Here is a 54,443-nt window from a genome sequence, read left to right on the forward strand (position 1 = left end):
CACTGAAGACCGCAGCTGACGTCGACGCTCGTCGCGCCGCGGGCGAGCAGCTCGGCGAACTCGCCGGTGTGCCCATCGCGATCAAGGATGTCCTCTGCACGATCGGGATGCCTTCGACCGCGGGTAGCCGCATTCTCGAGGGCTGGATTCCGCCGTACGACGCGACCGTGGTGTCGCGCCTACGCGCGGCCAACCTCATTCCTCTCGGCAAGACCAACATGGACGAATTCGCCATGGGGTCCTCCACCGAGCACTCCGCGTACGGCCCGACGCATAACCCCTGGGACCTCGAGCGCATCCCGGGAGGCTCCGGTGGCGGATCGGCCGCCGCGGTTGCCGCCTTCGAAGCGCCCATTGCTCTCGGCTCCGACACCGGCGGTTCTATCCGCCAGCCCGCGGCCGTGACCGGCTCTGTCGGCGTCAAGCCCACCTACGGTTCCGTCTCCCGCTACGGCGCGATCGCCCTCGCGTCTTCCCTCGACCAGGTCGGACCGGTCTCCCGAACGGTGCTCGACTCCGCCCTCGTGCACGACATCATTGGCGGCCACGACCCGCGGGACTCCACCTCGCTCAAGGACACCTGGCCGTCGTTCGCCGCTGCGGCTCGCGCCGGAGCCACGGCCGAGTCGCTCAAGGGCCTCCGCGTCGGTGTGGTGAAGCAGCTCGACGCTCCTGGTTTCCAGGATGGCGTCAAACTGCGCTTCCACGAATCCCTCGCCATGATGGAGGAGGCCGGGGCGGAGATCGTCGAGGTCAGCGCTCCCAACTTCGAGTACGCGGTCGCTGCCTACTACCTGATTCTGCCCGCCGAGGCATCCAGCAACCTTGCGCGTTTCGACTCCGTGCGCTTCGGCCTGCGCGTGAACCCTGCGGGCGGTGGCACCGTCGAAGACGTGATGGCTGCAACCCGCGGTGCCGGTTTCGGTGCAGAGGTCAAGCGTCGCATCATCCTCGGTACCTACGCGCTCAGCGCCGGCTACTACGACGAGTACTACGGCAGCGCGCAGAAGGTGCGCACGCTCATCCAGCGTGACTTCGACGCGGCGTTCGCGCAGGTGGACGTTCTGGTGAGCCCGTCGGCGCCGACGACCGCGTTCAAGCTCGGCGAGAAAATCGACGACCCGCTGGCGATGTACCTCAACGACGTCACCACGATCCCGGCGAACCTCGCCGGTATCCCGGGGATGGGGCTGCCGATCGGCCTCGCACCCGAGGACGGCCTCCCCGTCGGCCTGCAGATCATGGCACCGGCACGCGCCGACGATCGTCTCTACAAGCTCGGCGCCACCCTCGAGCGCATGCTCGAAGAGAAGTGGGGTCACACCCTGCTCAGCCAGGCCCCGAACCTGACCCCCACCGAAATGTTTGCAGCAAGCGAAGGCGCCGTCTAATGGCTAAAGCAGAACTGATGGACTTCGACAAGGCCCTCGAGCTGTTCGAGCCCGTGCTCGGCTTCGAGGTGCACGTCGAACTCAACACCAAAACCAAGATGTTCTCCGACGCTCCGAACTTTTTCGGGGGAGAACCGAACACCAACATCACCCCCCTCGACCTCGGTCTGCCTGGGTCGCTGCCGGTCGTGAACGAGCAGGCCGTCCGGTACTCGATCAGCCTGGGGCTGGCGCTGGGGTGCTCGATCGCCGAGTCGAGCCGATTCGCCCGCAAGAACTACTACTACCCGGACACCCCGAAGAACTACCAGATCAGCCAGTTCGACGAGCCCATCGCGTACGACGGCAATGTCGAGGTGGAGCTGGCGGACGGCCGTAAGTTCCAGATCTCGATCGAGCGCGCCCACATGGAAGAGGATGCCGGCAAGCTCACCCACATCGGTGGCTCGACCGGTCGCATCCAGGGTGCGGACTACTCGCTGGTCGACTACAACCGCGCCGGTGTTCCCCTCGTCGAAATTGTCACCAATATGATTTTTGGTGCAGAGAAGGATGCCCCGGAGCTGGCCAAAGCGTATGTCTCAGCCATCCGCGACATCGTTGTGTCGTTGGGCATTTCCGACGCCAAGATGGAGCGAGGCAACCTGCGGTGCGACGCGAACATCTCGCTGTCACCGCGGGGCTCGGGCAAACTCGGCACCCGCACCGAGACGAAGAACGTGAATAGCCTCCGCAGCGTGGAACGCGCCATCCGCTACGAAATCCAGCGTCAGGCTGCGATCCTCGCCAAGGGTGGAACCATCCTGCAGGAGACCCGCCACTGGCACGAGGACACCGGCGTGACCAGCGCAGGACGACCGAAGAGCGACGCGGACGACTACCGCTACTTCCCCGAGCCCGACCTGCTTCCCGTTGTGCCCGGCGCCGAGCTCATCGAGCAGTTGCGCCTCGCTCTCCCCGAGGCTCCGGCGATTCGTCGCCGTCGGCTCAAGGAGGCCTGGTCGTTCACTGACCTCGAATTCCAGGATGTCCTGAACTCCGGCCTGCTCGTCGAGGTCGAGGAAACCGTCGCTGCCGGCGCGTCGGCGCAGTCGGCCCGCAAGTGGTGGACCGGCGAGATCGCGCGCCTGGCGAACATCGCCGGGGTGGACGCATCGACTCTGGTGTCGCCGCTGCACGTTTCCGAGCTGATCGCGCTGATCGAGTCCGGAGATCTGACCGACCGCCTGGCCCGCCAGGTGCTCGAGGGTGTCGTCGCCGGCGAGGGCGCTCCCCACGAGGTTGTCGATGCGCGCGGCCTCAAGGTCGTTTCCGACGACGGTGCCCTGATCGCTGCGATCGATGAGGCCCTCGCCGCGCAGCCCGACGTTCTGGCTAAGATCCGCGATGGCAAGGTGCAGGCGGCTGGCGCCGTAATCGGTGCCGTGATGAAGGCCATGCGGGGGTCCGCTGATGCCGCGCGTGTACGCGAACTGGTGCTGGAACGCGCGGCGGTAACCGAGTAACGTCTCGCCTGATAACCGAAAGTAACGTCTGGCGTGACGGCCGAGGGACCACACATGCTGCTGATCGAGGTTGTGCGACGCTGGGGACTCATCATCCTCGGCGTCGCGCTGCTCATTGTCGGCGTCATCGTGGTCGTTGAGGTTCCGGATGGCGACTCACGCGTGATTGTGGGGTGGGGGATGTCGCTGCTCGGCGTTGTGCTCGGCGCAGTGGGGCTCGCCGCAGAGGTGCGCCGCAACCACCGCGGAACCGGCCGCTCCGACTAAGTTGCCGCGGGCCGTTCGGACCGCCTGGCGCCCGGTGATCCGGCAGAGCAAAGTGCCAGCCACGCAACAATTGTGACTGAACCGTATCCTCGCCGCAGTGCGGAGTACGGAAACAGTGAGCTATCGTCGGACTCATCGCATCCGGGGCCGTCCCTGGTGCTGGGAGAGGCACACGTGCACACGACAATCCGTAGCGAGGCAGTGGCGGCAACCAGGGCAGTGCGCACCCGCACGGCGTTAGTTAAAGCGGCCGGAATAGCCGTACTGCTCCTCGCGGGAGTTACGGCGTGCGCACCGGCGATTATCGGATCCGGGTCGACAGCTGGCCCCTCATCGGCTCCCACGGAGACCGCCGCGTCGCCGAGCGCGCCCGCATCAGCGCCGACCGCGACACCGACCGCGACACCGACACCGATCCCCGCCGGACCCGCTGCATCTGTGCTCATCGGGGCTGAAGCCACGGACATCGTTGATGCTAACGGGGTGGTGCTCGCCAGCCTGCGGTACGCATCAGACGGAGACGCGGCCGTAGCCCTGGCAACCGAAATTCTCGGTCCTCCGACGGGTACCGACTTCGCCGTCGGGCTGCCCCACTACGCTCCGGCCGATGGAACCATGTGGGGAGGCTTCCAGATTTGGGTCAACCGCTACGAGCCCTACGAGGGACAGGAAATCAAGCAGCCCACCGGAGACGAACTGTTGTACGAAACGCCCTTCGCCGTCCTGGCGTCCGCGCCGGAAACGTCGACGGGAATTCCGATCACCGCTGTGGACGGCACGGCGGTTGGCGACCTGTATTCCGATGTCATCGCGGGCAAGGACGCCACCGTGGTCCACTACGACGAAACGTTCGGCTATGGCACAGTGGCACTAGATCTGCCGACGAGCTTCCCGGCATTCACGGACGCGGGGGAGGGGGTGCCGCCGATGGCGCACGGGGTGATTGCGGGGGCGGAAGCGGTGACCGGTCCGATAACGTCGATCAGATCGCCGTTCGAGCTGTACAGCTTGGTATAGATACGTTCGTTGGTCCGAAAATCTGACCGTGAACCGCTCTGTGCCGGTGCGGCGTTTCCACCATCAAGCCCTACTGCGACGGAACCCACAAGCTCATCAACTTCCGAACGGATCCGGTGTTGCCCGACTGAGGGCTGCCGCAACACGGTTCCACCACAGCTCGGACGCCGCGCGGTTGCGTCGTATAGTGGCGGCGCGATCCTCGTCCTCGAGAACGCGGGTAGACCAGACACGGCAGATGATCTCCGTACCGGTTCCGGCCAGGACCGCAGCCAGCGGCAGCACCCCGTCCTGCCCGAAGTTTCCGAGTGCGCCGGTGAGCTTCGTGGTGGTGTAATCGTCGACCGCGATCCCGACCGATGGCACCCCCGCGGACACCGCGAACACTGCGGGGTGGTAGCGACTGCTCACGGACAGTGCCGCCCCGCGGGCGAGACGTGCCGCTGCGGGGGAGTCGGTGGTGGCACAGGTACTCACCCGGGTGGACGTCATCCGCGCCTTGATCCGGTCGTGCACGACGGTGTCTCCGACCGCAGCATCCGGTCGGGTCGACCCGAAATGGGCGAAGAACATGATGTCGAGGTCGCAGCGGGTCACGACGTCGTCGAGAAGTTCGGCCATGCGCTGGTCGAAGAGGTGGGGGTCTTCGTTGTTGATGTACGCGGCCATAGTGACGACACAGTAGGGCGCACGATCGTCAGCGTCAGAGCCGTCAATGGCGTCAGCGCCGTCAATGGCGAGGAAGCTCGCGTCATCGATGGTCTGGTTGAGCAGCGCAGGGTCAACGCCGAGGCGCTGGGAGAGCGCGTACGAGTCGCCCTCCCGCAGCCCGACGAGCTGCGCCGAACCCAGCAACTCGGCGACCAGGGCGGCATCCGGTTCGGTCAGGAACGGCCCAATGGTTTGGCCACTGATGACGAGCGGTTTGTCGAAGTGGCGGGCCAGTGCACCGATCGTCGCGCGCTCGAAGATATGGGTCGGCCAGGTCGACGCAAGGTTGCCGCCGCCGGCGATGGCAACGGCGTCGCAGTGCTCGATCGCGGCGATGATGGTCAGCGCCGTGTCATCCGCCTCAAGGAGATTTTTCTCCCCCGCCGCGGTGCGCAGTACCCGACTCATCCGGTCCTCGGCGACGGAACGCGAGCGCGCTGCGTCGGTGAAATATCCAACACGGTGGATGCCGGTCACGCCGTAGCGGGCGCTCGACTCTTTCGGGTTCGACGAGATCGCCACGATCTCCTGCACCCCGCGGCGGCGCAGCTGCTGCGTCATCTCGTGGAACATGGCCTCGTCGCCGATGTGGACGATGTCATCCGTGACACCGATATCGCCGATACAAACAACGCGCATAGTGAAAACTCCGGGGCTGTCGGGACCGGCGCCACGGGCGTGGACCGGCGGGTGGATCGAGGGCTAAGGGGCAAAGAGGGTACCTGTGCGGGTCAGGAGAGCCGGGCGGGTACCAGTGCGGGTCAGGAGAGCCGGGCGAGTACCAGCGCGCGCATCGAGATGGCGTCGCCCACGGCGGCGCGATACCGCTCCATCCAGGCCGCGTTCGCGTCGTACTGCACTCCCGCGCGAAGCTGTGGCTCGTGGTGCAGCGCGTACACGCGGCCGCTGTGACGGCGGGGCTCTTCGCCGAGCAGCGTTGCATGGGCGAGGTACCAGGCGGCGTCCTCGAAGCCCCAGCCCCGGAAGCGCTCATCCTGCCCGCCGTGTGCCCACCAGGTTGCCGGAGTGGCGACGTAGATTCCCGAACAGGCCCCGTGAACGAGTTCGAAGTCGCAGTCGACGAGCGGGCGCCCCGCGGCGTACTGCGTCGTACCCGCCGCGCCCAGCCAGCGGTATTCGGTGTACGGCAGGTGCACGACGCCGGATGTCGCGGCTGCGGCGATCGCGGCGAGCAACGATTCGAGTTCCGGCAGTGTGTCCGCATCGTTGATGACGACGACTTCATCGGCATTCTGTACCCCGGCCACGGCCAGGTTGCGGCACTGGGCGAGATTGAAGACCGCCTCGGGTGAATCCACCGTGCGAATCTCGACGTCGGCGAAGTGGGTGCGATACCAGGTGGCGACAGCGTCGAACGCTGCGATGCGTGACGGCTGGGAGCGCCACGGGATCAGGACGGTAAGGCTCACGCGCACTCCAGGGGGTTCACGGTTCGACAGGGGTGTTGGTTCCCAATCGATTTTCACGCCTGGGGCTCGCTGGCCGCCTCTGGTCCGGGCAAAACGTCCTTGAGGACGCGCGCGAACGGCACGGGCGAGCAGCATCAGTATCGTACCCGCGTTTGGGGATGTTTCGGCACGGGTCGCACACGAACGACTCAGGCGACATCGGTAGCGTGGGACCTGGCGAACACGCCGTTCGACCCAACGTGAGGAGCACATTCATGAGTGACCCAAGCACACCAAAACCGAAACCGCCCACCGAAACTGGCGCGGTCAACCCCGCACAGGTGGATCCGGAAACCGGCACGGATCCCGACGGCACGCCAACCGAGAACCCTTCGGGCTAGGCCCATCCGGGGTGCACGCACCCCGCTCTGCATGTAGCCCGGGACGCTTCGTCCCGGGCTACAGCTGTTTCAGCGCACCGCTACCAGTTGGGGATGACTCGCTCGCTTCGCAGGCGGTCGAAGAGGTCGATGAACGCGTCCTCGGTACGGCGGAAGCCCGTGTACCCGGCAACGCGGCTCTTGCCCATGTCGGCCACTACCTCGATGTTGCGTCCGAGGTCGGCGTCGGTGTGCCACCACGACGCGACGCGGCTCATGTCTGCCTCCGCGAGACCGTGGTCCTGCGCGATGGCCGCCCACGTGGCATCCATCCCGGCCATCTGGGTCTCCAGCAGGCGCGGCTCGGAATCGAACCCCTCGGGGGTCACGCCGAAGTACCCGGCCAGGCGCGGCCACATCCAGCGCCACCGGAACACGTCACCGTTGACCACGTTGTACGCCTCATTTCCGGCACCCTCGGCGGTGCTCGCCCAGATCATGTGGTCGGCAAGCAGGGTCGCATCGGTCATGTCGGTGAGCCCGTTCCACTGGGTCTCCGACCCGGGAAAGACGAAGGGCAGGCCGAGTTCGCGGCAGAGTGACGCCTGCACGGCGAGGGTCTGACCCATGTTCATGGCGTTGCCGAGCGCGTGGCCGATGACGGTGTGCGAGCGGTGCACCGACCAGGTGAAGTCGAGGCGTTCCGCGGCCGCCCAGAGCTCGTCTTCCTGGGCGTAATAGAAGTTATCGACGTCGAGGCGTTCCTCTTCCTCGTGGAAGGGGGTGTCTGGCATCGCGCCCTGCCCGTAGGACTCGAACGGGCCGAGGTAGTGCTTGAGCCCGGTGACCAGGGCGACGTGCTGCAGATCGGTGCCGTCGAGGGCGGCAAGAAGGTCACGAACCATGCCGGCGTTGACCGTGATGTTTTCCTGCTCCGTCGCCTGGCGGGCCCACGCGGTGAAGAACACGTGGGTGAAGCGTTCGGCGCCGAGCACCCGGGTCAGGTCGGCGGGGCTCCGCAGGTCGGCCTCCAGGTGGCGTTCTCCTTCGACCTCGACGACGGCGGACCGCGACAGGGTCGTCACCGGCCAGCCCTCGGCGATGAGCTGGGTGCGCAGCGCGGATCCGGCGATACCGGTGGCCCCAACAACGAGAGCGTGGCGGTCAGGGCGGAGAGAGGCGTCGGTCATGCTGTCCTTCGAGATAGTGGAAAGAGTGTCCCTGACTGCAACCGTGGGGCCGGGCGCCTATTCCTCCCTGTGCGTCAGCTGGGCCGGGCTGCGTCAGCTGCTCCCGAGAGGTCAGCTGAGTCCCGTGACGCGCAGCGTGATGTTGATCCGCCCGTGCGCCAGCCCGCAGCCGTCCGGTGCCGTGCCCGGGTAGACCTTCGGAATGCCGTGGAACGCCAAGCGCGACGGGCCGCCGAAGACGAAGAGATCGCCGGAGGCCAGATCAATGTCCTCGTAGGGCTTCGTGCGCGTCACGGTGTTGCCAAACCGGAACTGGCAGCTGTCGCCGATCGACAGCGACACGACCGGGGCCGTCGAACGCTCGTCGCTGTCCTGGTGCATGCCCATGTGGGCGTTCTCGTCGTAGTAGTTCACCAGCGCCGTGTCGGGCGTGTAGTCGTCGCCGGCGCGCGGATCGCCGGTTGCATCGACGAGGGCTTTGCGTCCGAGGCGCACCATCCAGTCGGGAAAGTCGAGCACCCGGTTTCCGTTGACGTCGGTCGCCTCGCGCGTGTACTTGTAGGGCTGCCAGTGCCAGCCGAGGCACACCGTTCGCACCGACATCTCGTGCCCCCGCACGCGGGCGGCGCGAATGGGAACCGGACCGTCGACCCACTCCCGAAACCGGTCGCTCAGCCAGTGTTGCTGCTGCAGGCTGAGCCACCCCGGAACGTGGGTGGCTCCCGGGGCGATGTCGCGTCGCGGGCGTTCGAGAAAGTCGTCGCCGAAGAGGGTGGTCACGAGGCATCATAAAACGGATGCCACGGCGCCCGCATCCCGCCAGCGGTATCCACGCCGGCGGTGGGAACACCGGTGCTGCGAAAACGATCCGCGCTGTTGGCAATCGCCCAGCCCGCCCGCGTACGGTTGAGGCATGACTACTTCATCCGGCTCTGAGTCCACACCCACCTCCGACGCGGCGACCGAGGACGAGTTCGAAAAAACAGCAGCCCTGCCCGACGGATCCGGCACCGACGCTGCCTCGGGTGACGAGGAGCAGGACACGACGTCGGGCGGCGCCCCCGAGGACCCCGACAACTAACCCGCGCGACGTTTAGCTAGATCGAAGTCGCTCCGCTACTGATACGTGACCAAATCCGGAACCGGGAACACCCCAGCGACGGTCTGTTCCGGGTTCAGCATCGGCGCATCCTCGTCGTAGAAATTCTTCCACCCCCAGGCGACACCGGCGGGCGCATCCTGATGGAGCGCCCGCCAGGTGGCCTGCTTGTCCGGCTGCGCGCCCAGGCCGTCGGCGTGGATGAGCATCGCTAGCTCGGGGTGGGACATGTCGATCGCAGACCGGTCCCGCAGCATCGATTGCCGAAACTGGTGCAGCACCAGCATCTTCTGAGGCAGTGCCTTCTCGTTCGTGAGTTCTGCCAGCCACGCCGTAACCGCATTCACTTCGACCGCGTCGACACCTCCGACCTGCTTCAGGTGAACCTGGTCGGGTGCTAGCCGCCATTCCGGGTCGATCGCCAGCCCGACGTTGGGCAGCTCCAGTAATTCCTGGTACTGCTTCGCCTGGGTCAGGAAGTCGGTGCGGCCCGGTTGGAGGTCGAGCACGACGTACACCCCTTCAGCGGCGGCCGCGTCGATCCAGGGGCGCAGGCGCGCGGGGTCGAGCTCGTTCGAGTAGTTGCCGTCCGCGCCCGCCGAAGCGGATGCAACGGTCGCGATGATCTCGAACATCGGAACCACCGTTTTGTCGGTCAGGCCCGCGTAGGGCGCGGCAACATCTTTGGCGCGCTGGATTGCGGCCGCGACATCCTGCTCACCCAGCACGCCCATTGACGGTGTTCCCGGCGTTCCGTAAAGGGCGATGAACTGGTGTTGCGGAAACAACAGCTGGCCACCTCCCGGCAGGGTCGCGCCGGTGCGGGAAGCCCGGATCTTCCAGTCGAGCTCGGGTTCGCCGCCGAACGCGGCTCCGATCGCCAGGGTCTTGCTCGTGGCTGAACCATGCAGGGCTTCGACGGCGGCGGCGTTAGCCTGCGGGTTGGGGGCGGATGTCGGCAGCAGCTGCACCGCGACCCCGGCAGCCTGTGCGGTGGCGATAGACGCGATCTGCGCGTCCGAGTCGAGCGCCAGGGCGAGGGTGTCGTCGAGTGGCGGTGCGGGAGTCGTGCGGGGGATGGCCGCAGCGCGATTTCTGTCGGCGGTGCCAGGGGTGCCCGCCGCGCCGTCCTCGGCGTCGAGGGCGAAGCCGAGCGCGGCCTCAACGTGCTCCTGAGTCGCATCCGATGCGACGATGCGCGGCGTGCCGTCGGCGGGGTCGTTCTCAGAGCCGTCAGCGGCGTCGTTCCCGGAATTGTTAGCGGCGTCGTCCGCGGAATTGTCAGCGGCGTCGTCCGCGGAGTCGGAGGAGCCTGGTCTCGCCGCGAAACCCGCCGGATCGCCGATGGACCAGACCGTTGTGACGTTGAGGCGGGTGAACTCATCGCGGAGCGCAGCATCCACCTCACCTGGGGCAGCCGAGGAGCCCGGGCCTGCACCGTCCGCAACGAGGAGGGGGACACCGACGGCGACGGCCGCCCGTGCAGCGAGGGCCTGCGCGGCGGGGTCACCGGCCGGCGCGACCACCACCACGCGGGACTCATCGAAGAGGGCGACGCTGGTGGCGATCGATGCGGCCTGCTCGCTGGCGTCGGCGACGACGGTAAGCGAAGCTTCAGGGCTCGATGTGCGGGCCTGGTATTCGGTCGTCGGGGGCGGTTCGGTGGCGGTGCAGGAGCACAGCGCGAGCGTTCCGGCGAGGACCAGAGCAGTGGTGCCGACAGTTCGGATACGAATAGCCATCGCCTCAACGCTACGCCACACCACCACCGTGCTGCGGCTCGGGCCGTGTCTACCGTCGTGCAGTGCGACGTCGTGCAGTGCGACGTCGTGCCACCAGCCACGCCGCCACCACCACGCCGAGCGCCACCACCGTGCCGAGAAGGGTTTCTACGGCCCGGTCGGCGATCAGCGTTTGCGTGTCCACGGGATGCGAAAGCTCGATCATCACGAGGGCCAGCGGGGTGACGAAGACCAGCGCGAGGCCGTAGTTTCGCCCGACGAGCAGTTCAGCGGCGACCTGCAGTGCGACCACGGTCACGATGGCGGTGAGCCCAGACGGGTTCAACGACAGGATTGCCCAGGCGAGAACCAGTCCCGCCAGCGTTCCCAGCACGCGGTGGGTCGCGCGGACGAAGGAGTGCGACATGTTCGCCGATGCGATCGGAACGATAGCGGAAACGATCGCCCAATAGGGATGTCCGATTCCGAAGGCGGTCGACAGCGAGCCGGCTACGGCCGCGGCGATGCCGAATCGCGCGAGGAGCAGCCACTCGCCTGGCCGGGAGAACGTCTCGTGCAACCGCGACCGCAACCCCGGGCGTTTCCTGACCGTGAGGCCACCGGCTGCCGGGCCAGCCATGGCCGGCGCGACGGCCGCCCTCCGCGCCGGGCGAACGTGCCCGACGCAGCCGACGGCCAGCGCGAAGATCGCCGTCGCCCCGCTGACCAGCAGCGCGTCGCGGAAGCTGTTGCTGGTAACAGGCACGGAGGCGACGGCGCAGAGTGCGAACACCGCAAACAGCGGACCCGGCGGATGCCAGCGCAGCACGTCAGAGACCGCCGCGACGATCATCGTCCAGACCGCGGCGACGCCGACAACCACCCACTCCCGATCGGGCAGCGACGCGACCGCAACACCGATCAGCATCGACGACATCATGATCGCCGCGGCGGAGGCCTGCATTTTCAGCCGGGGCAGCGTTGCGCTCGCACGACCATAGAGCGCGGTGAAAGCGCCGAACGCGGCATACAGCGTCCATTCGACGTGGCCGAGCGCCCAGACGGCGAGCAAGGGTGCCGCTACAGAAACTCCTGCGCGGAGGGCGACGCGGTGTGCGCCGGCGTGGGAACCGACCGTGAAAACGGCACGGAGCCACGCGGATAGGGACGGTGAAGACGACAAGGTTCTCAATCCAGAAAGACAAGCGGGATGTCGGGTGTGCGACGATTCATTTTACCCGTAAAATACTTTCATGGAGCCCATCGACCCACTTGCACCCCTGACGCCTCCTGAAGGTGGCGACCACGAGGACTCCATCGACCGCATACGCCGGGCCTGGTCCTCCCTTCGCCCCGAGATGGACACTTCCGTCGTGGGCACTATCGGACGCATCATCCGTGCCTCCCGGCATATCGTCATGCTCAGTGATGAGGCGCTCGAGCAGTTCGACATCAACCGGGGCGAGTTCGACGTGCTGTCTGCGCTGAGGCGTTCCGCGGTGCCGCTCACTGCGTCGGAGCTCGCTCGTTCGCTGGTGACCTCGAACGCCGCGATAACCAAGCGGATGGTGCAGCTGGAGCGGTCGGGGCTCGCGGTGCGGGAGCGTGACGACCGCGACGGCCGGGTTGTTCGCCTCACCCTGACGCCGGCGGGAGTCGACCTGATCGACGTGGCCGTGCCCGCACAGCTCGCGTTCGAAGAATCCGTGGCCGCCGTGATCGCGGAACCGCGCCGGGAACAACTCGAGGAAACGATGCGCATCCTGCTGGCTGAACTCGAGAGACGCACTGCCGACTAGCCGGCGTGCCCGCGTACCATCGTCGACATGGACGATCGGCGCACACGCTTCAGCTTCATCGCGGAGCTCTGGGAGTGGACTTCCCGCACGAGCTGGTATTTCGTGTCGGTTCCAACCGACCAGTCTGCCGAGATCGAGGACCAGCCGCGTCCGCCCCGCGGGTTCGGGTCGGTCAAGGTGCGGGTGCGCGTGGGTGCATCCCGCTGGGAGACCTCGATCTTCCCGTCCTCCGGCACGTCTTCTGTGGCCTCCCCGGAATCCGCCCTGCGGGGCAGCGCTGTGCGCGAGTACGTGCTGCCCATCAAGAAGTCGGTGCGCTCCGCGGAGGGCATCGCGGTCACCGACCGCGTCAGCGTCGAGCTGGAGTTGCTCGAGTAGCGTCAGCGTCGAGCTGGAGTTACTCGAGTAGCGCAGGCGTCGCGCCGAGGAACCCGAGTGCTGCATCACGAAAGGCCCGCGCAGTCGGCGCGTTGAAGTGGTTGCGCCCGGGAATTTCGAAGAAGGTTCCATTCGGGGTCGCCTCCGCCAATGAGCGGGATGCCGCGAGAATCCCGTCTTCGCTGCCGGTGGCGAACAGCACCGGGTGCGATGGTGCGTTGGCCGCGTGGGGCTGCGGTCCGCCCCGCATGCCCTCGACCAGCGAGACGAGAGCTCCGAGGTTGTTGTTCGGGATGCCTCCCGCCATCGTCAGATAGCCGGCGGTGAGCCGGTCCTCCACCACGGTACCGTCGTCGAGGAACTGGCGTGCCTGGTCCACCCGGAACCGGGTGAGCGGGTCTCCGTCGGGGATGCCTCCGAGGACGGCACGCTTGATGCGGCTCGGCATTTCCGTTGCGGCTTCCCAGCCGACGCGCGCGCCGAGTGAGTAGCCCACGTAGTCCACTTCGTCGAGCATGAAGGTGTCCAGCACCTCCAGCACGTCCGTCACCAGCAGCTCCATCGTGTAGGCACCGGGGTCCTGCGGCTTGTCGCTCGCCCCGTGTCCGCGCTGGTCGATGGCGATCACGTGAAATCCCGCGCGAAGCAGGTCGCGAACCCAGCCCGTGGCGTGGAAGTTCACCAGCGCGCTCGAGGCGAACCCGTGTACCGCGACGACGGTGGGAGCATCGGGATCACCGAACTCGTAGGTGGCGATTTTGACGTTGTCGTGGGCTATCACAACGCGCGGCGAGGGCGCGACCGGGGTAATCATCCCCCCTATTCGATCACACCCCGCGCGGGGCGAATGTCGCAGCACCGAGGGTGCCCGCGCCGATCTGCGATCTAAGCGCGCAGAGCTACGCGCGTGCGCGCCGTCGCTCCACGAGGTCGGCGATCGCGAGTCCGAGCGCGAGCACGATGAGCGCGACCGCCATCAGCATTCCGTTGCGAAATCCGTGATGGTAGGCCGCAAGCTGGGTCACCTGGCCCGTGTCTTGCAGGATGGCCCCGAAGAAGAGGGATGTCGCAGCCGCCGTACCCACCGCGGTGCCGACCCGTTGACCGAGCTGACCCATCGAGCCAGCAACGCCGCCCTCCTCCACGGGTATCTCGGCGAGGGTCAGCGTCTGGTTGGGTGCGATCACAAAACCGCCGCCGATGCCCGCAACCAGCAGGGCCGCCGCCATGCCATAGGGGGCGGTTTCGGCGGGCAGCGTGATGGCGAGAACGATGTCGAGGGTGAAGCCGACGATGACGAAGACGAGGCCGGTCACGACGAGCGCACGCCCGTACCGGGCCACGAGGCGACCCCCGTAGAACGCACTAATGGCGGAGGTGAGGGCGAAGGGGATGCTGACCAGGCCGGCGAAGACCGGTGCCAGCCCGAGCCCCTGCTGCAGGTACAGCGTCGACAGCAGGAATACGGCCGGCAGCGCTCCGAAGTACGCCGTCGCCACGAGCACCCCGTTGCGGTAGGACGACCGGGCAAACATTGCAAAGTGCACCACCGGAGATTTACCGCGGCGCCGGTACGCGACCTCCCACCAGACGAACAGGGCGCCGAATCCGGCGAACGCGAGCAACCAGAGCCAGCGCAGGGAGCTGTCTTCCCCGCCTCCCGTGGTGGTGACGAACGGAAAGAGGAGGCTGAACGTGGCGGCGCCCAACAGGAGCACACCGATCGGGTCGAGGTTCGTCGGTTGGCGCAGACCGCTGGGTTTGGGGAGCAGCCGGGCGGCAAAAACGATGGCCAGCAGCCCGAGGGGGATGTTCATCCAGAACAACAGGCGCCACCCGTCGGTGGGCCCGCCGATGGCGATGAGGAGGCCACCGAGGGTCGGCCCGAACGCCGTGCTGACGCCGATAGTCGCGCCGAACAATCCGAACGCCCGTCCGCGTTCCTCGCCCCGGAACAGCTCCTGCACGAGGCCGATCACCTGCGGCATCTGGATTCCCGCGGCGAGCCCCTGCAGGATGCGGCCGATGACGAGCACCTCGATGGTGGGCGCGAGTGCGCAGAGCACACTGGCCGCGGTGAAGGCCGAGAGCCCGATGATGAACATGAGTTTGCGCGAGTACATGTCGCCGAGCCTGCCCGCGGGCACCAGCGTCAGGCCGAACGCCAGCGCGTAGCCGGCCACGATGAGCTGCAGGTCGGAGGATCCGGCGCCGAGAGACTCCTCGATCGAGGGCAGTCCCACGTTGACTTTGGACAGGTCGAGGATCGTGAGAGCAGCCACACCGACGGCAACGGCGAAGGCCTGCCATCGTGCGCGGTCAGTAGGGCCGGATGCGGGCGCGGAGGAGTCAGTCATCCCCAGTCACGCTACCTGTATCTGGGCGGTGCGCGGTCACTCTTGTGGACGCGGACACTCGTGTGGACGCGCTTAGCCCGCCCCGAGACATCCGCCCCCTACCGGGCTGCGCTGGCGAACGCCGCATCGGTATCTTCGAGCACCCGCAGGATGTTGCGTCCGGTGAGCAGTGACAGTTCGTCCGCGTTCCAGCCGCGGCCTGCCAGCTCGGCGAGGAGCCGGGGGTAGGAGGCGACATCTTCCAGGCCCACGGGAAAGTCCGGAGTGCCGTCGTAATCGCCGCCGAGCCCGATGTGGTGCAGACCCGCGACCGCGCGAGCGTGCTCGACGTGATCCGCAGCGTCTGCGACGGTGACCGCCGGGGGCGCGCCGACCTGTCCGGAGGCCGCCCAGTCGGCGTACCGCTCCGACAGGAACATCGGCACGAACGTGATCATCTGCACGCCGCCGTTGGCCGCGAGCCGGGACAGCACGTCGTCAGACACATTGCGGGGGTGCGTGGCGACGGTGGAGCAGGAGGAGTGGCTGAAAATGACCGGTGCGGACGTGATGTCGAGGGCGCCGTGCGCCGTCGCCGCCGAGACGTGCGAGAGGTCGACGAGCATCCCGAGCCGGTTCATCTCGCGAACGAAGTCCTCACCCGTGGCGCTCAGCCCGTCGTGTTCGGGGTCGTCGGTGCCGGAATCGGCCCAGGTCGTGGTCGAGGTGTGAGTGAGCGTCATGTAGCGCACTCCCAGGCGGGCGAACATGCGGAGTACCGCCGCGGATTCGCTGATCGAGTGGCCGCCCTCGGCGCCCAACAGCGACGCGATGCGGCCGCTGGCAACTGATTTCCGCACGTCGTCGGCCGACCGGGCGAGTGCGAAATGGGTGGGGTGCCGTTCGACCAACCGGTAGACGAAGTCGATCTGCTCCAGCGTGTACCGCACGGCGTCTGCGCCCAGCTCGTCGACGGGTGCGAAGACCGACCAGAACTGGGCGCTCACGCCGCCAGCGCGGAGGCGGGGGATGTCGGTGTCAACGGCAGTCACGCCCGCGTCGAGGCCCTCAACGGAGTAGTCCCGTGCGGTCCGGCTGACCCAGGCGAGGTCGTTGTGGCCATCGATCACGCCACAGCGCTCGAGCGCAGAGATCACCACCTCGAGCTGGGCAGGCGGAATGTCGGAATGGAAGTCGCGCACTGCGTCGGAAACGGCGGGGTTCGTCACCCTTCCTATCCTCGACCATGTTCGCGCGATTCGCTCTGTTCGTTCGGGTGCTGCACCCCGTCAGGGTGCTGCACCGTAACCAGCTCGCGCTGCAGCGCTCGCCGCACCGCGGGATCAGCTGTCAGCGCAATGGCGCGCTGGTACGCGGCTGCGGCTGGTGCGAGTCGTCCCAGCCGGGCCAGCAGATCTGCGCGGGTGGCCCACGCCGGCTGGAACTCGTTGGCGTCTGGCTGGCGATCCAGATAGTCGAGCGCGGCCGCCGCCCCGTCGGTTTCTGCCATGGTTGAAGCGAGTGCGACCCGCGCTCCCAGCGTCGGGGCCACGCGGACGAGCTCCCGCGAAAGCGCGCCCACTGCCGCCCAGTCCGTGCGCCCGGATCGCCGCCGGTCGCAGTGCGCCGACTGGACCGCCGCCTCCAACTGGAATCTTCCCGTCTGGCCTAAACGATGGGCGCGCCACAGCGCGGACTCGCCCCGACGGATCAACTCCTCATCCCACTGCGCGGTGTCCTGGTCGGCGAGCGCCACCAGGATGCCGTCGGGGGAGCGCCGTGCGGGGGCGCGCGCCAGCGACAACGCAATGAGGGCCACGAGCCCCCACGCCTCCGCTTCGTCGCCCAGCAGCTCGGCGAGGGTGAAGGCCAGGTAGAGGGCCTCGGCGGACATGGTGTTGTGGGCGAGAGCCCCGGGCGCTCCGGGAGCGTCGATGGCGTAGGTTCCGTAGACCGCCTCGAGCACCGCTGGGAGCCGCTCGCGCATCACCGCACGACCGGGCACTTCGAAGGGAATCCGGGCATCACGAATGCGTCGCTTGGCTCGGACAAGCCGCTGCGCCATGGCGGGTTCGGGCATCGCGAAGGCCCGGGCGATCTCGGTCGACCGAAACCCGAGTACCGTCTGCAGCATCAGGGGAGTGCGTATCCCCGGATCAATTGCCGGGTGTGCGCAGACGAAGAGCAGGGCGAGGCGCTTGTCGGGGATGGCGTCGTGCTCCAAGCTCGGTGTATCTCCGTCGCGCAGCTCGCCACCGTCACCACCGTCGAGACCAGCGAGCGGGTCGAGACCGGCGGTGCGTCCCGACCGAGCGCCGATGAGCGCGTCCAGCGGCATCTCCGCGCGTCGCGCCGCCGACTTCCACTGGTCCCTGAGTCGGTTGCGTGCCACCGTCAGGATCCAGCCGGGCGGGTTGTTCGGGATGCCGCGGGCTGGCCACGTCGCCAGGGCACGCTCAAACGCGTCCGCGAGCGAATCCTCGGCGGCCGCGATGTCGCCGTGAGGCGCGGCGAGGATCGCAAGCAACCGCCCGTAGGAGGCACGGGCGACGCCCTCGACCCGCAGCCGCGCCTCCTCGGCGCCGGTGGTCGTGTGCCGCGCGGTCACGCCAGAACGTTCCACCGGCCCTCGCTGAACTCGATAGCGGACGGCCGAATCTCGATGACGCCGTAGTCAGCGGCCGGGCACTTTTCCGCCCAGGCCAATGCCGCGTCGAGATCGGGCACATCGATGACAAACGTGCCGTTGAGCTTGTCCTTCGTGTCCGCGAAGGGGCCGTCCTGCACTTGAAGGGTGCCCTCGCGCCGGGTGAGTGTTGTACTGGCGCCCGAGGTCTGCAGGATGTTGGCGGATACCAGCACGCCGGCATCCTCGAGCGCGCGGGCATAGGCGTCGAAGGCGGCCCGGGCCGGTGCCATGTCCTCTTCGCTGAGTCCCACGTCATCGGGCTCGGGGTTGTTCAGAAGTAGTGAATATCGCATTTCTGTCTCCAGTCTCGATCGGGTCGTCCAACTGACGCCCCTACTTGTATGACGATCGTGACCCGGGGCGATCGACAGGCGCGAGCGACATCCGCCAGAGAAATTTTCTGCTCAGCTCGGCGGCCACACACCGATGATGAGAGCCATGATCACGATGGTCACGAACTCGTGCGCGATGTTCAGCACGGTGAGTCCGGCGGGCCGACCGTCGAAGGCGTCGTGGGTGGCGAATCGTGCCGCGGTGAACCCTGCCCAGAGCACGATCGCGGTCACGAGGGTGTCGGCCAAAAATGCCCCGCCGTAGAAGTCGTCGGCGATGAACGCGGCACCCGCCAGCACCCAGGCGGTGACGAAACTCACAAAGAGGGTGATCACGATCGGGCGCACGGCATCGGAGGAGTTGCCCGACGGTGTGACGTTTGCCGCCTTCATCCAGTAATTGCCGAAGACCCTGGGGGTGTACCAGATCGACCCCACCACCATGCTCGAGGCGGTGGCGAGAAGCACAGCCCAGTAGTTGATCTCGGGGAGCATGTCTTCACCTTCGAAAAACGAGTGTCGGCGGGTGCCTTCTCGGTTGGGGGAATTGTAGTGCGCTGGCGGGCACTGGCGGCAGGGTGGGGCGGGCGTTACTGTCTCGCTATGGCTGCGAAATTCTCCACTGTCGAAGACTTCCTGGCGGCCCAAAGTGAAGCGGGCCGAGCACAGGTCGAGGCGCTTCGGGAAATCGTTTTGACGTGTACCCCGGGGGTGCAGGAACACATCAAGTGGAATTCGCCCAGCTACTACATCGTTCCGGGCGAGGACAGGGTGACGGTCAACGCGCACGGCGCCGGACCGGTGCGACTCGTGCTGCACGCGGGGGCGACCACCCCCGAAGACAAAAGCGCGGCGCCGAGCTTCGCGGGTGACCCGCACGGGCTACTCACCTGGCATTCCAACATTCGGGCGAGCCTGACGGGCGGGGACCTCGACGGCATTGCCGCAGCCCGGGAGCACATCGCCGGGGTGCTGCGTAGCTGGTTTCTTGAGGTCGAATAGTGTTCCCGAGGCTTGACGTCTGGCTCGGTCTGCCGCTAGGTTCGTTAGTGCAGTAACTAACCAACGAGGTGACATGCTCTCGAACGATATTCCGATCTTTCAGCAGCTTGCTGCGCAGATCAAAGACGACATAGTGGCGGGCACCTACGCCGACGAGACAGCGGTGCCGTCCACCAACGAGTACGCCGTGTTTTATCGGATCAACCCGGCCACGGCAGGCAAAGCGGTGAACCTCCTGGTGGAGCAGGGGATCCTCTACAAAAAGCGCGGAGTGGGCATGTTTGTGTCTCCGGGCGCCGCGGAGCTTCTGCTCGCGCAGCGCCGCGACCGCTTCACCACAGAATTTCTCACACCAATGTTGCGCGAAGCGCAGACGCTCGGGATCGGACCCTCCGACCTCGCAGCAATGATCGATCGGGAGGCCGTAAGTGACGAACGCCATTGAGATCCGTGCCGTGACCCGAAGGTTCGGGCGCGTGAAAGCGCTCGACGAGGTGAGCTTCACCGTTCCTGTCGGCTCCATCTGTGGACTGCTTGGACGAAACGGTGCCGGGAAGACCACGGTGATGTCGATTATCTCCGGGCAGGATCGCCCCACTTCCGGCAGGGTCGAAGTGCTCGGCGCAACACCGTTTGAGCACGCGGCAACGCTGTCGAAGATCAGTTACGTGCGCGACAACCAGAGGTACCCAGACGACTACCGCCTGCACCACGTCCTCCGCATCGCGCCCGAGTTCGCGCCGAATTGGAGCACCGACGTCGCAAGCGAGCTAGTCGACGGGTTTCAGATACCTGCCAAGACGCCGATCAAAAAGTTCTCCCGCGGGCAATTGTCCGCCGTCGCCATCGTTCTCGGCCTCGCCTCGCGCGCGCCGGTCACCCTGTTCGATGAGCCCTACCTCGGGTTGGATGTTTCGGCGCGAGCGCTGTTCTACAGCGTGCTGCTTCGCGACCTCGCGACAGTGCCGCGCACGGTGCTGCTCTCCACCCACCTCATCGAAGAATCGGAATCTCTCTTCGACCGCGTCGTGATCGTCGACCGCGGCCGGGTCGTGGTCGAGGAGGAGCGGGATGACGCGCGAGAGCTCGCCTTGTCCCTCAGCGGCGTCGCGGACGTCGTCGATCGGGTCGCCGCGGGGCGCGCGGTCCTCCAGTCCACCCGCGTGGGTGGCCTCAAATCCGTCATCGTGCGCGGACCAGGTGACTCGGACATCCTGAATGCCGCCGCGCTTCACGGCGTGCAGGTCGCGCCTGCATCGCTGCAGGACCTGGTCATGGCCTACGGCACGCACGACGAACCGGCCACGACCACAAAGGAAGGTGTACGAGCATGAGCTCAGTAGTGCCCGCAGTCAAGTTGCACCTCAACAAACGCGAAATGACCTTTCTCGTCCCGCTGTACATCATCGGAATGGTCGCGCTGATCTCCGTGTTGATATCCCTGGTCTTCCTGCGCGGGGGAAGCGTGCCCGGAAGCGAGGGCTGGCTTACTGGCTCCCGCAACAATCCCGCGTTCCTCTGGGCGTTTCCCGGGTATCTTGTCTACCTCGGGGTGCAATCGATCGCGACCACGTTTCCGTTTGCGCTTACTCTCGGGGCGACCCGGCGCGACTTTGTCGCCGGGACTCTCCTCTGGGCGGTGCTGACCTCGGCGTACATCACGGTCATCCTGGCGATCCTGACCATGATCGAGCTGGCGACCGGGCACTGGTGGTCGGGCTTCCACATCTTCGACATCTACATTCTCGGTCTCGGCGACCTGTCGCTGCTCGTGCCGATCGTGTTTCTCGGCAGCCTGACCTGTCTCGTCGTGGGAGGCGGCTTCGCGGCATCGTGGGTGCGCTGGGGAGCGCGCGGACCGCAGCTCATCGCCACCGCTCTCGGCCTCGTCATCGTCGTCGGGGTGATTATCGTGATCCCGTCCGCCGAAAGCATCTTCGCGTCCTTTGCTGCCTGGTGGCTCGCGGTCGCGGCCGCTGTCGCGATCGCGATATCCGCTGTCGGTGCCTGGCTGTTGTTGCGGCCGGCGACGGTGCGATGAGGGATGCCTCCGTCCGTCGATCCGGCAACGCTGCGAGCCCTGCGGCTGCAGAGCCAGCGCATCGCCCCCGGCGGGGCGCCCTCCTCCGTGCCCCAAACGGTCCGCGGGCTGTTGGCCATCCAGGCGCAGGACTTCGCCCAGGCGGTGTGGGCGATCGGATTGCGGACGCCTGGGTCGGTGCGCAGTGACGTGATGGCGGCGCTGACGAGCGGCGAAGTCATCCGCTCAGCTCCCATGCGGGGCACGCTGCACTTTCTTGCGGCGGCCGATCTGCGCTGGATTCTGGGTCTGACTTCAGCACGGACCCTCGCCGGGGCGAGAACCCGGTTTCGTGAACTCGGCCTCGACGAGACCACGTTCGAGCGTGCGGCGCAGGTCGCGCGGGTGGAGTTGGCGGGCGGCGGGGCGGCCGGACGCGAGGAGTTTCTGGCACTCGTCCGCGAGGCCGGAATCTCCACCGAGGGCCAGCGCGGTTACCACATCATCTTCAATCTCAGCCAGCGATGCCTGGTCTGCTGGGGTCCGCCCGCGGCCAACCAGCAGGCACTCGTGCTCGTCGACGAGTGGATCACCCAGTCGACCGAATTCGACCGGCCGGAGGCGTTGCGCGAATTTGTCGTCAGGTACTTCGCCGGGCACGGTCCCGCGACCCTCGCAGACTTCGCGTGGTGGACCAAGCTCACGCTGGCGGATGCGCGAGCGGGACTGGAGCTCGCCCGCGACCAGTTGACGGAGTACGTGCTCGCGGGACAGAGCTATTGGGCGACGTCCGGACGGGACGGCACGGTGCCAGAGCCTGACGCAACGCCCGCTACGCAAGAGCACGCCGCAACGCGAGAGCACGCAACCGCGCTAGAGCACGCCGCCACGCGAGAGCACGCCGCTGCGCAACGGGCGGCGCTGCGCCATGTGTACGCCCTGCCCGGGTTCGACGAGTTCCTGCTCGGCTACCAGGACCGCTCCCTCGTGCTCGACGAGCAGCATGTGCAGCAGGTTGTGCCCGGCAAGAACGGTATCTTCCGGCCCGTGCTTGTGTCTGGTGGAGCCGTCACGGGAACCTGGCGGCGAGCGGATGTCGCGGGCGAGACATCCATCAGAGGCGAACCGTTTGCGTCGCTCACCAGCCGGGAAACCACGGCACTGCGACGAACACAAACCGAATACCGCCGGTTTATGGCGGGCTGAGACTGCGCGCTCTGCTGCCCGCGCTGCTTCTCGCTCCGCGGCTCTCTCTGCGGCTCGCTTTGCGGCGCCCGGGAATACCCGCGCCGTTCTCCGCGTCGTACCTGAGGTGCCCCTAGCCCAGATGACCACCCCGCCCACCCTGTTCACCCCGTTTGACGTTCGCGGAGTTTCCGTGCGCAACCGCATCTGGGTCGCCCCGATGTGCCAGTACTCGGCCGAGGCCGGTGATGGCATGACGACTGACTGGCACCTCGTGCATCTGGGTTCGTTCGCCACCGGTGGTGCCGGAATGGTGATGACGGAGGCCGCGGCGGTCAGCCCCGAGGGCCGAATCTCGCCACAAGATCTGGGCATCTGGAACGACGAGCAGGCCGCCGCCTTCGCGCGCATCACCACGTTCCTCCACGCGCAGGGAGCGACCACCGCGATCCAGCTTGCGCACGCCGGCCGCAAGGGTTCCACGTACCGACCCTTTGCGCCCCAACGCGGAACGGTGCCCGCGCAGGAAGGCGGCTGGCCGACGGTTGGGCCGTCGGCGGTGGAGTTTCCCGGATACGCGCCCCCGCGGGAGCTCGCGATCGATGAAATCGATGGTGTGGTGGATGACTTCGTCGCCGCTGCACTGCGCGCCGTGCGCTCCGGCTTCGACGTGCTGGAGTTGCACGCCGCGCACGGGTACCTGATCCACCAGTTCCTCTCGCCGCTGAGTAACCAGCGATCAGACGAATACGGCGGAAGCCTTGAAAACCGCGCGCGGCTTCTGCTGCGCATCGTGACGGAGGTGCGCGCAGCTGTTGGTGACAGCGTTCCGCTCTTTGTGCGATTCTCTGCCACCGACTGGACCGAAAACGGGTGGGATGAGCACCAGACGTCAACCGTCGCGAACTGGGCCGAACAGGCTGGCGCCGACGTGTTCGACATCTCTACCGGAGGCAACGTCGCGGGGGTCACCATTCCCCTGTCTCCCGGTTACCAGGTTCCCTTTGCCGAATTTGTGAAAGGCACCGCAGCCGTGCGGGTCAACGCGGTCGGCCTGATCACCTCTGCGGAGCAGGCCAACCAGATTGTCGCCTCTGGCCAGTCCGACGCGGTCATGCTCGGCCGTGAGATGCTGCGGGACCCACACTTCGCGCTGCGCGCCGCGCAGGAGTTGGGTGTCGAGGTGAGTTACTGGCCAGCGCAGTACGTGCGGGCGAAGCTCTAGCTTCCACGCGTAGTCCCCGACGAGCGTTCGTGTCCCGGACGGGTAAACCGCATGTCCTTCGCGTTGTGTCCACTAAAGCCCGCGAAGGGCTAGATATCGGCGGCGGCAGCGCCATAGTCTGCCGTCGTTGGCGCTCACGCGCGAACCACCGGGCGAGATGCATACCCGTCGCGCCGGGCGTCGAGCAACCCATGTCGGCCCTGACGAGAGCCCCGGTAGCGACGAGAACATACCCTCCCCGTGACAGAGACAACGAGGTCTGAGGAGTAATCGTGAACAAACCACTTTTGTCCATTCTCGCCTGTGGCACGCTCGTGGCGCCGGCGCTCTTGATTGCGACGCCCGCCGTCGCCGGGGGAGGGGGTGGCCACGGCGGCAACCATGGCGAACCCCCTACATCGGTCAGCGCGGGCGAACCGGTGACCCTGGCCGACGGATTACTGGGCCCACTCAGCTTTGGTGTTGGTGACGACGGCACCGCCTATGTCAGCCAGAATTTCGCTGGCTTGCTGACACAGGTGAACGCCGACGGCACCACGGTCGAACTCGCCGCTGGGATCCCAGGAGCGAGTCCTGAGCTTCCTGGAGAAGAGATCGGCTCGGTATCCACCGCCGAGGGCATCGTCTACTACTCGCAGTCCGCACCCGACCTCAGCGCCTCCGTGCTGAACTCGATCGACGCCGAGGGCACTATCACCGAACTCGCCGATGTGCGCGGGTACGAGGACGAAACGAATCCTGACCAGGTCAACACGTACGGATTCGTCGATCTGCCTGCGGAATGTAACGCCCAGATCCCCGTTGACCCGATGGGATTGGGACCATCCGGAGTGCCGTACACGGGCAAGGTGGATAGCCACCCGTACGCGACTCTCGTTGCTGAAGACGGGCTGTATGTCGCGGACGCAGGTGCGAACGCGATCCTGTGGGTTGACGACGCGGGTGCCATCAGCACGGTCGCTGTCCTGCCGCCAGAACCCGCGGTGACGGTGACGGCCGAGATTGCCGCAGCGGGTGGGTTGCCGGCCTGTGTTGCCGGTTACGACTACATCTTCGAACCGGTGCCCACCGACGTCGAATACGGACCCGATGGCTACCTGTACGTCACGACCCTTCCCGGAGGGCCGGAAGACCCGAGCCTCGGCGGTCGTGGTTCGGTGTACCGGGTCGACCCGGCGACAGGAGAGTCTGAACTTGTCGCCACTGGCTTTGCCGGCGCAACCGGGCTCGCCGTTGCAGACAACGGCACGGTCTTCGTCGCCGAGCTGTTCGGGGGCGATGGCACCGGCCAGATCTCCTACCTGGCGCCCGGCTCGGACGCGCCAGCGCTGCTCCTGACCGTGGCATCGCCTGCCGCTGTCGAGGTGCGGGATGACACGCTGTGGGCCACCACGAGCACGTTTGTTCCGGACGACCTGGGAGCGCCGCAGCCGATCGGTGCGCTTACGGAAATTCCGCTGACCTGGAGTTCGACCGGCGGTAACGCTGACGGCCACCACGGCGACGACTGGGGCGACGGGCACCACGGCCACGACAACGGGCACCACGGTGACAAAGCCTGGGGCCACGACGACGTGTGGTGGGAGCGGGACAGCTGAACGCGGTACAGCCGAACGCGGTACAGCCGAACGCGGTACAGCCGAACTGAGTGACAAAGGAGCCGGGCCCACGGGCCCGGCTCCTTCCACGGTGCGGCGCGTACTACGCGTCGCTCGCTACCTAGCGCGTCGGCTTTGCCTTCGTGTCTAGGAGACGGCTTTGCCTTCGTACCTAGCGCGTCGGCTTTGCCTTCTTCTCGGCGCGCTTCTCTTTCAGCGACTTGGCGGCAACGGTCTTGGCGCCGTTCTTTTTGGGTGACTTGTCTGCCATCGGGCACTCCCTCCCTCGGAAGCACGGAGGCTTCGGTGAAGTCGACAATACGCGCTCAACCCCGCGCCCACATCACGGCACCGGCTTCGCGCTCTCTCGCTTGCGCACCTGCAGCGTCGAGGGGATGCCCGCCGTGAAGGCGAGCGACCCGACGGCGAAGAGAGTCAGCACAAACAAAGACGCGCGCAGCGAGGACACCTGAGACTCGCTGTAAAGCTGGGTCAGGGCCTCACCGTCTTCGTCGGACAAACCGAACTCCTCCGCGATGTCCGGAACAGACGACGCGGCCACGATGTCGACACCCTCTGCCGTCCCCTCCTGCACGGCTGTCTTTGCGGCGGGGGACACGTCGCTACCGTTCACCGCAGCGGGGAAGGATGTCGTCAACGCAGCGATCAGCACGGAACCGATCAGGGCGGTGCCCAACGAGGAGCCCAGGTTCTGAGCGACGCCCTGCAGACCTCCGACCTCGCTGGTCTGGCGTTCGGCGACGCTCGACATCGTCACGTTTCCGATCTGGGATGCCAGGAGCCCGAGTGCCGCACCCGCTGCGAACATGCCGACACCGAAGAAAACGCTTCGAAGGTCAAGCGAAACCGACGAGAGCAGGACCACCAGGCCGACCACCAGCAGCCCAAGTCCGACGCGCACTATCCGTCGCGGCGACCACCGGCTGCCGAGTTGCGACCCGGCGAACGAGAACAGGATCAGCGCCACCGAGAGCGGGAATATCTTGAGTCCCGTCTCGAGCGCGTTGTAGCCGAGCGTCATCTGCAGGTACACGGGGATCATGAAGAAGAGTCCCGCGGTGACCGTGTATTGCGCCCAGAGCACGGTGAGGCCACTTCGCAACTGCGTGATTCTGAGCATCGTGACATCCACCAACGGCGCCCGACCCGTGCTGACGAGTCGACGCTGGCGGGACACAAAGGCGAGCATGAGCGCGGCCCCCGCCAGGATGCAGTACGCGGTGAGGGAGATTCCCAGCGGTTCTATCGGCACCCCGCCGATCTCGGGTGAGTTCAGCGGCCGGATCCACCCCCAGGTTTTGCTCTGCAGCAGGCCGAGCACGATCAGGATGAGCGAGAGCGCGGAGAGCACAACGCTGGGAAAGTCAATGCGGAGGCGCTGCGGTGTGCTGGTGTCGGGGATGAGCCGCACCATCAGAAGGAGGCCGAGCATGATGATGACCTCGCCGACGAACACGTAGCGCCAGCTCAGGTAGGTGGTGAAAAAGCCACCGATCAGCGGGCCCGCAGCAACGGCAACGCCCGAGCTGCCGCCAATGATGGCGAAGGCGACGACGCGGTCCTGACCCGTGTAGTTTCCGGCGATGAGCGATGCGATTGCAGGGATCACCAGTACCGCCCCGATGCCCTCAATCACAGACCACCCGAGAAAGAGCACGGCGATATTGGGGCTGAGTGCCGTGAGCAGCGAACCGACGGCGTAGATGGCCGCGCCGATCGCCAATGCCCTTCGGCGGCCCCACACATCTCCGAGTTTCGCGCCGAGGAGCATCCCGGCGGCCATCGTGAGTGTGTAGAAGGTGATGGCCGCCTGCAACGCCGACACCGTAGTGTCCAGGTCCACCACCACCTGCGAGATCGACACATTCATGACGGTGCTGTCGAGGACCATCACAAACTGGGCGCACCCGAGGATGATCACCGCTCTCCATTTTTTCATCAGTGCACCCGTTCCCTGTTCGTGGAAGAAACCCCCAGAAGAAGCCCTCGGAAAACCCCTCAGGAAAAGCTCGATACGACGGCCGCGATGTCCTGCCGCCCATGTCCGGCCGCGCTCGCCGCACCAAAGGCCCCGCGCAGCACCGGCAGCAGCGGGGCGACCTCGGGGTCCACGCTCTGAATCATGAGCGCGATGTCTTTCAGGGCACCGTCGACGGCGAACGCCGGTGTGAAGTCGCCCGCGATCATCATCGCGCCCTTGCCGCGTACATAGGCGCTGTCCAGGGCGCTTCCCTCGAGGGTGTCCAGCAACAGTCGGGGCTCCACCCCGAGTTCCCGGCACATTGCCACCGATTGGCCGAGCGCTGCCGTCACGGAGGCGATAAAGGCATTGCAGGCAAGCTTCAGCGCGCTCGCCTGGCCGATCTCGGTCCCTGCGATGACCGTGCTGCTGCCGAGAGCGGCCAGCACGGGCTGAAGACGCTCGATGAGAGGCGGTGCGCCCGAAACCAGCATGACCAGCTCACCGGCCTCGGCGGGAGCCCGGCTCCCCACCACCGGCGCGTCTACCAGTGCGACTCCGTACTGGTCGGCTTGGTCCACCAGCCACCGCATGCCATTCGGACCGACGGTGCTGCACTGCATCCAGATCGCACCCTCTTTCATCGTCCCGAGAAACCGGGCGGCGAGGTCGAGGGTCGCGCGTGCGTCGAAAGCCATGGTGAGCACCACGTCGGCGTCGGCCACCGCCGACCAGATCGTGGGCTCTACGGTGATCCCATCAGCCTCGAGCGTGCGTGCGCGATCGAGGGTGCGGTTCCATGCCGTGACGTCAAACCCGGCCCGCACGAGCGTTCGGGCCATCGCAGAACCCATCGTGCCCGTGCCCACAACTGAAATCCGCATCGCCCGCTCCTTGCCGCCGGCCCCTCAACGACGATAAGCACGTTGGCACCGTCGGCGAAAGGTCTAACGCGGGCGCGGGTTAATGCCCCAGGGGAACGTCGCCACCCGATTTGACTGCGGATTTGCGGATGAAGAATGCCGCCGCAATCGCGAACAACGAGATCACCGCTCCCCAGAAGAACGCGAATCGCGCTAACGCGGTTCTCGCGTTGCGGCTGCACCTGCTAGGTCCACAGAGAACCAGCGTGACGACGCCCACGAGAATCGGCGACCATCCGGTCGGCGAGGTCAGCTCGACCGCACGAGAACCGGATGCCCGTCTATCGTTGACGAATGCTGACAGCTGGAGTGGACCTCGCCGCCGAGAACAAGGGCACTGCGCTCGCGGTTATCGAATGGACAACTGCGCGCGCAACTCTGCTCGAGCTCCACCTCGGGGTCGACGACGAACAGATCGTCGCCGCGGCATCCATCGTCGACAAGATTGGAATCGACTGCGCATTCGGCTGGCCAGACGAGTTCGTGCAGTTCGTCGCGGCACACGCCGCCGGCGAACGCGAACCGACTGGTCCCGAGGGCGGCATGGCGTGGCGGCGCACCCTCGCCTACCGGGAGACCGACCGCGACGTGCGAGAGAAGATCGGACGGTGGCCGCTGAGCGTTTCCACGGACCGGCTGGGGCTGACGGCGATGCGCTGTGCCGGCTTGCTCGCACGGCTCGAGGACAGCGGCATTGACGTGGACCGGGCGGGGTACGGCGCGGTGGTCGAAATTTACCCGGGGGCGTCCCTCCGTCTCTGGGGGTTCGACACGACCGGATACCGTACCGACCCGCTCGCCCGGGAGCGACTCCTCCTCGACATCGAGGCGACAGCCCCGTGGCTTGACCTCGCGTCCCATTCGGAACTGATGGTCGCGTCGGGCGATGCGTTCGACGCCGTCATCGCGTCGCTGGCGTCGCGGAACGCGGCTGTGGGCGGCTACCTTCCCCCGCCCCCGCACTTGCTCGACCGGGCCCGGCGGGAGGGCTGGGTCGCGCTCCCGAAGGGAGCTGTCGCCGAGCTGTTCAACCCGAGTTGAGAACTCCTAGCGCTGCGGTCGCTGTGCGGCGTTCCTCTCGACGCGGAGCGTGGGTCCGACAGGATTACCACCAGCGAACTCGAACCGTGCTCCGCCTCCCGTCACCATCGCGGCTAAGCGCACCGCGCGCTGGCGGTGTTTTGTTCCGGATGCCGTGAAGTAATTACCAGGCAAGGCCTGTCGTGCAGCCCGGCCCGACGAGTACTGTCGTGGCCATCAGCACTTCAGGCGCACGAGCATCAAAGATAGAAGCGGGTCGAGGAACAATGAACCCACGACATGTCGACACAACGGCCGAGATAGACGCGCGGGTGCTGGAGGTCCAGCGCCGCTGGCGCATGCTCGCCGGGGCCGCCGCGATTGTGGCAGGCGCGATCGGGCTGCTCTGGCCGCAGAGCGCGCTGCGGGTGGTGGCTCTGCTGTTCGGGGTCTACCTCATTGTTGTGGGCATCTCCCGCATCACCGGGTCTGTCTCCGGGGCTACCTCACGCACCTCGCGTGCCGTGCAGGTGATTCTGGGCGGGCTCGTCGTTGTCGCCGGCGTGCTCTGCCTCAACAACCCGTTTGGTTCGGTGACCGCCCTTGCCTGGCTCATCGGGCTGGGCTGGGTTATCGACGGCGTGGCCTCAATCGCATCTGTGTTCCGCCGCCCAGACGGTCCCGGCGACGTTGCGCGCGGCGACGCCGCAACGCGAGGCCGCAGTACCGGACTCGTTGTGATCGGGGGAGTGGTGTCGGTGATCGCAGGTATCGTCCTGGTCGCCGTGCCCTATGACGCGGTGCGGTCGTTGCTGATTGTGGGCTCAGTCCTTCTGCTCGTGATCGGGGCCGTGACCCTGCTCGTTGCGTTCATTCGTCCGGCCTCGTCGCCGTCCGCCGCGTGAGCTCAACCCTGGACCACGACCCCTTGACCCCGACTGGGAGGGCGGCGGTAGGGTCGGCTGCATGGCGAACGAACTCGAGAACGTTACAGAAACGGTGAAGTCCATGGGAGTGAAGGCCGCGTATGGCGCGCCCATTACCCTCGACGGCGTCGAAGTCGTGCCGGTTGCCCTGGTGAGCTTCGGATTCGGCGGTGGCAGCGACGAAAAAGACAACGGCGGGGGTGGTGGCGGCGGCGTGAGCGTGCCCATCGGCGCCTACATCAGCGGACCGAACGGTCCCACCTTTCGCCCGAACATCGTGTCCCTGCTCTGGGTGCTGGTTCCGTTGACTTTTGCTTCGGGCCATGCCCTGAGCCGCATCATCCGCGCCCTCAAAAAATAGCTACGCTGACGTCGGGCTGACGCTGGCGGGTTCCTCATGCGGGTCCCTCATGCGGGTCCCTCATGCGGTGTCCTCGTGCGGGTTCCTCGTGCGGTGTGGAAGTGCGTCTAGGCTCGGGGGATGTCGACGTCCCGCTCGCCCCGGCGCCGTGCGGTCATCGCCGTCGCCCTAGACGCGTTCCTTGTGCTCACCTTCGCCGTGATCGGGCGCTCCAGCCACAGCGAGGCCCTCGACCCATCGGGTCTGTTCGGCACCGCGTGGCCGTTTCTCGTGGGACTGCTGCTGGGGTGGCTGGTCACGCGGGGGTGGCGGGCGCCGATGTCGCTCGTGCGCACCGGGCTCGGCGTCTGGGGCCTCACCGTCGGCGGCGGGTTGCTGCTGCGTGCCGTGAGCGGCCAGGGCACCGCTCCCGGATTCGTGATCGTGACGACCGTGGTTCTCGCGCTCTTCCTCCTGGGCTGGCGCGCCGTTGCGCGGTGGCTGCCCGTGCACCCCAAGCGAGGGTAGAAACGCGGGTCTAGAGTGTATGACGGTGTCGTCGCCGTCCGGGGATCATGGACCGCGACCGACACCGCGGTCAACGAAGTCCGTGCTCCAGGACCCGGGCCTTGACTGGGTTATCGCTCACAACCCAGAAAGCCGGCTATGTCCGATACACACCCCCCTGCCACCGACCCTGGCACCGCGCGTCCCACCGCACCGGCGCGCTCCAACACCAAGGTGATCCTTCTGGCCATCGCCGGCGCGCTTGGTGGCTTTCTGTTCGGTTTCGACTCGTCCGTCGTTAACGGTGCCGTTGATCCGATCCAGGACCAGTTCAACCTGAGCGACTCGTTGACCGGTTTTGCGGTCGCGAGTGCGTTGCTCGGCTGCGCGGTGGGTGCTTACCTCGCCGGTCGGCTCGCCGATCGCTACGGTCGCATCCCGGCGATGATCGTCGGATCGATCCTGTTTCTGATCAGCGCGCTCGGGTGCGGCCTCGCGACCGGTGTCGTCGACCTCATCATCTGGCGTCTCGTTGGCGGTCTCGGAATCGGAATCGCGTCGGTGATTGCCCCGGCCTACATCGCTGAGATCTCGCCGAAACAGCTGCGTGGACGCCTCGGCTCCCTGCAACAGCTGGCCATCACGCTCGGCATCTTCGCGGCGCTGCTGTCCGACACCGTGTTCGCGAACGCGGCAAACGGCGCAGAGGCCGAGTTCTGGTTGGGTCTTGAGGCGTGGCGGTGGATGTTCCTCGCCGGCGTTGTCCCTGCCATCGTCTACGGCGTGGTGGCACTGAAGCTGCCGGAGTCTCCGAGATTCCTCGTCCTCAAGGGCCGTGACGATGAGGTGCGCGCCATCTTCGCCCGACTCTGGCCCGACGACGACGTCGAACGCGCCATCCGCGAGATGCGCGAAGGCATCGAGACCGACGCCCAGGGGTCCCAGAAGGGCGCTCTGCGCGGCAACCGTTTCGGGCTGAAGCCGATCGTCTGGGTGGGCATCATCCTGTCGGTGTTCCAGCAATTCGTCGGCATCAACGTGATCTTCTACTACTCGACCACCCTGTGGAAGTCGGTTGGTTTCGAGGAGAGCGACTCGCTCACCATCTCGGTGATCACCGCCGTGACCAACATCGCCGTGACCTTCGTGGCGATCGCGCTCATCGACCGCATCGGGCGACGCCCCATCCTGCTCAGCGGCTCACTGGGCATGGCCGTCTCGCTGGCGACCATGGCCGTCGCCTTCAGCCAGGCCAACGATGTGAGCGGCTCACCGTCGCTTCCGGGAGCGTGGGGCCCGATCGCTCTCGTTGCCGCCAACGTGTTCGTGGTCAGTTTTGGCGCGTCCTGGGGCCCCGTCGTATGGGTATTGCTCGGCGAGATCTTCCCGAACCGGATCCGTGCGCGCGCCCTCGGTATTGCCGCCGCCGCGCAGTGGATCGCCAACTTCCTGGTCACGGTATCGTTCCCGCCGCTGGCCGAACTGTCGCTCGTTCTCACCTACGGTCTCTACGCGGTCTTCGCCGCCGCATCGTTCGTGTTCGTGTTCAAGGTGGTCCCCGAGACAAACGGAATGTCGCTGGAGGAGGCGAACACGCTGTTCGTGAAGAAAAAGAAGAAGATCGGGGCCTAATACACCCGCCCCGCCCCGGCGCCAACGGCTGCCCCTCGCCGCTGTCTCGACGTATCGTACCCACACGATTGTTCGACAACGGAGTGGACAGTGATGTCAGAAACAGCGCCGAAAACTAATCGCAAAGTCATCGGTCTCGCGCTGGCAGGCGCCGTGGGCGGGTTTCTCTTTGGGTTCGACTCATCCGTTGTCAACGGTGCGGTCGACCCCATCCAGCAGCAGTTCGACCTGTCGCAGTCGCTCACCGGATTCGCGGTGGCGAGTGCGCTGATCGGCTGTGCGGTGGGCGCGTACGGTGCCGGGCGAATCGCCGACCGGTGGGGGCGGATACCGACGATGCTGGTCGGAGCGGTGCTGTTTTTTGTGTCTGCTCTCGGGTGCGGTTTGGCATTCGGCGTGTGGGACCTCATTCTGTGGCGCCTCGTCGGCGGGCTGGGTATTGGCATCGCCTCGGTCATCGCGCCCGCCTACATCGCCGAGATTTCACCCCGTCACATGCGCGGACGGCTCGCCTCCCTGCAGCAGCTCGCCATCACCGTGGGCATCTTCGTGGCGCTGTTGTCAGATGCGCTTTTCGCCACAGCTGCAGGCTCGGCGGCATCCGAATTCTGGCTCGGTCTCGAGGCGTGGCGGTGGATGTTCCTTGCCGGCGCACTTCCCGCCGCAATTTACGGGCTGATCGCCTGGCGCCTGCCCGAGTCGCCGCGGTACCTCATTCTCAAGGACCGCGATGACGAGGTGCGCACCCTGTTTTCGCGGCTGTGGCCCGGCGAGGACGTGGAGCGTGCCATCCGAGACATGCGCGAGAGCATTGAAACGGACAAGCTCGCCAGTGAAAAGGGCGCCCTGCGCGGACCACGGTTTGGCCTCAAACCAATCGTCTGGATCGGCATCATCCTGTCGGTGTTCCAGCAGTTCGTCGGAATCAACGTCATCTTCTACTACTCGACCACCCTGTGGCGATCGGTGGGCTTCGCGGAAAGCAGCTCGCTGACGATTTCCGTCATCACCTCGGTCACCAACATCGCCGTGACGTTTGTGGCGATAGCCCTCGTCGACCGGGTAGGGCGGCGGCCGATCCTGTTGGTCGGGTCGCTCGGGATGATGGTGTCCCTCGCCACGATGTCGTTGGCCTTCAGCCAAGCCAACGAGGTGGACGGCGCACCGAGCCTTCCCGCGCCCTGGGGGCCGATCGCGCTCGTGGCCGCCAACGTGTTTGTGATCAGCTTCGGGGCGTCCTGGGGTCCCGTTGTGTGGGTGCTGCTCGGCGAGATTTTCCCGAACCGGATTCGTGCTCGCGCGCTCGGCGTGGCCGCCGCCGCGCAGTGGATAGCGAACTTCACGGTCACGGTGACCTTTCCGCCGCTCGCCGAGTTCTCCCTGGTCTTCACCTACGGTCTCTACGCCTTCTTCGCCGCGTTGTCGTTCATCTTCGTGCTGAGAAAAATTCCGGAGACGAATGGGATGTCGCTTGAGCAAGCCAACACCCTCTTTGTCGACAAGAAAAAGGCTCCCAAGAAAAACTGAGGCGTGGAGCGTCAGGCGACGGGGAAGCGTGCCGTCGTCAACTCTTCTGCCGTTTCCCAGATGCGCCGGGACTCGTCTTCGCTCCGCAAGCGCGAGAACAGCTTCTGCTCGGCCGGAGCTCCACCCACGTGACCGAGTCCGTTCGGACCGTAGAACCGGCCCGCGTGCGCGTCAGGTGAGGTCGCGGCGTACAGAGCGGGCAGTGCCGCTGTCTCGGGGGTGCCGACCAGGACCCCTCGCGCAGAAAGCCATCGGATCGTTCGGATTTCCCGGGTGTCCGCGCCGCGTCCCAGCTCCGGCCGGGCAGCCAGCAGGCTCGTGGGAGCGACTCCCGGATGGGAGAGGTTGCTGCTGATACCCCACCCATTGGCCTCGCTGCGCCGATTCAGCTCGAGGCCGAACAGCCCAAACGCGATCTTGGACTGGCTGTAGGCACGCATGCCGTGGTAGCGGCGCTCCCAGTTGAGGTCGTCCCAGTTGATCGCGCCTTGGTTGGCGGCGACGCTGACCTGCGAGGTCACCCGCGCGTTGCCGGCGCGGAGCAGCGCGAGCAGGTGGGATACGAGCGCGAAATGGCCGAGGTAGTTGGTTCCGAATTGCGACTCGAAACCGTCGACGGTCGTTTGCCGCTCGGGTGGGGTCATCACTCCGGCATTGTTGATCAGGAGGTGGATGGGGTTCCCCTCGCCGCGGAGGACTTCGCCGAGGGCAGCGACGGACTCCAAACTGGCCAGGTCGAGGTGTCGAAGCGAGACGGCAGCAGACGGAGCGTTCGCAAGGATGCGGGCGGCGGCTGCTTCCCCCTTGCGGAGGTTGCGCACCGGCAAGATGACCTCGGCCCCTGCCGCGGCCAGGCGGGTCGCGATACGGAGTCCAATGCCGTCGCTGCCGCCGGTGACGACGGCCCGCTTGCCTGATTGATCGGGGATGATGATGTCGATGGGTGTGCGTGTCATTGTTTACTCCTCGGCGGTGGTGGTCGTGGTTGTCTTCTTCGACCTTCGACGCTGCGGCCGGGGTTATCCAGGACTCTCCAGGTCACGGCTGAGGAGGCCACCCCTGGGGGCACGTCCGGACACACGTCCGGAGACATCAGGGATGGATCGGCAGTCACTGGTTATCTGTCGCCCCGGGGCGGTAAGAAGTAGACGGAACGGTGGGAGAGATCCCTTCGAGAGGAGAAGTCCATGGTGATCGACAGGGGCGGTTTGGCTGAGTTCCTTCTCCGACGGCGGGAAGTTCTCCAGCCCGAAGACGTCGGTCTTACGCGGGGTCAGCGTCGCCGCATCACGGGTCTTCGACGCGAAGAAGTCGCCGGGCTCTGCCACATGTCGACGGACTACTACGCCCGCCTCGAGCGGGGAACCGGACCACAACCGTCAGAACAGATGATCGCCTCGATCGCGCAGGGCCTGCACCTTTCTGTCGACGAACGCGACCACCTGTTCCGCCTCGCCGGGCATCAGCCACCCCCACGCGGCCCCTCGAGCGACCACATCAACCCGGGACTGCTGCGGATCCTCGATCGTTTGAACGACACTCCGGCCGAAATCGTTACTGAGCTTGGCGAGACGCTCAGGCAGACGCACCTCGGCGTCGCGCTCACCGGCGACACCACGCACTTCGCCGGCGCGCACCGCAGCATTGCCTATCGCTGGTTCGCCGACGAATCCAGTCGACTGCTGTACGCCCCCAAAGACCACCCCTTGCTGTCGAGGCTCTGGGTCTCCGGGCTGCGCGAGATCATGACGCGCCGCGGCCCATCGTCGCGAGCCGCCCAGCTCGCCGACGCTCTCCTCGATCGAAGTGTCGAGTTTCGCGCGATCTGGGAGTTGCACGAGATCGGCGTCCGTCCCCCCGAGACCAAGAACTTCGTTCACCGCGAGCTGGGGGCGCTGGAGCTAACCTGCCAAACGTTGACCGACCCGACCCAGTCCCACTCGTTGCTGGTGTACACGGCCGCCCCCGGCACCGAGAGCTACGAGAAACTACAACTGCTCTCCGTCATCGGGGCTCAATCCCTTCGCTGACTCGGCAGGTGGCCGAGCCCCGTTGTGGTGGGCACCGACGCCCGCTTTGTCGTCGGCCCGCATCAGCCTGCGCGCGACCGGTCGCACCAGGAGCAGCTCAAGCGGACCGGCGAGGAACAGGGCGAGCAGCGCCCACAGCCCCACCGGCGTGAGCACCCCGATAACAAACGCCACCAGAAACAGGGCGGAGTTGATCACACTCCCCAGCATTCCGCGCGATGACAGGGGCAGAGCCGGATCGAGTACTCCCGGCGTGCGCGCAATGAGCACCATCAGCACCGTGAGCACGCAGCTGCTCGCGGCCATGGTGCCGATGTAGAAGCCGACCGCCGCCGGGTCAACCGAGAGCTCCGAGACCACCGCAGTGGGCAGCGGCAGGATCACAATGGTGAAGGCCCAGGCGAAGTTGACCCAGACGAGCAACCGGCTGTGGGCTCGCACGTGTTGGAAGAGGGAGTGATGGGCCATCCACAGTCGCGCGATGACCGCGAAACTGATTGCAAAACCCGTCAGCTGGGAGAGGTTCTCGCCGAGGAACTCTTCGACGCTGAGACTTCTCTCCGCCGCGCCGGATACCTCATCAACGAGCGGAAGAACCAGCAGGGTGATCGCGATCGCCGCAACCGCGTCGGTGAAGAAGACAACCCGATCGAGCCCACGTTCCGTTACCATCGGGCCAATCTAGCGGCCGGGCACGCCGGCAGCCATCCGCACGCGCCAGTGACTTTAGCCCCCGTTTGGCCCGCGAGCGCCTCGTAGGCTGGAGGGCGGAAAGGCCATCATCGTGACAGTACTCACCGAATCATCCGCCAGCTCCGAATCGCCCACTGGCACCGAATCATCCGTGGTGTTCGACGAACTTGCGGCACTCCTCCCGGCATCCCAGCTGATGGCGACCGACGAGGGTGCCAGTTACTACCGCGACCAGTCCGACGGCACCGCCAGTGGCCTGCCGCTCGCGATCGTTTTTCCGGCGAATACAGAAGATGTGGCGGCGATTGTGGCGATCGCGGCAGCACACCACGTGCCCGTCGTTCCGCAGGGTGCACGCACCGGACTGGCTGGCGGCGCCAATGCCGTTGCGGGATGCCTCGTGCTGAACACCACCCGCATGAACAAGATCATCGGGGTCGACCGAGACGACCAGACAGCCACCGTGCAGGCCGGGGTGCGCACCATCGCACTCGCGCGCGCCGCGTCGGCCGTCGGACTGTTCTACCCGCCGGACCCGGGCTCCTGGCGTGCGTCCACCATCGGCGGAAACGTCGCCACCAACGCCGGCGGGATGCTGTCGGTCAAATACGGCGTTACCGGCAACTTCGTGCGGCAGCTCACGGTGGTCCTCGCGGATGGGTCCGTCGTCCGCACCGGCCAGCGCACGATCAAGGGTGTCGCCGCCTACGATCTCACGGCTCTGCTGGTGGGCTCGGAGGGCACCCTCGGCATTGTCACCGAGATCACCGTTGGGCTCCTCCCGGCACCGGCCGCAGCCTTCGGGGTCTCCGCAACGTTCGCGACGGTCGCCGAGGCGCTGGCGGCGGCGAGTGTCATCGTCGCCTCGAGCCGCAGGCCTAGCGTTCTGGAATACCTCGACGGTGCGTGTATCACCGCGATCAACGCGTACGACCCGGCATCCGCCCTCCCCGCGGGCACCGCGGCGCTTCTTTTGATCCAGTCAGACGAGGCGGGACGAGCCGCCGACGACGTGCGCACGTACGCTGAGACGCTGCGGGCCGGCGGCGCAACCGCGGTAGTCATCGCGTCGGATGCTGTCGCCCTCGACGAGTTGATGAACGCCCGTCGGCTGCTGCATCCCGCGCTGCAGGCGGTACGGGGTGCGAGTCTCAACGAGGACATCACGGTTCCCCGGTCGCAGCTGCCGACGCTGTTGAGCTCGCTCGAGCAGATCTCCGCCGAGCTGGCCATCCCGATCGCGGTGGGCGGGCACCTCGGTGACGGCAACCTGCACCCCATCGTTGGTTTCGACCCGTCGTCTGAGGTCGATGTGGCTGCCGCACAGGAGGCTTACGCCCGGATCATCCGCCTGGCCATCTCTCTTGGCGGCTCCGCCACGGGGGAGCACGGAATCGGCGTTCTCAAGCAGGACCACCTCGATGACGAGCTGGGCCCGGTGCTGCGCGCACTTCAGGAGCGGGTAAAGCACGCATTCGATCCCGACGGGATCATGAACCCCGGCAAAAAGCTGTAGCGACACCGGCCGGAGGTGAGGTGCCCTTTCGGGGCGCGTGACCGATGCGGTAGCGTCGAGCCCACGGGAGGCGAAGCGATGCGACACATCAGGGCGGGTATGGCGGCGGTTGTTGCTGCCCTCGCCGTGCTGCTCGTCGTGCTCGCGCCGGCGGCATTGGCGTCACCGACCACGCTGGCCGCGGCCGTCGCCGTGACCATTATCGCGGCCGTGCTCGTGTTGCAAGCCGCCGCGGTAACCTCCGGGTCGCGTAGCGCGCTCGCCCGCAGCACCGCGTTTGCGCGCCGTCAGGAACGATCCGCTGAGCCCGCCCCGCAGCATCCGGATACCGCAGGACGACCCCGCACCCGGGCACCCTCACGAGGGTCCCGGGCCTAGAACTTCTCGCTGTCCCTGTGGACTGGCGGATGATTCGTGGCCCCTCCGGCCACCCATCCGTTCCAACCACAGGGAGAATTCCGTGGACCTCTATTCCTTTACTCCGATCGCCGCCGTCCTCGATGCGGCTTACTCATTTCTCTCCGCTCTCGTCAGCCTGCTGCAGCCCGTTGCGGGCGCCTCCAGTGCGGCGGCTGCCATCGTGCTGCTCACCGTGCTGGTGCGCCTGGCCCTGATTCCGGTGGGCATTTCGCAGGTGCGCGCGGAACGCACCCGTCGGCGGTTGGCTCCGGCCCTGCGCGAGCTGCAGCGCCGGTACTCCGCAGACCGCCCGCAGCTCCAGCGCAAGACTTTGGAGCTGTACAGCAGAGAGAAGGCGTCGCCACTGGCCGGCTGCCTGCCGCTGCTCTTTCAGGCTCCCGTGCTGTCGACGGTGTACGGGCTGTTTGTGCTGGGCTCCATCAATGGGCACGACAATGCGTTGCTGGACGCGACGGTCGGCGGCGTTCCGCTCGGCAGTACTCTCGCGGGAGCCGTCGGCGCGGGCCTGACCTGGCAGGAAGCCGCGGTGTACGTGGTCCTGCTCGCGGTCCTGGTCACCGTGGCTGCCTTCGCCAGACGCACGGCGCTCGCGCAGGCGCAACTCGATGCTCCAGGGCAGGCGGCAGCACCGTCAGGACCGGCAGCGCCGTCAGCGCCGTCAGCGGCACGATCAGCCCGGGCGCGACAGCAGGCTCCGTCGGGTGGCACGCCGCAGCTGAGTCCCGGGGTCGCGGCGATGCTCAGCTGGGCGCCGTTCATCACGGCGATCGTCGCGATCTTCGTGCCTCTCGCGGCGGCGATCTACCTCGCGGTGTCGACCACCTGGACGCTGGTGGAACGGGCCATTCTCCGCGCGCGGCTGAGCTGAGGAATGTGGCGCGTGCCGCCGTCAGGCCCGGACGCCGACCTCGATGATCGTGAACAGTGCGCCGGTGGGATCTGCGGCGTGCGCGAGCCGGCCGTAAGGGGAGTCGATGACGTCATCCAGCATCATCCCGCCGAGTCTCCGGATCCGGTCGGCACTCTCGTCGGGGTCGCTGACCCCGAAATACACCAACCAGCGGGACGGATCATCCGCCCCAAGATAGGTGGCGTCGTACACCCCGGCCAGCGCCTGCTGCGGAGCACCGACGGTCGACATCCGAAAGTCGGCGGTGTCGCTCAGGACGGCGGGATTCCAGTCAAAGACATTGCCGTAGAACCGCAGCGACTGCCGGTAGTCGCGGGTGTGCAACTCGTGCCAGACGGTCGTGCCCGATTCTCCGGTGATCTCGTACCCCGGGTGGCCGCCCGGTTGCCAGGCGCCAGCGAGCGCACCCGTGGGGTCGATGAAGAGAACGACCGTGCCCGCGTCGGAGATGCGGTCATGCTTGATCACCCGGCCCTCGTTCGCCAGCACCGACGCGGCCGTGTCGTCGGCATCCTGGGTGGAGAGATATGTGGTCCAGGTGTCCGGAGTGTTGCTGGTGTTCGACGCCATCCCCGCCACTCGCCTGCGGTGCTTGTAGAAGTTGGTGTAGCCGCCGTACTCCACGCTCGACTTCAATGCCGTCCATCCGAAAAGCTGGCCATAGAAGTCAACGGCCCGGTCGGGGTCAGAGCTGAGCAGATCGGCCCAGATCGGAGAGCCCGGAAAGCGGATGGGCGCTGGCATCGTTCACCCCTCCAGCTGAGCCGCCTGCTGGAGCCAGGTGCGCAACGCCGGACCGTGCACGAAGGCGGGGTTGGCGACCCGGTAAGTCGCGATGCGTCCCGTGCCGGACGGAACGAGACTGCCGGTGGAATCGGGAATGTCCTGGCCGCGCCAGAAGGTGACGATGACGTATTCCGGTTCGGCCTCAAACCCTACGACCGGCCGTGCATTTATTTTCCAGACGGGATGCCCCTGCCAGATGTCGCCGCTGGCGTCGGGTAGCGCCGCCGCGATGTGATCGCGCAGGGTCACTGCGACCGAGGCCAGCGGCTCCTCCAGCCCGGAGATGTATTGGTCGATCGCGGAAGGGGCCATGATGTCACGTCCTTATGGGGGAGGTGCGAATGACATCATCCTGACCTATTCCGCCGCCGACGCCAAGGATCTTGACCGGATTGCCTAATCGGTCGGTTCATCGTAGAGAATAGAGAAGCGTCTCACTGGCACCAACCGCAGAAAGCAGGACCTCAATGAACGGCATCGCATTCGCCGCATCCCTCGTACTCTTCGTGGGGGGCATCGCCCTGTTTGCTTACGCCTTCGAGACTCCCGGCTTCGAGACCGCAATGTTCGTGGCGGGAATCTTCGCAATCGTGGCCGCGATCGCCATCCCGTTCCACGCCCTCAAGCGCACCTAAGTCGGTTCTACCGGGCGCTACGCTGCCGACTTCAGTACTTCGTTGGTGAATGAGTCCAGACGCGCGAGCAGCCCGGCGGCCCGCGAGGCAACGATGTCGGCGGGGTCCGGCTGCATGTCGGACGCGGGCGGCACGATCCGGATTATGGTCGAGCAGGCCAGGTCCGCGCAGATGTAAGTACCCACTGAGTTGCCGTTGCGTCCGGCCTCGCCGGCCTTCGACACGCCGAACAGCGCAACCTGATGACCCGGCTGCTGGGTTCGGCACAGCGAGCAGATCGCCGATGGCGCACGCGACATCTGACTGTCCGACGCACGCACCACCATCCCGACGGGCGTGTCATCCCGCCAATACACGATGTAGCCGCGCTGGGGAGCTTGCGGATCACGCCACCCGAGATACTCCCGCGCGTCCCAGAGCGTTTCGTGCAGGCCGGGCAGAGGCATTCGCGCCACAATCTCCGGCTCCGCGTTGACGATGGAGGTGCGAATGTCGTCTTCGGTCAGCGGCTTCATGCTCTCCCTCGGAGTATCAATGTCTGCACTTTCAGCCTAGCGAGGCCCTCTGGGCGACTCAACCGGGCGGCGTTCGCGCCAAAGCGGACAAAGCGGGTCAGAACCCTTCAAGCGCGTGGGGAACGTAGTGCTGGCTCAGTCGCTCCAGCTCAGCGCCCGTGAGTACCAGATCGACCGCCGCGACAGCGTCGGACAGGTGTTCCGGCTTGGTGGCGCCCACGATCGGCGCGGTTACGGCTTGCTGGCTCATTACCCAGGCCAGAGCGATCTGTGCTCGCGAGACATCCCGCTCCCCAGCGATTTCGCCCACGGTGTCGACGATCCGCCGGTCGGAGGCCTCGGATTGCAGATACAGAGTCTGGCCGAAAGTGTCGGTCTCGCTACGTCCCGTTGTCGTTTCCCAGTCGCGGGTCAGGCGCCCGCGGGCCAGCGGGCTCCACGGGATCACCCCGACGCCGGTCGCGAGACAGTAGGGGTGCATCTCGCGTTCCTCCTCGCGATTGAGCAGGTTGTACTGGTCCTGCATGGAGACGAAGCGGGTGAGCCCGTTGCGCTCGGCGGCATGCTGCATGCTGGCGAACTGCCAGGCGAACATCGACGACGCCCCGATGTAGCGGGCCTTGCCGCTCTTGACCACGTCGTGGAGCGCCTCCATCGTCTCCTCCACCGGCACCGCCGGGTCGAAGCGATGGATCTGGTACAGGTCGACGTAGTCGGTGCCCAGGCGCTTCAGGCTGGCGTCGATCTCGTGCATGATCGCGGCGCGGGACAGCCCGGAACCGTTGGCGCCCTCGCGCATCCGGCCGTGCACCTTCGTCGCGATGACGACGTCTTCCCTGCGCGCGAACTCTGTGAGCAGCTGGCCCACGATCTCTTCGCTCGAACCAAGCGAGTACACATTCGCCGTATCGAAGGTGGTGATTCCCAGCTCAATGGCCTGGCGGATGAACGGGCGGCTCTCCTCCAATGGCATGCTCCAGGGATGTGTTCCACGAAGCGGATCCCCGTAGGACATGCACCCCAGGATGACCGGCGAAACCTGCAGACCGCTTGCGCCGAGACGGGTAAACGTCACGAGCCGTCCTCGTCCGTGTCGACGTCGACGTCGGTGTCAACGTCGGTATCGGTATCGGTATCGGTATCTGTGTCGAGGTCTGTGTCTGTGCCGGTGCGATCCTCGCCGATGGCCTCGATCGATCGCATGGCGTCGCGCATTTCTGCTGAGTCATTGAGCGGCTTCGCGCTGGGCGCTGCCGACTCATTCCGTGGTCCTGTGGTGTCGCTCATAAAAACAGACTAGACGCGCGGTGCCCGTGGTCGGCGGTCGTGCGCGGACTGTACTTAGATTGCGGGGTGACTTCCGAACTTCTTGGCCTTCTGCGCACCGATCTGTCCGCCGCCGATTTCCGGGTGGCGACCCTCACGGAACTGTGGGGGGACGAGGCGGATGCCGCGTTGCACCGCGGTCACCGTGTACCAGCACGCCGGGCCCTAGAACGACGCCGCGCGGAAGGTACCGCGACGGCCCTCGACACCCTCGCCACCCTGTTCGTGCTGGGACTCGAAGCGGAGCGGGATGCCGCGGCGCAGGCTCTGCCGGCACTCGGACTCGCGGGCGCACGCGAACTCGGACTGCTCGAGTCCGCCTCGCGCGAGCCCAGTTCGCTCGAGTCCGCTTCGCACGAAACCGCTTCGCACGAGTCCGCCTCGTTCGACGCGGCGAGTGTGCGGGCACGAATTGACCTGCGGCCCTACAGCTTCGTGGACGCCACGGACACGATAAACTGGTGGATCGCCAGTGATCTCGGTGAGCTCGCGCTCGGCCACGCCCTGAGAGAGAATCATGTGCTCGGGGTGGGCGGCGCATCACTCACTCTCAGCGGCCTGATCATCACCGAGCCGGCTGACAGCGTGCTCGACCTCGGAACCGGGTGCGGCATCCAGGCGCTTCACGCGTCCCGCCACGCTCGCCGGGTGGTGGCGACGGACATCTCGGCGCGCGCACTCGAGTTTGCCGCGATGAATGCGGAACTCAACGGCATCACCAACATCGAATTCCGCCTGGGCAGCCTGTTCGAGCCGGTGGAGGGTGAGCTGTTTGACCAGATCGTCTCGAACCCCCCGTTTGTTATCACCCCGCGCACGGAGGGCATTCCGGCCTATGAGTATCGCGACGGCGGGATGGTCGGAGACGCGCTTGTCGCCGAGGTGGTGACCGGCGCTGCCGCTCACCTCACCCGCGGCGGCGTCGCCCAGATGCTGGGCAATTGGGAGTACCGCGAGCGCGAGGACGCGTTCGACCGCGTTGGGGCATGGGTCGATGCCGCCGCACTTGACGCGTGGGTGATCGAACGGGAGGTGCAGGACGCTGCGCTGTACACCGAAACCTGGATCCGAGACGGAGGAACCCGTTCGGGCGACGAGTTCGACCGCCTCAGCGATGCTTGGCTCGACGACTTCGCGTCACGCGGCGTGCGCCAGGTCGGGTTCGGCTATCTCACCCTGCGTCGGCCCGCGGCGGGCAAACCCACCCTGCGGCGGCTCGAACGCCTCGGCGCACCCGTGACCGGCGGACTCGGCGCCCATGTGGCGGAGACCGTGGCTGCGCACGACTGGCAGGATGCGCTCGACGACGGCGCCCTCGCCCGGGCCATGCTCACGGTTGCTCCGGACGTCACGGAGGAGCGCCACTACTGGCCAGGCGACGAAGACCCCGCCGCCCTGACCCTGCGCCAGGGCGGCGCCTTTGCCCGTGTGTATCCGATGGGCACCGTCCTGGCCGGGGTCGTCGGTGCCTGTGACGGAGAACTGAGTATCGCCGCGATCTGCTCGGCACTGGCCGAGCTCCTCGAGCTTCGTGAAAGCGATGTGCTCGCGGAGGTGCTGCCGAGTATTCGCGAGCTCGTGGTTACGGGCTTTCTCCTGGTGTGAGGGCTCCGGTGTGATTCGCGATCTGACTCGTCCGGAGGCTAGCCAAGTAGGCAAATTAACCCGCCTGGGCAGTCCATTTAGCGGAAGCCACCGTCCCAGTTAGCGGAAGCCACCGTCGATACGACGAACGATCGACACCAGCGGCGAGCGCCGCTGAAGGCCGACCCTGAGGGTGAGGTGGCCGCGTCGGGCCAGGTGGATGCCGATGAGCGCGGCGGCCGCGGCGGGCACGATCCCGGAGACGGCCATCCCGAACTGGGCGCCATGGTTCTCGACGATCCATCCCATCAGCGGACCACCAATGGCTTGCCCGCCCAGTAGTACCAGAACGTAGAGGGACATGACTCGCCCCCGGATGCCGATGTTCGAGGACATCTGCACGAGGGAATTTGCGGCGGTAATGAACAGCAGGTTGGCCACGCCGAGCGCGACGAGCAGGATTCCGAAACTCAGCTCGTTGGGCATCAGACCGGCTGTTGCCTGCAGTACACCCCAGGCGATGCCGGTGATCACCACGCTGCGCAGACGCACACCCCGGCGTCTGGTCGACAGAATCGCGCCGGCGAGGGCGCCTCCGGCCACAAGGGTGTTGAACAAGCCGTATCCTGCCGCGCCGACCTGGAAGACGTCGGTTGCGTAGGAACTGAGAATGACGGGCATGGTCAGCGCAAAAACCGAGAGGATCGCCACCATAACGACCGACCAGAAGATCGCTGGCTTGCCCAGAACGTACGCGAGTCCCTGCTGCAGCTGGCCCTTGCTGCGCGGCATTGGGGGAGTGCGAATCAGTTTCGAGGTCTTCAACTGCCACAGGGTCAGGATGGTTACGAGGCACGTTATGGCGTTGATAGCGAATGCCCATCCTGCGCCGACGGCGACGAGCAGCACGCCCGCAACGGCGGGCCCGATCAGGCCGCCGAGCTGGAACACGGAGGAGTTCACACTGATCGCATTGCGGAGGTGGCGCGGCCCGACAAGTTCGTTGACAAAGACCTGCCGGGTGGGGTTGTCGACGACAGTGACCATTCCCACGAGGAAGGCAATCACGAACACATGCCAGACCTCCACTACTCCTGTGATCGCGAGCACAGCGAGGACCGTGCTCAGTACGGCCACGACGGCCTGGGTGAGCATCAGCAGCATCCGTTTGGAATATCGGTCGACGATCAGTCCGCCGTACAGGCCGAACAGCAACATCGGCGCAAATTGGAGAGCCACGGTGATACCGACCGCGGTGACGCTGCCGGATAGTTCGAGTACCAGCCAGTCCTGGGCGATGCGCTGCATCCAACTTCCGGACATCGCCAGCACGTTGGATGCGGAGAACAACCGGAAGTTGGGTACTCGAAGCGACGACAGCGTGTCGCTCCAGGGGGCTCGTCGAGAAACGACGGGCATGGGTTCGGTGGGCGGAAAGGTGGTCGTTAGAGCGGTGGTCACTGATGTCCTGAGGTGCGTTACGTATAAAGGGTCACCTTCGACGTTACTCTTGTGGTGCTATTCTGTGAGCAAATTGAACCTATATCTCCCATTACGTTTGCGAATGGAGCGTCATGTTCGACCCGGTACTTCTGAAGACCTTCCTCGCGGTCGCCGAGACGCTGAGCTTCACCAACGCGGCGGTTCAGCTGGGGCTGAGCCAGCCCACGGTGAGCCAGCACGTGCGCAAACTGGAGTCCGCTGCCGGCAGGCTGCTCGTCGCGCGCGACACCCGCGAGGTGCACCTCACGGACAACGGGGACGCGATGGCGGGGTTTGCGCGCACCATCCTCGCGGCCCACGCCTCCGCCCTGAGTTACTTCAGCGGCTCCGCCATGAAGGGCCGACTACGCTTCGGCACCGCCGACGACCTCGCCATCACGCAGTTGCCCCGCATTCTTCGACACTTCCGCCAGTTGTATCCGCAGATCAATCTCGAGCTGACGGTCAACCAAAGCGCCCCGCTCTACCGGCGGCTAAAGTCCGGACACCTCGACCTGATCTTCATCAAGGAGAACCCGAGCGAGGAGTCGGAAGGCATTCGGGTGAGTCGCGACAACATGGTCTGGGTTGGTCACGAGAAGACACTGATCGAGCCCGGCCAGACGGTGCCCCTCATTGCATATCAGGCTCCGAGCGTGAGCAGGCAAATCGCGATTGACGCTCTCGAGGCGGCGGGCCGCACCTGGCGGATCACGTGCAACACCCGCGAGGTGAGTGGGCTCCTCGCGGCGGTACGCGCGGGCATCGGGGTCGCCGTGTTTCCACAAACGCTCATCCCTGCCGATCTGGTCAAGGTGAGCAACCGTTTCGGTCTTCCGGCGCTCGGAGACGTGGACTTCACTCTCCTCGCCAATCCCGCGGCCGCACGCGAACCCGTGGAGGCGCTTATCTCCGCGATCATGGACCGCGCACTCGTGCGCCAGTCGCCCCGCGCGTGAGTCGTGGCCGCGCGGCGTGGAGCCTCTGTGCTCTGGTTCGCATCGGCTAGCCTCGGCGAGTGGATGATGATCGATACGGTTCTGACGTACTTGCGGGCTTCACTCGACGGGCGCCCGCGGTCGCGCCCACGATCGTGGAGGCGGAGCGCGATCTCGTAGTCGAGGAACTCGCGACCGGCTTCGTGGGCGCGGTTGTCGGAATCGAGCACCGTTTTGTGCAGCTGGAAGACCGGCACGGTCGAGTGAGACTATTCCCGCTCGGCGCCGGATACCTCATCGACGGGAAGCCGGTGTCGCTGCGTGCGCCCAAGCCGAAAGCGGGTCCGGCTGCGCGTACCGCTTCTGGGTCGTTTGCTGTGGCGGATGCCCGGGCGCGGGTAGCGCTGCCCAGCAGGATCTTCGTTGAAGGAAGACATGATGCCGAGCTCGTCGAGCGCGTGTGGGGAGACGACCTTCGCGTGGAGGGCGTTGTCGTCGAATATCTCGAAGGCGTGGATGACCTCGACGCGATCGTCAAGGATTTCAAACCCGGTCCCGGACGCAAGGTCGGGGTACTCGTGGATCACCTCGTTCCGAACTCCAAGGAGAGTCGCATCGCAGACGCCGTCGCACGCGGCCCCTACGGATCGTCGGTGCTGGTTGTCGGGCACCCCTTTGTCGATATCTGGCAGGCGGTGAAGCCGGCTCGAATCGGCATTGCGGCGTGGCCGACGGTGCCGCGAACCATCGAGTGGAAGCACGGCATCTGTGAAGCGCTCGGGTGGCCGCACGCAGACCAGGCCGATATCGCGCGAGCGTGGAAGCGGATCCTGGGCCGGGTGAACTCCTACACGGACCTCGAACCAGTTCTGCTGGGACGCGTGGAGCAGCTCATTGACTTCGTGACCGAGCCTTCGGCTGGTTGACTGGGGCCATGACTGATTCAGCCGTCTTCGGCATTGCCGCCCAGGTCTTCGTTCGCGACGCCTCGTTAATCGACCCCTCGCCATGGCCCGCAAGCCCGAGCGGGGTCATCCTGCGCTCGGGTGGATCGGCGCTGCAGGGCGTGTGGGGCAGCGCTGGCGGCGGCCAGCTGTGGTGGGTGGAGTTCGACGAACCGCAGCACAACTCGTCTGGTGACGGACCATTCGCCACCGCCCAGGTGCACGAAAAGTTTCTCGAGCTGGCCCCCGCCTTCGAGGGCGACCCCGGCGCCGACGCTCAGTAGCGGTCTGCCAACGAGTAGTTTTCTGACGCTGCTCCTCCACGAATAGTGAGGGTACGGGACAGGAAGTAGGGGGATACCCCGATTGCCGCGCGCGCACCCGGATGACACCATGAGGCTATGAATAGTCTTCAACGTCCTCGTACCGGCCGCGTCATCGCGGGAGTTTGTGCAGCCCTCGCCAACCGTTTTGGCTGGAACCCCACGGTTGTTCGTCTCCTGTTCCTGCTGTCGCTCCTCCTGCCCGGTCCTCAGATCGTCATCTACATCGTCTTATGGATCCTGGTGCCTGCTGCGTAGTAGTCACTGGTTCACGTCACTGCTTCTCATCTTCTTTTCGGGCCTCCTGCTCGGCGCGGCGGACCGCGGCCCGCTCACTGTTGATGCGGATGCGCAGTCCATCGCGGGTATCTTTGGCCTGTTGCTCGGCCTTCTTGTCGCTGACCTTCGTGTCGCGCGGCGGCAGTTGGATGTGCTCTTCGGCGGCGATGCCGGCCTGGAGCTGCCTGCCGCGCTCGATCTCGGCGTCGATCTCGGCGCCGAAGAGGAGCGCGATGTTGGAGATCCAGACCCACAGGAGGAAGACGATGATGCTTCCGATGGAGCCGTACGTCTCGTTGTAGCTGGAAAAGTTCACCACGTAGAACCCGAATGCCGCTGATGCGAGGACCCAGATGAGGAGGGCCACCAACGCACCCATACTCATCCAGCGAAACTTCGGCTGGCGAACGTTCGGTGTCGCGTAGTAGAGGATCGCCATGATGACCACGGCGAGTGCGGCAAGCAGCGGCCAGCGCACGATGTTCCACACAAAGACCGCCGTCTCCCCGAGTCCCAGCAGGCTGCCAATCTGTTCCGCAATTGGTCCACTGATGACGAGAAGGACCGCCGCTATTACGGCACAGACGATGGCGATGACGGTGACGAGAAGAATGACCGGGCGAAGCTTCCAGAACGGGCGTCCCTCTTCGATTGAGTAGATCCGGTTCATAGCGCGGCTAAATGCTCCCACGAAGCCGGATGCTGACCACAGCGCACCCACGATACCGATTACGAGAGCCAGCCCGGCGGAAGGCGACTGGGTGAGATTCTGGATCGGCTCCTTGATGATGTCGAGCGTGTCCTGGGGAACGAGTCCGCCGAGAAGATCAAGCAGAGCGTTCGTGGTTTTCTCGGCGTCACTCACGAGACCCAGGATCGAGACAAAGGCGAGCAAGGCGGGAAACAGTGCCAGGGTTCCGTAGTAGGTGAGTGCGGCGGCTAAGTCGGTGCACTGGTCAGAAGTGAATTCGCGCATGGTCTTGCGCAGGATGTACTTCCACGAGCGTTTGGTGAGGTCGGTGGGGGAGTCAGGTTTCCTCGAATCCTCCGGGTCTGGCGCGGTACGTTCGCGTTCGCTGGCTCGTTCAGACACGATGACTCCTTGGTTGGTGCAAACCGGTGGTGGACGGTTACTTATGGGCTATTTATGGGCTCTCTTGACGGCCCGTCTGGCTTTTCTTGATGTCTTTTTCGCGGCTTTCACCAGCGGATCGTGGGATGCCTTGGCTGGCTTCGTTCGCGGCGCCGGCTTGGCAGGCTTGGCCGGCTTCGCGGGCTCCGGTGGCGCGGCCAGCGTCGGTGCCCACGTGTGTGCCGGCGTGTGTGCCCGCGTCTGTGCCTGCGTCTGTTGTCGAGCCGATCCCCGGCCGGTCCGGATGAGCACCGCGGCGATGGTTCCCACCGCGATCACCGACACGAGTATCAGCCGCACTGGGTCCTTTGTGTATTGCGCCCGGACGGCCGCGAACGACCGCTGCGCTGTTTTCTTCACGGGCCGGACGATGCGCTGAGGATCCAGCCGGCGTTCGATTTCGGAGAGCGTTTTGTCGAGATCTGCGCGGGCGCGCTCAGCATCGAGCCGGATCGCATTCACTCCGGCTTCCGCGTCGGGTGGGGGAGGCGTCTGGTCGTCCGGCTGACCCGTAGTCATCGGTTCTCTCCCTTCAACGTACGGATGTCCTCCTTGACACTGTCGATGGACTCGGTCGGAAGCGGCGGCACGGCCGTCTTGAGCTTGTTTCGGCCGAGCAGTACGAGGACACCAGCAACCACAAGCAACATCACCCCAACAATCAACGCGGCCAGCCAAGGAGCCAGCACCGTGGCGAGCCCGAGAATTGCGGTGGTGATCAGGACACCCAGCGCATAGAGAGCGACAATCGCGCCGCCCAGAACCAACCCCGCGCCGATGCCTGCACCCTTGAGCTTCTCCACGAGTTCGACCTGCGCTGCGCGCAGCTCGTCGCGGATCAGTCGCGAGATCTGAGCCGGCAGCTGGCGAAATAGACCGATCAGTCCGAGCTTCTCGCCGATTCCCGGGTTGTAGTCATCAGGCATTCTGTTCACCGCGGTTTTCTGTGCTGTCTGGGGTGACCGGGGTTTGTGGGCTGCCGGGGGTGTCTGTGCTGCCGGGGTCTTGTTCGGCGCTGCCTGGGTTGTGCTCTGCGCTGTGCTTGGGCGCAGGGTCATCCGCCTGCCCCGGGACCTTCTGTGAAAGGTCACCGACCAGGTCTCCAACGACCGGGATGTTCTCTCGCGCGAAATCGGCCGCGGTCGCAACTGATTTCTGGATCCGCGGATTGTGCAACACGTCGTTCGCTTGCTTTTTCAGGTCTTCGTAACCTTTGCGACCGACGCGTGTTCCCAGCACGTAACCGGCGGCGACGCCGAGGGCGAATACAATTTTTCCTTGCACAGTAACTCCTTCGTTGACGCCGTCGAGAGGCTGCCGTATTTAAGCATAGCCACCCCGAAAAGGGGGGTATTGCTGTCTCGCTCGAGTCTGGATAATGACCTCCTGCACCGCCGGAAGCTGAGGTACCGTAGGCCATGATCTCTCGCCGCCACACTCCGATCCCGCCCGGCCCCGGTCAAGAATCGGTGTGGGACTACCCCCGCCCGCCGCGCGTCGAAGTGATGAACCAGCGCGTCACCATCGAGCTGGCCGGTGTCACCCTTGTGGACACAACCGACGTCGTGCGTGTCCTCGAGACCAGCCACCCTCCGGCCTACTACGTACCCCGCGGAGCCTTCGCGTCTGGGTCGCTCGCGCCCGTACCCGGAATCACTCACTGCGAGTTCAAAGGAGCGGCCAGCTACCTCTCGGTAGGCGGTGTGGACCGCGCGGGCTGGTTCTATCCCCGGCCCCTCCCCGGCTACGAATCTCTCGCCGATCGAGTCTGCGTGTACCCGGGGGCGATGGATCGGTGCACTGTTGACGGGGAGACGGTTGTGGCGCAGGAAGGCGACTTCTACGGTGGATGGATCACCTCGAATATCGTTGGCCCGTTCAAGGGCGCACCAGGAACCTGGGGATGGTAGCGATTCAGCTTTCGTCCAGCTGCCATCCATATTCGCGGGATACTTTCTAGAAATACGCAACTCCGACGAAAGTAGTAGAGCGATGGGCTTCCTTGACCGACTTCTCGGACGCGAAGATCCGAAAGACTCGAACGAGCCGCAGTACCGCAGAAATGGAACCCCGGCGCCGGAGCGAACCGACGATGAGATTGCCGTGGAGCGTTACCGATACCTGCTGCGCACGGCCCCGCCGGAAACCATCGAAGAGGTGCACCGCGAGGCGTTCTCGAAGCTGACCCCGGAACAGCGCACCGTATTGTTCGACCAGCTCACCGCCAATGCTCCCGCGGGCGACAAGCCGCGTGGACAGGATGCGGCGTCCCTCGCTACGTCTGCGACCCGATCGGAGCTTCGCCAGCCCGGCACCATGGAACGCTCGATGGCCGGCGGCGGTGGCGGCGCGGGGATGGGCTTCGGTTCGATGGTCGCCGGGTCATTGCTCGGGACCGTAGCCGGTTACGTTATCGGGTCTGCGTTGATGAGTTCATTCCTGCCGGACGCCGGTTCGGACGGTTCGAGCGACGCGTCGGGTGACGGTGACGGCGGCGACTCTGGTGACGGCGGCGACAGCGGAGACGCCAGCGGCTCCGGCGATGCGACGGCCGCGTCAGCTGACGGCGGCTACGGGGGTGGCGACTCCGGCGGAGGGGATTACGGTGGCGGCGACTTCGGTGGCGGCGGCTTTGGAGGAGATTTTGGTGGCGGCGACTTCGGTGGTGGCGGCGACTTCTAGGACGGTCGACCCGGCGGCACCGGGCCGCCCGGTCGGGTGAGGCTCGGCATCCCGGCGACTGTCCGCGTGGTGACGGCGTGCCTGGCTAGAGCCAGCCCTTTCTCTTGAACACGAGATAGAGGCCGCCTCCGAGGGCAACCATCAGGCTGAGCGAGAACGGGTACCCCCACTCCCAGTCCAGCTCAGGCATGTGGTCGAAGTTCATCCCATAGATTGCGCCGACCAGCGTGGGTGCGAAGAGGATTGCCGCCCACGACGAAATCTTCTTGACCTCTTCACCCTGTCTCAGACTGGTTTCACTGAGCGTTCGGGTTTCGTCGTTCTGGCGCTGGGCGATGAGCGTGGAGTGGGTGACCAGCGCGTTCTGGAGCAGGGTGCGGAACCCGTCAACGCGCTCGACGACCCGGATGACGTGGTCCTCCACGTCTCGGATCTCGCGCTTGAGCTCAAGCGCGCCCTCCTCGCGGCGAAGCATGTTCTTGAGTTCGGACAGCATGACCTGCAACGGTTGGGTAGCGCGTTGGAAGGCAATCACCTCGCGCGAGAGTTCGTAGATGCGACGCGACACGGTGGGGTCGGACCCGAACAGCTGGTCCTCAATCTCGTCGATGTCGGTCTCCAAACCCGCGACGACGGGAAGGTAGTCGTCGACCACCTGGTCGAGGACGGCGTACATCACGGCGCGCGGACCTCGGGCGAGAAGTTCGGGGGAGTTCTCCACACGTTCGCGGACGCCCGCTAACTTGGGCGATTCCGCGTGCATGATGGTGATCGCGAAGTCGGGCCCGATGAACAAATGCACCTCGCCAAACTCCACTTGTTCTGTGGAGTCGATGTACCGGGCCGGCCTGAGGACGATGAACAGGGTGTCGCCGTACCGCTCAAGCTTGGGCCGTTGGTGGCCGGTGAGCGTGTCTTCCACGGCGAGGTGATGGAGGTTGAACTCCGTCGCGACGACCTGCACCTCATCCTCTGTCGGGCGATACAGCGAGATCCAGGCGAAGCCCTTTCGTTCCTGCGACAACTCGTGAGTTGTGTCGAGGTTGATCGGGTCCGGGGTGCGGATACCTTTGACGTACACGGCATTGTCGACGAGGGGCATCGCACCAGTCTGCCCCGAACGGCGGTCCGCTCCAATTTGAGTGCGAGACTTAACGGGTGAACCCCCCTCCGACTCCCCGCGAGCTCCGCCGCTGGCGTCAGTACCTTGCAGCAGAACGAGCCGAGGCCGCTGTGTATCGGGATCTCGCTGGCCGACGCGACGGTGAGGAACGCGACATCCTGCTCGCGCTTGCTGCAGCCGAGGGCCGCCATGAGGCCCACTGGCTGGCTCTCCTCGGTGACGACGTCGGTAAGCCACGGCGCGGTGACCTGCGGACCCGGACGCTCGGGTTCCTCGCTCGCCGGTTCGGCTCTGTGTTTGTGCTTGCCTTAGCCCAACGCGCCGAATCCCGATCGCCCTACGACAAAGATGTGCATGCGACCGACGCGATGGCGGCCGACGAGCGCATCCACGAAGAAGTGGTGCGGGGCCTTGCGGCGCGGGGACGGAACCAACTCAGCGGCACATTCCGGGCGGCCGTGTTTGGGGCAAACGACGGATTGGTCAGTAACCTGGCGCTGGTGATGGGCGTGAGCGCGGCCGGGTTGTCGAATCAGGCGGTGTTTCTCACGGGAATATCGGGCCTTCTGGCCGGAGCACTTTCGATGGGCGCGGGGGAGTTTGTGTCCGTGCGCTCGCAGCGAGAACTGCTGGAAGCGTCCACTCCGAGTGCAAGCACCGAGAGCACGTTGGGTGATCTTGATGTCGACGCGAACGAGCTCACCCTGGTGTATCGCGCCCGGGGCATGGCGCCGGCTGACGCCGAGGCAAAGGCGTCCCGCGCGTTCGCGGCTCTCAGTCCGGGCGGTTCCGCCCGTCCGATCACGGCCGCGATCGACCTGCCGAACCAGCACGAGGAAATCGGCACGGGACTCGGTGCTGCGGTGTCGAGCTTCTGGTTTTTTGCGAGCGGAGCGATCATCCCGATCATCCCCTACGTGATCGGGTTGGAGGGCACGGCGGCCGTAGTGGTTGCCAGCATCCTGGTCGGACTCGCGCTTCTCGCAACCGGATCGGTGGTGGGCCTGCTCTCCGG

The 54,443-nt window shown here is 65.9% G+C and carries 61 protein-coding genes and 1 pseudogene (2 of these 62 cut by a window edge); 35 read left to right on the plus strand and 27 right to left on the minus strand.

Going from position 1 to position 54,443, the window contains the following annotated elements; genetic code table 11:
• The 5 genes and pseudogenes from gatA to B0I08_RS00565 form a co-directional block, all read left to right on the plus strand.
• Window positions 1–1,391 carry the 3' portion of an Asp-tRNA(Asn)/Glu-tRNA(Gln) amidotransferase subunit GatA gene (gene gatA / locus B0I08_RS00545; protein ID WP_106208785.1) on the plus strand. The gene continues 148 nt to the left of window position 1, outside the view, so the window shows 1,391 of its 1,539 coding nt (coding positions 149–1,539); its start codon lies off the left edge, out of view; the stop codon is at window positions 1,389–1,391.
• Window positions 1,391–2,896, plus strand: a complete 1,506-nt coding sequence (gene gatB / locus B0I08_RS00550; RefSeq protein ID WP_106208787.1) for an Asp-tRNA(Asn)/Glu-tRNA(Gln) amidotransferase subunit GatB — start codon at window positions 1,391–1,393, stop codon at window positions 2,894–2,896. Before gatA ends, gatB begins: the two co-directional genes overlap by 1 nt.
• A 54-nt stretch (window positions 2,897–2,950) precedes the next feature.
• The gene (locus tag B0I08_RS00555) at window positions 2,951–3,163 is read left to right on the plus strand and encodes a hypothetical protein (RefSeq protein WP_106208789.1); all 213 of its coding nucleotides are present in this window, start codon (window positions 2,951–2,953) and stop codon (window positions 3,161–3,163) included.
• 174 nt (window positions 3,164–3,337) lie between these two features.
• Window positions 3,338–4,180 (plus strand): hypothetical protein, encoded by an 843-nt coding sequence (locus tag B0I08_RS00560; protein ID WP_146134281.1) that lies wholly within the window; start codon window positions 3,338–3,340, stop codon window positions 4,178–4,180.
• 35 nt (window positions 4,181–4,215) lie between these two features.
• Window positions 4,216–4,311 (plus strand): annotated as a pseudogene (locus B0I08_RS00565) (CDGSH iron-sulfur domain-containing protein); the annotation flags it as partial.
• Here the strand turns inward: B0I08_RS00565 and B0I08_RS00570 are convergent.
• Both B0I08_RS00570 and B0I08_RS00575 read right to left on the minus strand, forming a co-directional pair.
• Window positions 4,277–5,530, minus strand: coding sequence for a polysaccharide pyruvyl transferase family protein (locus B0I08_RS00570; RefSeq protein WP_106208793.1), 1,254 nt, complete (start codon window positions 5,528–5,530; stop codon window positions 4,277–4,279). The pseudogene B0I08_RS00565 and the gene B0I08_RS00570 sit on opposite strands and share 35 nt — an antisense overlap.
• 122 nt (window positions 5,531–5,652) lie before the next feature.
• Window positions 5,653–6,321: a hypothetical protein gene (locus B0I08_RS00575; protein WP_106208795.1), complete on the minus strand. Its 669-nt coding sequence runs from the start codon at window positions 6,319–6,321 to the stop codon at window positions 5,653–5,655.
• A 254-nt stretch (window positions 6,322–6,575) separates the two neighbouring features.
• On the opposite strand from B0I08_RS00575, the gene B0I08_RS18125 reads away from it, so the two are divergent.
• Window positions 6,576–6,701, plus strand: coding sequence for a hypothetical protein (locus B0I08_RS18125; RefSeq protein ID WP_281260187.1), 126 nt, complete (start codon window positions 6,576–6,578; stop codon window positions 6,699–6,701).
• Between the two features lie 80 nt (window positions 6,702–6,781).
• On the opposite strand, the gene B0I08_RS00580 is transcribed toward B0I08_RS18125, so the two are convergent.
• Complete coding sequence (locus B0I08_RS00580; RefSeq protein WP_106208797.1) at window positions 6,782–7,870, minus strand: SDR family oxidoreductase; 1,089 nt, start codon at window positions 7,868–7,870, stop codon at window positions 6,782–6,784.
• Window positions 7,871–7,981: 111 nt separating this feature from the next.
• Window positions 7,982–8,650, minus strand: coding sequence for an alpha-ketoglutarate-dependent dioxygenase AlkB family protein (locus tag B0I08_RS00585; RefSeq protein WP_106208799.1), 669 nt, complete (start codon window positions 8,648–8,650; stop codon window positions 7,982–7,984).
• Window positions 8,651–8,783: 133 nt separating this feature from the next.
• Here B0I08_RS00585 and B0I08_RS17670 point away from each other — a divergent pair, with 133 nt between their 5' ends.
• Complete coding sequence (locus B0I08_RS17670) at window positions 8,784–8,951, plus strand: hypothetical protein (RefSeq protein WP_181243199.1); 168 nt, start codon at window positions 8,784–8,786, stop codon at window positions 8,949–8,951.
• Window positions 8,952–8,986: 35 nt separating this feature from the next.
• Here B0I08_RS17670 and B0I08_RS00590 read toward each other — a convergent pair whose 3' ends face one another.
• Together B0I08_RS00590 and B0I08_RS00595 are read right to left on the minus strand one after the other, a co-directional pair.
• Complete coding sequence (locus B0I08_RS00590) at window positions 8,987–10,711, minus strand: hypothetical protein (protein ID WP_106208801.1); 1,725 nt, start codon at window positions 10,709–10,711, stop codon at window positions 8,987–8,989.
• A gap of 49 nt (window positions 10,712–10,760) precedes the next feature.
• Window positions 10,761–11,873, minus strand: coding sequence for an FUSC family protein (locus B0I08_RS00595; RefSeq protein WP_146134282.1), 1,113 nt, complete (start codon window positions 11,871–11,873; stop codon window positions 10,761–10,763).
• Between the two features lie 70 nt (window positions 11,874–11,943).
• On the opposite strand from B0I08_RS00595, the gene B0I08_RS00600 reads away from it, so the two are divergent.
• Together B0I08_RS00600 and B0I08_RS00605 are read left to right on the plus strand one after the other, a co-directional pair.
• Complete coding sequence (locus B0I08_RS00600) at window positions 11,944–12,489, plus strand: MarR family winged helix-turn-helix transcriptional regulator (RefSeq protein WP_106208805.1); 546 nt, start codon at window positions 11,944–11,946, stop codon at window positions 12,487–12,489.
• 27 nt (window positions 12,490–12,516) lie between these two features.
• On the plus strand, window positions 12,517–12,867 hold the full coding sequence (locus tag B0I08_RS00605) for a DUF1905 domain-containing protein (RefSeq protein WP_106208807.1): 351 nt from the start codon (window positions 12,517–12,519) through the stop codon (window positions 12,865–12,867).
• 19 nt (window positions 12,868–12,886) lie between these two features.
• Here B0I08_RS00605 and B0I08_RS00610 read toward each other — a convergent pair whose 3' ends face one another.
• From B0I08_RS00610 to B0I08_RS00635, 6 genes are all read right to left on the minus strand, one after another.
• The gene (locus B0I08_RS00610; RefSeq protein ID WP_106208809.1) at window positions 12,887–13,681 is read right to left on the minus strand and encodes an alpha/beta fold hydrolase; all 795 of its coding nucleotides are present in this window, start codon (window positions 13,679–13,681) and stop codon (window positions 12,887–12,889) included.
• Between the two features lie 85 nt (window positions 13,682–13,766).
• A complete protein-coding gene (locus tag B0I08_RS00615; protein ID WP_106208811.1) occupies window positions 13,767–15,224 on the minus strand; it encodes an MFS transporter in 1,458 nt (485 codons plus the stop codon).
• Window positions 15,225–15,322: 98 nt separating this feature from the next.
• On the minus strand, window positions 15,323–16,432 hold the full coding sequence (locus B0I08_RS00620; RefSeq protein WP_245884420.1) for a dipeptidase: 1,110 nt from the start codon (window positions 16,430–16,432) through the stop codon (window positions 15,323–15,325).
• Window positions 16,433–16,437: 5 nt separating this feature from the next.
• Entirely contained in the window at window positions 16,438–17,811 is a 1,374-nt protein-coding gene (locus B0I08_RS00625; protein WP_245884421.1) for an RNA polymerase sigma factor, read from the minus strand.
• Window positions 17,808–18,185: a YciI family protein gene (locus B0I08_RS00630; RefSeq protein WP_106208813.1), complete on the minus strand. Its 378-nt coding sequence runs from the start codon at window positions 18,183–18,185 to the stop codon at window positions 17,808–17,810. Before B0I08_RS00630 ends, B0I08_RS00625 begins: the two co-directional genes overlap by 4 nt.
• A 111-nt stretch (window positions 18,186–18,296) precedes the next feature.
• Window positions 18,297–18,719, minus strand: a complete 423-nt coding sequence (locus B0I08_RS00635; RefSeq protein ID WP_106208815.1) for a DUF1761 domain-containing protein — start codon at window positions 18,717–18,719, stop codon at window positions 18,297–18,299.
• Window positions 18,720–18,827: 108 nt separating this feature from the next.
• On the opposite strand from B0I08_RS00635, the gene B0I08_RS00640 reads away from it, so the two are divergent.
• The 7 genes from B0I08_RS00640 to B0I08_RS00670 all read left to right on the plus strand — a co-directional run bounded on the left by B0I08_RS00640 (window position 18,828) and on the right by B0I08_RS00670 (window position 25,254).
• Window positions 18,828–19,226 (plus strand): DUF1801 domain-containing protein, encoded by a 399-nt coding sequence (locus tag B0I08_RS00640; RefSeq protein WP_106208817.1) that lies wholly within the window; start codon window positions 18,828–18,830, stop codon window positions 19,224–19,226.
• Window positions 19,227–19,299: 73 nt separating this feature from the next.
• Window positions 19,300–19,671 (plus strand): GntR family transcriptional regulator, encoded by a 372-nt coding sequence (locus B0I08_RS00645; RefSeq protein WP_106208819.1) that lies wholly within the window; start codon window positions 19,300–19,302, stop codon window positions 19,669–19,671.
• A complete protein-coding gene (locus tag B0I08_RS00650; RefSeq protein ID WP_106208821.1) occupies window positions 19,655–20,560 on the plus strand; it encodes an ABC transporter ATP-binding protein in 906 nt (301 codons plus the stop codon). Before B0I08_RS00645 ends, B0I08_RS00650 begins: the two co-directional genes overlap by 17 nt.
• Window positions 20,557–21,267, plus strand: coding sequence for a hypothetical protein (locus tag B0I08_RS00655; RefSeq protein ID WP_106208823.1), 711 nt, complete (start codon window positions 20,557–20,559; stop codon window positions 21,265–21,267). Before B0I08_RS00650 ends, B0I08_RS00655 begins: the two co-directional genes overlap by 4 nt.
• 3 nt (window positions 21,268–21,270) lie before the next feature.
• On the plus strand, window positions 21,271–22,452 hold the full coding sequence (locus B0I08_RS00660) for a winged helix DNA-binding domain-containing protein (protein ID WP_106208825.1): 1,182 nt from the start codon (window positions 21,271–21,273) through the stop codon (window positions 22,450–22,452).
• Window positions 22,453–22,573: 121 nt separating this feature from the next.
• A complete protein-coding gene (locus tag B0I08_RS00665) occupies window positions 22,574–23,656 on the plus strand; it encodes an NADH:flavin oxidoreductase/NADH oxidase (protein WP_106208827.1) in 1,083 nt (360 codons plus the stop codon).
• Window positions 23,657–23,928: 272 nt separating this feature from the next.
• A complete protein-coding gene (locus B0I08_RS00670) occupies window positions 23,929–25,254 on the plus strand; it encodes a ScyD/ScyE family protein (protein ID WP_181243103.1) in 1,326 nt (441 codons plus the stop codon).
• A gap of 343 nt (window positions 25,255–25,597) precedes the next feature.
• Here the strand turns inward: B0I08_RS00670 and B0I08_RS00675 are convergent, their stop codons facing one another.
• Complete coding sequence (locus tag B0I08_RS00675; RefSeq protein ID WP_181243106.1) at window positions 25,598–27,214, minus strand: MFS transporter; 1,617 nt, start codon at window positions 27,212–27,214, stop codon at window positions 25,598–25,600.
• Window positions 27,215–27,273: 59 nt separating this feature from the next.
• On the minus strand, window positions 27,274–28,119 hold the full coding sequence (locus tag B0I08_RS00680; RefSeq protein WP_106208831.1) for an NAD(P)-dependent oxidoreductase: 846 nt from the start codon (window positions 28,117–28,119) through the stop codon (window positions 27,274–27,276).
• 333 nt (window positions 28,120–28,452) lie between these two features.
• Between B0I08_RS00680 and B0I08_RS00685 the strand changes: the two genes are divergently transcribed.
• The 6 genes from B0I08_RS00685 (at window position 28,453) to B0I08_RS00710 (ending at window position 34,110) form a co-directional block, all read left to right on the plus strand.
• Window positions 28,453–29,199, plus strand: coding sequence for a DUF429 domain-containing protein (locus B0I08_RS00685; RefSeq protein ID WP_106208833.1), 747 nt, complete (start codon window positions 28,453–28,455; stop codon window positions 29,197–29,199).
• A 266-nt stretch (window positions 29,200–29,465) separates the two neighbouring features.
• On the plus strand, window positions 29,466–30,083 hold the full coding sequence (locus B0I08_RS00690) for an HdeD family acid-resistance protein (protein WP_106208835.1): 618 nt from the start codon (window positions 29,466–29,468) through the stop codon (window positions 30,081–30,083).
• A 61-nt stretch (window positions 30,084–30,144) separates the two neighbouring features.
• Window positions 30,145–30,465, plus strand: a complete 321-nt coding sequence (locus B0I08_RS00695) for a hypothetical protein (RefSeq protein WP_106208837.1) — start codon at window positions 30,145–30,147, stop codon at window positions 30,463–30,465.
• A gap of 120 nt (window positions 30,466–30,585) precedes the next feature.
• A complete protein-coding gene (locus B0I08_RS00700; protein ID WP_106208839.1) occupies window positions 30,586–30,972 on the plus strand; it encodes a DUF3054 domain-containing protein in 387 nt (128 codons plus the stop codon).
• 138 nt (window positions 30,973–31,110) lie between these two features.
• Window positions 31,111–32,583 carry a sugar porter family MFS transporter gene (locus tag B0I08_RS00705; RefSeq protein ID WP_106208841.1) on the plus strand — a complete coding sequence of 491 codons (1,473 nt, stop codon included), beginning with the start codon at window positions 31,111–31,113 and terminating at the stop codon, window positions 32,581–32,583.
• Between the two features lie 90 nt (window positions 32,584–32,673).
• Window positions 32,674–34,110: a sugar porter family MFS transporter gene (locus B0I08_RS00710; protein ID WP_281260189.1), complete on the plus strand. Its 1,437-nt coding sequence runs from the start codon at window positions 32,674–32,676 to the stop codon at window positions 34,108–34,110.
• An 11-nt stretch (window positions 34,111–34,121) separates the two neighbouring features.
• Here B0I08_RS00710 and B0I08_RS00715 read toward each other — a convergent pair whose 3' ends face one another.
• On the minus strand, window positions 34,122–35,066 hold the full coding sequence (locus tag B0I08_RS00715) for an SDR family oxidoreductase (RefSeq protein ID WP_106208845.1): 945 nt from the start codon (window positions 35,064–35,066) through the stop codon (window positions 34,122–34,124).
• Between the two features lie 231 nt (window positions 35,067–35,297).
• Here B0I08_RS00715 and B0I08_RS00720 point away from each other — a divergent pair, with 231 nt between their 5' ends.
• On the plus strand, window positions 35,298–36,140 hold the full coding sequence (locus tag B0I08_RS00720; protein WP_106208847.1) for a helix-turn-helix transcriptional regulator: 843 nt from the start codon (window positions 35,298–35,300) through the stop codon (window positions 36,138–36,140).
• On the opposite strand, the gene B0I08_RS00725 is transcribed toward B0I08_RS00720, so the two are convergent.
• Window positions 36,099–36,812, minus strand: a complete 714-nt coding sequence (locus B0I08_RS00725; RefSeq protein ID WP_106208849.1) for a TMEM175 family protein — start codon at window positions 36,810–36,812, stop codon at window positions 36,099–36,101. The two genes, B0I08_RS00720 and B0I08_RS00725, sit on opposite strands and share 42 nt — an antisense overlap.
• Before the next feature lie 112 nt (window positions 36,813–36,924).
• Here B0I08_RS00725 and B0I08_RS00730 point away from each other — a divergent pair, with 112 nt between their 5' ends.
• The 3 genes from B0I08_RS00730 (at window position 36,925) to B0I08_RS00740 (ending at window position 39,637) form a co-directional block, all read left to right on the plus strand.
• On the plus strand, window positions 36,925–38,349 hold the full coding sequence (locus B0I08_RS00730) for an FAD-binding oxidoreductase (protein ID WP_219905587.1): 1,425 nt from the start codon (window positions 36,925–36,927) through the stop codon (window positions 38,347–38,349).
• A gap of 78 nt (window positions 38,350–38,427) precedes the next feature.
• Window positions 38,428–38,727: a hypothetical protein gene (locus B0I08_RS00735; RefSeq protein WP_146134283.1), complete on the plus strand. Its 300-nt coding sequence runs from the start codon at window positions 38,428–38,430 to the stop codon at window positions 38,725–38,727.
• Between the two features lie 82 nt (window positions 38,728–38,809).
• Complete coding sequence (locus tag B0I08_RS00740) at window positions 38,810–39,637, plus strand: YidC/Oxa1 family membrane protein insertase (protein ID WP_106208853.1); 828 nt, start codon at window positions 38,810–38,812, stop codon at window positions 39,635–39,637.
• Window positions 39,638–39,658: 21 nt separating this feature from the next.
• On the opposite strand, the gene B0I08_RS00745 is transcribed toward B0I08_RS00740, so the two are convergent.
• Window positions 39,659–40,423, minus strand: coding sequence for a VOC family protein (locus B0I08_RS00745; protein ID WP_106208855.1), 765 nt, complete (start codon window positions 40,421–40,423; stop codon window positions 39,659–39,661).
• Window positions 40,424–40,426: 3 nt separating this feature from the next.
• Window positions 40,427–40,777, minus strand: a complete 351-nt coding sequence (locus B0I08_RS00750) for a DUF1801 domain-containing protein (protein ID WP_106208857.1) — start codon at window positions 40,775–40,777, stop codon at window positions 40,427–40,429.
• 155 nt (window positions 40,778–40,932) lie between these two features.
• On the opposite strand from B0I08_RS00750, the gene B0I08_RS17675 reads away from it, so the two are divergent.
• Window positions 40,933–41,100, plus strand: a complete 168-nt coding sequence (locus B0I08_RS17675) for a hypothetical protein (RefSeq protein WP_181243111.1) — start codon at window positions 40,933–40,935, stop codon at window positions 41,098–41,100.
• 17 nt (window positions 41,101–41,117) lie between these two features.
• Here B0I08_RS17675 and B0I08_RS00755 read toward each other — a convergent pair whose 3' ends face one another.
• The 3 genes from B0I08_RS00755 to B0I08_RS17505 all read right to left on the minus strand — a co-directional run bounded on the left by B0I08_RS00755 (window position 41,118) and on the right by B0I08_RS17505 (window position 42,902).
• Window positions 41,118–41,615, minus strand: a complete 498-nt coding sequence (locus B0I08_RS00755) for an FBP domain-containing protein (protein WP_106208859.1) — start codon at window positions 41,613–41,615, stop codon at window positions 41,118–41,120.
• Between the two features lie 97 nt (window positions 41,616–41,712).
• On the minus strand, window positions 41,713–42,690 hold the full coding sequence (locus B0I08_RS00760) for an aldo/keto reductase (protein ID WP_106208861.1): 978 nt from the start codon (window positions 42,688–42,690) through the stop codon (window positions 41,713–41,715).
• Entirely contained in the window at window positions 42,687–42,902 is a 216-nt protein-coding gene (locus tag B0I08_RS17505) for a hypothetical protein (protein ID WP_146134284.1), read from the minus strand. The genes B0I08_RS00760 and B0I08_RS17505 overlap by 4 nt, the downstream gene beginning before the upstream one ends.
• A 66-nt stretch (window positions 42,903–42,968) precedes the next feature.
• Here B0I08_RS17505 and B0I08_RS00765 point away from each other — a divergent pair, with 66 nt between their 5' ends.
• Window positions 42,969–44,546 carry a DUF7059 domain-containing protein gene (locus tag B0I08_RS00765; protein ID WP_245884422.1) on the plus strand — a complete coding sequence of 526 codons (1,578 nt, stop codon included), beginning with the start codon at window positions 42,969–42,971 and terminating at the stop codon, window positions 44,544–44,546.
• A gap of 99 nt (window positions 44,547–44,645) precedes the next feature.
• On the opposite strand, the gene B0I08_RS00770 is transcribed toward B0I08_RS00765, so the two are convergent.
• Window positions 44,646–45,986, minus strand: coding sequence for an MFS transporter (locus tag B0I08_RS00770; RefSeq protein WP_245884423.1), 1,341 nt, complete (start codon window positions 45,984–45,986; stop codon window positions 44,646–44,648).
• Window positions 45,987–46,099: 113 nt separating this feature from the next.
• Between B0I08_RS00770 and B0I08_RS00775 the strand changes: the two genes are divergently transcribed.
• The 4 genes from B0I08_RS00775 (at window position 46,100) to B0I08_RS00790 (ending at window position 48,470) form a co-directional block, all read left to right on the plus strand.
• Window positions 46,100–46,966: a LysR substrate-binding domain-containing protein gene (locus B0I08_RS00775; protein ID WP_106208863.1), complete on the plus strand. Its 867-nt coding sequence runs from the start codon at window positions 46,100–46,102 to the stop codon at window positions 46,964–46,966.
• A gap of 59 nt (window positions 46,967–47,025) precedes the next feature.
• Complete coding sequence (locus B0I08_RS00780) at window positions 47,026–47,871, plus strand: DUF3097 domain-containing protein (protein ID WP_106208865.1); 846 nt, start codon at window positions 47,026–47,028, stop codon at window positions 47,869–47,871.
• 8 nt (window positions 47,872–47,879) lie between these two features.
• Entirely contained in the window at window positions 47,880–48,173 is a 294-nt protein-coding gene (locus tag B0I08_RS00785; protein ID WP_106208867.1) for a hypothetical protein, read from the plus strand.
• Window positions 48,174–48,290: 117 nt separating this feature from the next.
• Window positions 48,291–48,470: a PspC domain-containing protein gene (locus tag B0I08_RS00790; RefSeq protein ID WP_106208869.1), complete on the plus strand. Its 180-nt coding sequence runs from the start codon at window positions 48,291–48,293 to the stop codon at window positions 48,468–48,470.
• Window positions 48,471–48,486: 16 nt separating this feature from the next.
• On the opposite strand, the gene B0I08_RS00795 is transcribed toward B0I08_RS00790, so the two are convergent.
• From B0I08_RS00795 to B0I08_RS00810, 4 genes are read right to left on the minus strand one after another with little or no spacing between them, the layout of a single operon-like run.
• A complete protein-coding gene (locus B0I08_RS00795; protein WP_219905604.1) occupies window positions 48,487–49,587 on the minus strand; it encodes a YihY/virulence factor BrkB family protein in 1,101 nt (366 codons plus the stop codon).
• A 45-nt stretch (window positions 49,588–49,632) separates the two neighbouring features.
• Window positions 49,633–50,085, minus strand: coding sequence for a DUF3618 domain-containing protein (locus tag B0I08_RS00800; RefSeq protein ID WP_181243113.1), 453 nt, complete (start codon window positions 50,083–50,085; stop codon window positions 49,633–49,635).
• A gap of 53 nt (window positions 50,086–50,138) precedes the next feature.
• Window positions 50,139–50,549, minus strand: a complete 411-nt coding sequence (locus B0I08_RS00805; RefSeq protein ID WP_106208875.1) for a phage holin family protein — start codon at window positions 50,547–50,549, stop codon at window positions 50,139–50,141.
• Window positions 50,542–50,907 carry a hypothetical protein gene (locus B0I08_RS00810; RefSeq protein WP_106208878.1) on the minus strand — a complete coding sequence of 122 codons (366 nt, stop codon included), beginning with the start codon at window positions 50,905–50,907 and terminating at the stop codon, window positions 50,542–50,544. The genes B0I08_RS00805 and B0I08_RS00810 overlap by 8 nt, the downstream gene beginning before the upstream one ends.
• Window positions 50,908–51,041: 134 nt before the next feature.
• Between B0I08_RS00810 and B0I08_RS00815 the strand changes: the two genes are divergently transcribed.
• A complete protein-coding gene (locus B0I08_RS00815) occupies window positions 51,042–51,533 on the plus strand; it encodes a DUF427 domain-containing protein (RefSeq protein WP_106208880.1) in 492 nt (163 codons plus the stop codon).
• Window positions 51,534–51,615: 82 nt separating this feature from the next.
• The gene (locus B0I08_RS00820; RefSeq protein ID WP_106208882.1) at window positions 51,616–52,305 is read left to right on the plus strand and encodes a hypothetical protein; all 690 of its coding nucleotides are present in this window, start codon (window positions 51,616–51,618) and stop codon (window positions 52,303–52,305) included.
• An 85-nt stretch (window positions 52,306–52,390) separates the two neighbouring features.
• Here the strand turns inward: B0I08_RS00820 and B0I08_RS00825 are convergent, their stop codons facing one another.
• A complete protein-coding gene (locus tag B0I08_RS00825; RefSeq protein WP_106208884.1) occupies window positions 52,391–53,407 on the minus strand; it encodes a magnesium and cobalt transport protein CorA in 1,017 nt (338 codons plus the stop codon).
• Between the two features lie 56 nt (window positions 53,408–53,463).
• On the opposite strand from B0I08_RS00825, the gene B0I08_RS00830 reads away from it, so the two are divergent.
• On the plus strand, window positions 53,464–54,443 hold the 5' portion of the coding sequence (locus B0I08_RS00830; protein WP_106208886.1) for a VIT1/CCC1 transporter family protein. The gene runs 103 nt beyond the window's last position; the window shows 980 of its 1,083 coding nt (coding positions 1–980); it begins with the start codon at window positions 53,464–53,466; its stop codon lies beyond the right edge, outside the window.

It is taken from the genome of Glaciihabitans tibetensis, assembly GCF_003003265.1.
GTDB classification, from domain to species: Bacteria; Actinomycetota; Actinomycetes; order Actinomycetales; family Microbacteriaceae; genus Glaciihabitans; species Glaciihabitans tibetensis.

Excerpts from the sequence above, each read along its gene's own strand:
- B0I08_RS00580 (WP_106208797.1), bottom strand. The coding sequence starts at position 7,870 with ATGACCGACGCCTCTCTCCGCCCTGACCGCCACGCTCTCGTTGTTGGG.
- B0I08_RS00735 (WP_146134283.1), top strand. The coding sequence starts at position 38,428 with ATGCGACACATCAGGGCGGGTATGGCGGCGGTTGTTGCTGCCCTCGCC.
- B0I08_RS00700 (WP_106208839.1), top strand. The coding sequence starts at position 30,586 with ATGTCGACGTCCCGCTCGCCCCGGCGCCGTGCGGTCATCGCCGTCGCC.
- B0I08_RS17670 (WP_181243199.1), top strand. The coding sequence starts at position 8,784 with ATGACTACTTCATCCGGCTCTGAGTCCACACCCACCTCCGACGCGGCG.
- B0I08_RS00675 (WP_181243106.1), bottom strand. The coding sequence starts at position 27,214 with ATGAAAAAATGGAGAGCGGTGATCATCCTCGGGTGCGCCCAGTTTGTG.
- B0I08_RS00570 (WP_106208793.1), bottom strand. The coding sequence starts at position 5,530 with ATGCGCGTTGTTTGTATCGGCGATATCGGTGTCACGGATGACATCGTC.
- B0I08_RS00745 (WP_106208855.1), bottom strand. The coding sequence starts at position 40,423 with ATGCCAGCGCCCATCCGCTTTCCGGGCTCTCCGATCTGGGCCGATCTG.
- B0I08_RS00825 (WP_106208884.1), bottom strand. The coding sequence starts at position 53,407 with ATGCCCCTCGTCGACAATGCCGTGTACGTCAAAGGTATCCGCACCCCG.
- B0I08_RS00820 (WP_106208882.1), top strand. The coding sequence starts at position 51,616 with ATGGGCTTCCTTGACCGACTTCTCGGACGCGAAGATCCGAAAGACTCG.
- B0I08_RS00600 (WP_106208805.1), top strand. The coding sequence starts at position 11,944 with ATGGAGCCCATCGACCCACTTGCACCCCTGACGCCTCCTGAAGGTGGC.
- B0I08_RS00640 (WP_106208817.1), top strand. The coding sequence starts at position 18,828 with ATGGCTGCGAAATTCTCCACTGTCGAAGACTTCCTGGCGGCCCAAAGT.
- B0I08_RS00705 (WP_106208841.1), top strand. The coding sequence starts at position 31,111 with ATGTCCGATACACACCCCCCTGCCACCGACCCTGGCACCGCGCGTCCC.
- B0I08_RS00690 (WP_106208835.1), top strand. The coding sequence starts at position 29,466 with ATGAACCCACGACATGTCGACACAACGGCCGAGATAGACGCGCGGGTG.
- B0I08_RS00775 (WP_106208863.1), top strand. The coding sequence starts at position 46,100 with ATGTTCGACCCGGTACTTCTGAAGACCTTCCTCGCGGTCGCCGAGACG.
- B0I08_RS17675 (WP_181243111.1), top strand. The coding sequence starts at position 40,933 with ATGAACGGCATCGCATTCGCCGCATCCCTCGTACTCTTCGTGGGGGGC.
- B0I08_RS00755 (WP_106208859.1), bottom strand. The coding sequence starts at position 41,615 with ATGAAGCCGCTGACCGAAGACGACATTCGCACCTCCATCGTCAACGCG.
- B0I08_RS00635 (WP_106208815.1), bottom strand. The coding sequence starts at position 18,719 with ATGCTCCCCGAGATCAACTACTGGGCTGTGCTTCTCGCCACCGCCTCG.
- B0I08_RS00790 (WP_106208869.1), top strand. The coding sequence starts at position 48,291 with ATGAATAGTCTTCAACGTCCTCGTACCGGCCGCGTCATCGCGGGAGTT.
- B0I08_RS00680 (WP_106208831.1), bottom strand. The coding sequence starts at position 28,119 with ATGCGGATTTCAGTTGTGGGCACGGGCACGATGGGTTCTGCGATGGCC.
- B0I08_RS00610 (WP_106208809.1), bottom strand. The coding sequence starts at position 13,681 with ATGATTACCCCGGTCGCGCCCTCGCCGCGCGTTGTGATAGCCCACGAC.
- B0I08_RS00665 (WP_106208827.1), top strand. The coding sequence starts at position 22,574 with ATGACCACCCCGCCCACCCTGTTCACCCCGTTTGACGTTCGCGGAGTT.
- B0I08_RS00725 (WP_106208849.1), bottom strand. The coding sequence starts at position 36,812 with ATGGTAACGGAACGTGGGCTCGATCGGGTTGTCTTCTTCACCGACGCG.
- B0I08_RS00815 (WP_106208880.1), top strand. The coding sequence starts at position 51,042 with ATGATCTCTCGCCGCCACACTCCGATCCCGCCCGGCCCCGGTCAAGAA.
- B0I08_RS00695 (WP_106208837.1), top strand. The coding sequence starts at position 30,145 with ATGGCGAACGAACTCGAGAACGTTACAGAAACGGTGAAGTCCATGGGA.
- B0I08_RS00715 (WP_106208845.1), bottom strand. The coding sequence starts at position 35,066 with ATGACACGCACACCCATCGACATCATCATCCCCGATCAATCAGGCAAG.
- B0I08_RS00805 (WP_106208875.1), bottom strand. The coding sequence starts at position 50,549 with ATGCCTGATGACTACAACCCGGGAATCGGCGAGAAGCTCGGACTGATC.
- B0I08_RS18125 (WP_281260187.1), top strand. The coding sequence starts at position 6,576 with ATGAGTGACCCAAGCACACCAAAACCGAAACCGCCCACCGAAACTGGC.
- B0I08_RS00630 (WP_106208813.1), bottom strand. The coding sequence starts at position 18,185 with ATGCGATATTCACTACTTCTGAACAACCCCGAGCCCGATGACGTGGGA.
- gatB (WP_106208787.1), top strand. The coding sequence starts at position 1,391 with ATGGCTAAAGCAGAACTGATGGACTTCGACAAGGCCCTCGAGCTGTTC.
- B0I08_RS00655 (WP_106208823.1), top strand. The coding sequence starts at position 20,557 with ATGAGCTCAGTAGTGCCCGCAGTCAAGTTGCACCTCAACAAACGCGAA.
- B0I08_RS00660 (WP_106208825.1), top strand. The coding sequence starts at position 21,271 with ATGCCTCCGTCCGTCGATCCGGCAACGCTGCGAGCCCTGCGGCTGCAG.
- B0I08_RS00750 (WP_106208857.1), bottom strand. The coding sequence starts at position 40,777 with ATGGCCCCTTCCGCGATCGACCAATACATCTCCGGGCTGGAGGAGCCG.
- B0I08_RS00685 (WP_106208833.1), top strand. The coding sequence starts at position 28,453 with ATGCTGACAGCTGGAGTGGACCTCGCCGCCGAGAACAAGGGCACTGCG.
- B0I08_RS00605 (WP_106208807.1), top strand. The coding sequence starts at position 12,517 with ATGGACGATCGGCGCACACGCTTCAGCTTCATCGCGGAGCTCTGGGAG.
- B0I08_RS00645 (WP_106208819.1), top strand. The coding sequence starts at position 19,300 with ATGCTCTCGAACGATATTCCGATCTTTCAGCAGCTTGCTGCGCAGATC.
- B0I08_RS00785 (WP_106208867.1), top strand. The coding sequence starts at position 47,880 with ATGACTGATTCAGCCGTCTTCGGCATTGCCGCCCAGGTCTTCGTTCGC.
- B0I08_RS00555 (WP_106208789.1), top strand. The coding sequence starts at position 2,951 with ATGCTGCTGATCGAGGTTGTGCGACGCTGGGGACTCATCATCCTCGGC.
- B0I08_RS00590 (WP_106208801.1), bottom strand. The coding sequence starts at position 10,711 with ATGGCTATTCGTATCCGAACTGTCGGCACCACTGCTCTGGTCCTCGCC.
- B0I08_RS17505 (WP_146134284.1), bottom strand. The coding sequence starts at position 42,902 with ATGAGCGACACCACAGGACCACGGAATGAGTCGGCAGCGCCCAGCGCG.
- B0I08_RS00615 (WP_106208811.1), bottom strand. The coding sequence starts at position 15,224 with ATGACTGACTCCTCCGCGCCCGCATCCGGCCCTACTGACCGCGCACGA.
- B0I08_RS00720 (WP_106208847.1), top strand. The coding sequence starts at position 35,298 with ATGGTGATCGACAGGGGCGGTTTGGCTGAGTTCCTTCTCCGACGGCGG.